Origin of the sequence: Bacteroides sp. AM54-2NS (assembly GCF_003602935.1) — a bacterium.
Taxonomy (GTDB): Bacteria; Bacteroidota; Bacteroidia; order Bacteroidales; family Bacteroidaceae; genus Bacteroides; species Bacteroides xylanisolvens.
Genome location: NZ_QTMZ01000025.1, coordinates 1 through 57,671, shown reverse-complemented (window position 1 = coordinate 57,671; position 57,671 = coordinate 1). Strand labels below are relative to the sequence as shown.

The 57,671-nt window shown below is 42.0% G+C and carries 37 protein-coding genes and 13 pseudogenes (1 of these 50 running past the window's edge); 28 read left to right on the top strand and 22 right to left on the bottom strand.

Annotation, left to right across the window (positions count from 1 at the left end):
- Positions 1–468: pseudogene (gene priA, locus DXA05_RS15960) on the bottom strand (primosomal protein N'); it reaches 1,987 nt to the left of the window's first position.
- Between the two features lie 32 nt (positions 469–500).
- Here priA and DXA05_RS26540 point away from each other — a divergent pair.
- A complete protein-coding gene (locus DXA05_RS26540) occupies positions 501–653 on the top strand; it encodes a hypothetical protein (protein WP_153882614.1) in 153 nt (50 codons plus the stop codon).
- An 8-nt stretch (positions 654–661) separates the two neighbouring features.
- On the opposite strand, the gene DXA05_RS15955 is transcribed toward DXA05_RS26540, so the two are convergent.
- Complete coding sequence (locus tag DXA05_RS15955; protein ID WP_118419190.1) at positions 662–1,252, bottom strand: porin family protein; 591 nt, start codon at positions 1,250–1,252, stop codon at positions 662–664.
- A gap of 260 nt (positions 1,253–1,512) precedes the next feature.
- Entirely contained in the window at positions 1,513–1,944 is a 432-nt protein-coding gene (locus DXA05_RS15950) for a hypothetical protein (RefSeq protein ID WP_128859374.1), read from the bottom strand.
- Positions 1,945–2,956: 1,012 nt separating this feature from the next.
- On the opposite strand from DXA05_RS15950, the gene DXA05_RS15945 reads away from it, so the two are divergent.
- From DXA05_RS15945 to DXA05_RS28420, 11 genes and pseudogenes are all read left to right on the top strand, one after another.
- On the top strand, positions 2,957–3,265 hold the full coding sequence (locus DXA05_RS15945) for a metalloregulator ArsR/SmtB family transcription factor (protein WP_008023058.1): 309 nt from the start codon (positions 2,957–2,959) through the stop codon (positions 3,263–3,265).
- Positions 3,266–3,331: 66 nt separating this feature from the next.
- Positions 3,332–3,565 carry a thioredoxin family protein gene (locus DXA05_RS15940; protein ID WP_008023059.1) on the top strand — a complete coding sequence of 78 codons (234 nt, stop codon included), beginning with the start codon at positions 3,332–3,334 and terminating at the stop codon, positions 3,563–3,565.
- Positions 3,566–3,583: 18 nt separating this feature from the next.
- On the top strand, positions 3,584–4,012 hold the full coding sequence (locus tag DXA05_RS15935; protein WP_008023060.1) for a nitrophenyl compound nitroreductase subunit ArsF family protein: 429 nt from the start codon (positions 3,584–3,586) through the stop codon (positions 4,010–4,012).
- Positions 4,013–4,019: 7 nt separating this feature from the next.
- Entirely contained in the window at positions 4,020–4,727 is a 708-nt protein-coding gene (locus DXA05_RS15930) for an aromatic aminobenezylarsenical efflux permease ArsG family transporter (protein ID WP_128859373.1), read from the top strand.
- Positions 4,728–4,745: 18 nt separating this feature from the next.
- A pseudogene (gene arsD / locus DXA05_RS15925) lies at positions 4,746–5,077 on the top strand (arsenite efflux transporter metallochaperone ArsD).
- A 4-nt stretch (positions 5,078–5,081) separates the two neighbouring features.
- Positions 5,082–6,797 (top strand): arsenical pump-driving ATPase, encoded by a 1,716-nt coding sequence (gene arsA / locus DXA05_RS15920; RefSeq protein ID WP_128859372.1) that lies wholly within the window; start codon positions 5,082–5,084, stop codon positions 6,795–6,797.
- Positions 6,798–6,810: 13 nt separating this feature from the next.
- Positions 6,811–7,850 (top strand): annotated as a pseudogene (gene arsB, locus DXA05_RS15915) (ACR3 family arsenite efflux transporter).
- 257 nt (positions 7,851–8,107) lie between these two features.
- A complete protein-coding gene (locus DXA05_RS15910) occupies positions 8,108–8,482 on the top strand; it encodes a hypothetical protein (RefSeq protein WP_008641868.1) in 375 nt (124 codons plus the stop codon).
- Entirely contained in the window at positions 8,476–8,808 is a 333-nt protein-coding gene (tnpB, locus tag DXA05_RS15905) for an IS66 family insertion sequence element accessory protein TnpB (protein WP_004316244.1), read from the top strand. The genes DXA05_RS15910 and tnpB overlap by 7 nt, the downstream gene beginning before the upstream one ends.
- Positions 8,809–8,915: 107 nt before the next feature.
- Positions 8,916–10,474 (top strand): annotated as a pseudogene (locus tag DXA05_RS15900) (transposase); the annotation flags it as partial.
- Positions 10,469–10,684 (top strand): transposase domain-containing protein, encoded by a 216-nt coding sequence (locus DXA05_RS28420; protein ID WP_008997651.1) that lies wholly within the window; start codon positions 10,469–10,471, stop codon positions 10,682–10,684. The pseudogene DXA05_RS15900 and the gene DXA05_RS28420, both read left to right, overlap by 6 nt.
- A gap of 251 nt (positions 10,685–10,935) precedes the next feature.
- Here the strand turns inward: DXA05_RS28420 and DXA05_RS15895 are convergent, their stop codons facing one another.
- Complete coding sequence (locus DXA05_RS15895) at positions 10,936–12,306, bottom strand: FAD-dependent oxidoreductase (protein WP_087322734.1); 1,371 nt, start codon at positions 12,304–12,306, stop codon at positions 10,936–10,938.
- A 221-nt stretch (positions 12,307–12,527) separates the two neighbouring features.
- Positions 12,528–13,961, bottom strand: coding sequence for an aspartate ammonia-lyase (locus DXA05_RS15890; protein ID WP_008645722.1), 1,434 nt, complete (start codon positions 13,959–13,961; stop codon positions 12,528–12,530).
- Between the two features lie 177 nt (positions 13,962–14,138).
- Here DXA05_RS15890 and DXA05_RS15885 point away from each other — a divergent pair, with 177 nt between their 5' ends.
- From DXA05_RS15885 to DXA05_RS15875, 3 genes and pseudogenes are all read left to right on the top strand, one after another.
- Positions 14,139–15,449: an anaerobic C4-dicarboxylate transporter gene (locus DXA05_RS15885; RefSeq protein WP_004313440.1), complete on the top strand. Its 1,311-nt coding sequence runs from the start codon at positions 14,139–14,141 to the stop codon at positions 15,447–15,449.
- A 35-nt stretch (positions 15,450–15,484) separates the two neighbouring features.
- Complete coding sequence (gene ansB / locus DXA05_RS15880) at positions 15,485–16,543, top strand: L-asparaginase 2 (protein ID WP_008023076.1); 1,059 nt, start codon at positions 15,485–15,487, stop codon at positions 16,541–16,543.
- A gap of 15 nt (positions 16,544–16,558) precedes the next feature.
- Positions 16,559–17,745, top strand: a pseudogene (locus tag DXA05_RS15875) (porin).
- 88 nt (positions 17,746–17,833) lie between these two features.
- Here the strand turns inward: DXA05_RS15875 and DXA05_RS15870 are convergent.
- The gene (locus DXA05_RS15870) at positions 17,834–18,022 is read right to left on the bottom strand and encodes a hypothetical protein (protein WP_008645720.1); all 189 of its coding nucleotides are present in this window, start codon (positions 18,020–18,022) and stop codon (positions 17,834–17,836) included.
- Positions 18,023–18,101: 79 nt separating this feature from the next.
- Here DXA05_RS15870 and DXA05_RS15865 point away from each other — a divergent pair.
- Positions 18,102–18,452, top strand: a pseudogene (locus DXA05_RS15865) (DUF1016 N-terminal domain-containing protein); the annotation flags it as partial.
- Positions 18,453–18,720: 268 nt separating this feature from the next.
- Here the strand turns inward: DXA05_RS15865 and DXA05_RS15860 are convergent.
- The 9 genes and pseudogenes from DXA05_RS15860 to DXA05_RS15820 all read right to left on the bottom strand — a co-directional run bounded on the left by DXA05_RS15860 (position 18,721) and on the right by DXA05_RS15820 (position 35,777).
- Positions 18,721–22,701, bottom strand: a complete 3,981-nt coding sequence (locus DXA05_RS15860) for a two-component regulator propeller domain-containing protein (RefSeq protein WP_004313437.1) — start codon at positions 22,699–22,701, stop codon at positions 18,721–18,723.
- A 175-nt stretch (positions 22,702–22,876) separates the two neighbouring features.
- A complete protein-coding gene (locus DXA05_RS15855; protein ID WP_117683470.1) occupies positions 22,877–23,779 on the bottom strand; it encodes a glycerophosphodiester phosphodiesterase family protein in 903 nt (300 codons plus the stop codon).
- Positions 23,780–23,806: 27 nt separating this feature from the next.
- On the bottom strand, positions 23,807–26,035 hold the full coding sequence (locus DXA05_RS15850) for a fimbrillin family protein (protein ID WP_117683435.1): 2,229 nt from the start codon (positions 26,033–26,035) through the stop codon (positions 23,807–23,809).
- Between the two features lie 17 nt (positions 26,036–26,052).
- Positions 26,053–26,952: a fimbrillin family protein gene (locus DXA05_RS15845; protein ID WP_008770594.1), complete on the bottom strand. Its 900-nt coding sequence runs from the start codon at positions 26,950–26,952 to the stop codon at positions 26,053–26,055.
- Between the two features lie 22 nt (positions 26,953–26,974).
- Positions 26,975–28,435: a right-handed parallel beta-helix repeat-containing protein gene (locus tag DXA05_RS15840; protein ID WP_128859371.1), complete on the bottom strand. Its 1,461-nt coding sequence runs from the start codon at positions 28,433–28,435 to the stop codon at positions 26,975–26,977.
- Positions 28,436–28,487: 52 nt separating this feature from the next.
- A complete protein-coding gene (locus DXA05_RS15835; RefSeq protein WP_128859370.1) occupies positions 28,488–30,263 on the bottom strand; it encodes a RagB/SusD family nutrient uptake outer membrane protein in 1,776 nt (591 codons plus the stop codon).
- A gap of 12 nt (positions 30,264–30,275) precedes the next feature.
- A pseudogene (locus DXA05_RS15830) lies at positions 30,276–33,271 on the bottom strand (SusC/RagA family TonB-linked outer membrane protein).
- A 30-nt stretch (positions 33,272–33,301) separates the two neighbouring features.
- Entirely contained in the window at positions 33,302–34,477 is a 1,176-nt protein-coding gene (locus DXA05_RS15825) for a glycerophosphodiester phosphodiesterase family protein (protein ID WP_008642680.1), read from the bottom strand.
- A gap of 202 nt (positions 34,478–34,679) precedes the next feature.
- Complete coding sequence (locus DXA05_RS15820) at positions 34,680–35,777, bottom strand: glycoside hydrolase family 43 protein (protein ID WP_128859369.1); 1,098 nt, start codon at positions 35,775–35,777, stop codon at positions 34,680–34,682.
- A gap of 282 nt (positions 35,778–36,059) precedes the next feature.
- Between DXA05_RS15820 and DXA05_RS15815 the strand changes: the two genes are divergently transcribed.
- The 10 genes and pseudogenes from DXA05_RS15815 (at position 36,060) to DXA05_RS15775 (ending at position 51,389) form a co-directional block, all read left to right on the top strand.
- The gene (locus DXA05_RS15815; protein ID WP_128859368.1) at positions 36,060–37,052 is read left to right on the top strand and encodes a glycoside hydrolase family 43 protein; all 993 of its coding nucleotides are present in this window, start codon (positions 36,060–36,062) and stop codon (positions 37,050–37,052) included.
- Between the two features lie 40 nt (positions 37,053–37,092).
- Positions 37,093–37,362, top strand: a pseudogene (locus DXA05_RS15810) (beta-galactosidase); the annotation flags it as partial.
- A gap of 111 nt (positions 37,363–37,473) precedes the next feature.
- Positions 37,474–39,750: pseudogene (bglX, locus tag DXA05_RS15805) on the top strand (beta-glucosidase BglX).
- A 232-nt stretch (positions 39,751–39,982) separates the two neighbouring features.
- Positions 39,983–41,206 carry a glycoside hydrolase family 99-like domain-containing protein gene (locus tag DXA05_RS15800; protein WP_128859367.1) on the top strand — a complete coding sequence of 408 codons (1,224 nt, stop codon included), beginning with the start codon at positions 39,983–39,985 and terminating at the stop codon, positions 41,204–41,206.
- 21 nt (positions 41,207–41,227) lie between these two features.
- Positions 41,228–43,008, top strand: a pseudogene (locus DXA05_RS15795) (alpha-L-rhamnosidase C-terminal domain-containing protein).
- Positions 43,009–43,078: 70 nt separating this feature from the next.
- A complete protein-coding gene (locus DXA05_RS15790) occupies positions 43,079–44,278 on the top strand; it encodes a glycoside hydrolase family 27 protein (protein ID WP_008026484.1) in 1,200 nt (399 codons plus the stop codon).
- 66 nt (positions 44,279–44,344) lie between these two features.
- Positions 44,345–44,998 (top strand): hypothetical protein, encoded by a 654-nt coding sequence (locus tag DXA05_RS27775; protein ID WP_284515586.1) that lies wholly within the window; start codon positions 44,345–44,347, stop codon positions 44,996–44,998.
- Positions 44,947–46,638: a glycoside hydrolase family 3 N-terminal domain-containing protein gene (locus tag DXA05_RS15785; protein WP_284515585.1), complete on the top strand. Its 1,692-nt coding sequence runs from the start codon at positions 44,947–44,949 to the stop codon at positions 46,636–46,638. The genes DXA05_RS27775 and DXA05_RS15785 overlap by 52 nt, the downstream gene beginning before the upstream one ends.
- Before the next feature lie 31 nt (positions 46,639–46,669).
- A pseudogene (locus DXA05_RS15780) lies at positions 46,670–48,519 on the top strand (sugar-binding domain-containing protein).
- 35 nt (positions 48,520–48,554) lie between these two features.
- The gene (locus DXA05_RS15775) at positions 48,555–51,389 is read left to right on the top strand and encodes an alpha-galactosidase (RefSeq protein WP_256145317.1); all 2,835 of its coding nucleotides are present in this window, start codon (positions 48,555–48,557) and stop codon (positions 51,387–51,389) included.
- A 221-nt stretch (positions 51,390–51,610) separates the two neighbouring features.
- Here the strand turns inward: DXA05_RS15775 and DXA05_RS15770 are convergent.
- From DXA05_RS15770 to DXA05_RS15750, 5 genes and pseudogenes are all read right to left on the bottom strand, one after another.
- Positions 51,611–51,721 (bottom strand): annotated as a pseudogene (locus tag DXA05_RS15770) (IS982 family transposase); the annotation flags it as partial.
- A 171-nt stretch (positions 51,722–51,892) separates the two neighbouring features.
- Positions 51,893–52,114 (bottom strand): DUF2795 domain-containing protein, encoded by a 222-nt coding sequence (locus DXA05_RS15765; RefSeq protein WP_002558131.1) that lies wholly within the window; start codon positions 52,112–52,114, stop codon positions 51,893–51,895.
- 73 nt (positions 52,115–52,187) lie between these two features.
- Positions 52,188–52,751 (bottom strand): cob(I)yrinic acid a,c-diamide adenosyltransferase, encoded by a 564-nt coding sequence (locus DXA05_RS15760; RefSeq protein WP_004313274.1) that lies wholly within the window; start codon positions 52,749–52,751, stop codon positions 52,188–52,190.
- A 44-nt stretch (positions 52,752–52,795) separates the two neighbouring features.
- Positions 52,796–53,419, bottom strand: coding sequence for a hypothetical protein (locus DXA05_RS15755; protein ID WP_128859365.1), 624 nt, complete (start codon positions 53,417–53,419; stop codon positions 52,796–52,798).
- Positions 53,420–53,524: 105 nt separating this feature from the next.
- Entirely contained in the window at positions 53,525–54,208 is a 684-nt protein-coding gene (locus DXA05_RS15750; RefSeq protein ID WP_128859364.1) for an energy transducer TonB, read from the bottom strand.
- 743 nt (positions 54,209–54,951) lie between these two features.
- On the opposite strand from DXA05_RS15750, the gene DXA05_RS27770 reads away from it, so the two are divergent.
- A complete protein-coding gene (locus tag DXA05_RS27770) occupies positions 54,952–55,080 on the top strand; it encodes a hypothetical protein (protein WP_258999455.1) in 129 nt (42 codons plus the stop codon).
- 372 nt (positions 55,081–55,452) lie between these two features.
- Here the strand turns inward: DXA05_RS27770 and DXA05_RS15745 are convergent, their stop codons facing one another.
- A complete protein-coding gene (locus DXA05_RS15745; protein ID WP_008015740.1) occupies positions 55,453–55,797 on the bottom strand; it encodes a hypothetical protein in 345 nt (114 codons plus the stop codon).
- A 278-nt stretch (positions 55,798–56,075) separates the two neighbouring features.
- Between DXA05_RS15745 and DXA05_RS15740 the strand changes: the two are divergent.
- Positions 56,076–57,247 (top strand): annotated as a pseudogene (locus DXA05_RS15740) (immunoglobulin-like domain-containing protein).
- A 161-nt stretch (positions 57,248–57,408) separates the two neighbouring features.
- Here DXA05_RS15740 and DXA05_RS15735 read toward each other — a convergent pair.
- On the bottom strand, positions 57,409–57,671 hold a 263-nt coding region (locus tag DXA05_RS15735; protein WP_244541604.1), incomplete at its 5' end, for a transposase.

Below are 57,671 nucleotides of genomic sequence, written 5' to 3'. Positions count from 1 at the left end.
GTTTTTTATGCCGCTATCTTTCTCCAGTTTAGTGACGGACTGCTGCGCATCTACGGCAAGTAAATCCAAAATGCGTTGTTCCCGTTCCGGCAATGGCGCATCCGCCTCAAAATCGGGATTATATTCAACAATCGTTTCACTCTCCAGCTTCAGACCGGAAGGAAGTGCCGCTTTATACACATCTCCCTGTGTACAGAGATAGTAATCGGCTATCCATTCCCAAAATTTGAACTGAACGGGTAGTAAAATGGGAGAAGCATCCAGCAATGCAGATATATCTTTCACTTCGTACTCCGTTGGAGCACAATAATGAACGTTAAGGACGATAGCCGTATAAAACTTCTTTCGCCCGAAAGGAACTACCACACGGCAGCCTATCTTCACATCTTCCGCACATTCGTCCGGCAAAGAGTAAGTGAAACTCTTCGGAAGCGGAAGCGGTAATATGACATCTACATATTTTTTCATTGCAGGTACAAAAATACAATAAAAAATGGGGAATGAAAAAGAAGGAAGAGAGAACACTCAAAAGAAAAACGCTTCTTAAGGCAGGATTGGGCAGAAACAGTTTCGAGGCTGCAACAGGGCAGCCTCCGAACAAAAAAAGAGTTCCCGTTCACCGGAAACTCTTTTTTATATACGATGTAAAATGACAGACTATTTAAAAAATATAGGCAACAGATACCTGCCAAGTCTTAGTCTTATAAGAACCATCTATTCCTTCAAATTTGGCAGTGTCTCCCAACGGGATGTTATAATTGGCACCAACCTGCAAATGATTGAGCAATTTCACACCCGCGCCAACGTTAATGCCGACTTCGGCTTTCTTCTTGTCAGTTTTTACGCCTTCAATCGTTTTATTTCCCGCAAAATCGAAATAAAAATCAGGACCTGCAGCGAAATAAATACCAGCCATACTTCCCAAACCGATTGTATATTTCAGGTTTACAGGAATATCAATACCGTTTTGCTTTACAGTATAATCCTCGTTTCCTTCAGAAACCTTTATACCTCTTTGAGCAAAAAGCAAAGAAGCATCTACTCCCAACCCTACGATTGGAATATTAAACTCGGCCATCGGACCAATAAAGAAACCGGTAAAATTATCCTTCTTAAAGTTTTCGCTCACATTAGAGAAACTCGCCTTCGACAAGTTCAAACCTCCTTTTACACCAAAGTGTATTTGCGCCTGGGCAGGCATCGCCATACCGATACATACGGCAATCATTAAAGCACCAAAAATCTTTTTCATAAATTTACGTGTTTATAATTCGGGACAAAGATATATAATTAGAATAAATAAACACAATTTATCGGTTTTTTGTTCGCTCAAAGTCGCTGTTGTTCACTTAATCCGACGCCCATACATTTATATTTGCTCTTTTGAAGATTGAACTTACAATAGAGCATCAGTTTCATCTAACACTCACAGACTAATAAGAAATTCTTATTAGTTCAATTTTCATCCTATCTATCATCTATAAATCTTGGGAAAATGATAGTTAATCAAATTTACCTCCTGATTATCATACATAACCTTTTCAGCCAACACGTACGGCAAGTGGTCTGCTCCAATGCAAGTTCTTTTTCTAAATGCCGCATCCGGTCACATTGCTTCAACCATTTGCCCTGCAGTGCATCATACAAAAATTTAGCTCCTTTATACATGGTGATTTCCTTATCTTGTTTGCCTAAAAGTGATGCGTATATTGAACAGACTTGAGATTTATCCATGCAATATCGTTCCAATTTTTCGATATACATCAATGTAATCCCCTTTTTATTTCGGTTGATAAAATCCTGAATACTTTCATCGTCGATGATGTCGATGTCAGCTCTTTGGTAGTCCACGATGATTTCTCTTATCTCTATCAAGACCCAGATATATTCTGTCTCGAACCCGTACTTTGCAGCCGCTTCTTCTATACTAATCCATTGTGCCATAGCGTTTGTTCTTTTATGTGTGATACAATAAGGGATGAATAATGTTTTATTCATGTATATTAGCACAACGAGCATCCACTCTTTTTGCAGTCCGCCGGATGGAGATTGGCTAGGTTAAATTGTGGGGTAATTGATAACCGACCGAATACAAGAAAGACGCAGATGCTGCTGTACCATTATCCACTTTCAAGGCTAGCTAAACCGACCAGAGAACAATGATAACAGCAGACACCCACGTCAATCGTTTATATATAACACATCTTTTACGAATATGTTGATATACATCCGTTCACGTGGAGTATCTACCGTATCATCTCCCTCTGTTTGAATTAGCTATTTCTGAAAGTGAGAGATAATACGCTTTTACTCCATATAGGAAATAAAAACCGCTTCCTGCCTGTTTCATCACGCTGATGGGCTGAAAGCGTATGACAAAGATATATGTTTTTTTTGAAAGGTAGCAGAAATATGGAAATAAATATAGGAAGTTCTGTATTAAAATGAATTTGATAAAATATAATCCTGTTTCTTATTTCTGATTACTGAAATCCGTCACCAATAAAAATAAATAAGCAATTTTACTCTCATACTCTCATCAATCGTTTGAAAAGCCTTTATTCATCGGAGTTACAGGTATGAGAGTAAGTATGATAGTAAGATGAGAGTAACTTTTACTCTCACCATGCCTCACACCAAGACAGGACCATTATCTTCTGACATACAGTACATTATCTACTATTACCAAAAGTATTAACAGCTATAGCATCAAGTATTAACTCCCTAAAAATCATATATTAATAGTTCGAAAATCAGGTATTAATGCATGGGAAACAGTATAATAACACCTATATTAGTAGTGACAATAAAAGCATTATAGATAAACTTATAACCAAGCTACCATCATCTTTCTACCATTTAAGCAGTGAATGTTCGTTAAAACACGAATATAGGATTTGCTTTTTATAGCATTGTTCGTATATTTGCGAACATTAAATAAAAGAGAAACTAATGTATGGAACAGCAGGAACAGATTGCTCGTTTTGCTAAAGCGTTGGGGCATCCCACCAGAATAGCAATACTTAATTTTCTTGCAAGGCAAGAAAGCTGTTATTTTGGGGACATCCACGATGAGTTGCCAATCGCTAAAGCAACCGTTTCCCAGCATCTAAAAGAATTAAAAGACGCTGGACTGATACAGGGTGAAATAGAAACGCCCAAAGTGAAATATTGCATAAACCGTGAAAACTGGGAAATAGCCAGACAGTTGTTCGCCCAATTCTTTTGCGATTGCGCTTCTAAAAAAGGTGCTTGCTGTGAATAGCAGCCCTTTTTTTAGACTTATTGTTCGTTGTTTTGCGAATTACGTTTAATATATAAAATAGAAAATATGGAAATTAAAGTTTTGGGTACAGGCTGCGCAAATTGTAAAGCTCTGTACGTAACAGTAGAACAGGCTGTAAGAGATCTAAATTTAGATGCTACGTTAGTTAAAGAGGAAGATATTTTAAAGATTATGGAGTATAATATCCTTAGTTTGCCGGCATTAGTGATTGACGAAAAGATCGTTTCAGCCGGAAGAAAATTATCCTTAGCCGAAGTAAAAGAACTATTGAAACAATAACTTAGAAACACTGTACCTATGAAACATTTATTTTTGATTGCTATCAGCTTACTCCTGTTTTCTTGTAGCGGGAAGCCAAAAACAGAAAATAAACAAGAGGTTTCCGCACAAGGAGATCGTGTAGAAGTAATCTACTTTCATGGAAAACAACGGTGTGTTACCTGCCGTGCAATTGAGCAACTGACGAATGAAGTGTTGGAAGCCACTTTCAAAAATCAAATCGATAAAGGGGCAGTTGTGTATAAGGTTATAGATATTTCAGATCCGCAAAATGAAGCGATTGCGGATAAATATGAGGTGACATGGTCGTCTTTGTATATAAACGGCTGGAAGGGAGGAAAAGAAACTGTTAATAACATGACTGAATTTTCTTTTGCCAACGCAAAGGGGTCACCGGATATATTCAAAGAAGGTATAAAGAACAAAATAAATGAACTGCTAAAATAACTATTATATGGATTTTCTTCAAAATCTTCTGGATAATAGCAATATCCCGGTAATAACCGCTTTCCTGCTCGGTTTGCTTACAGCTATAAGTCCTTGCCCTTTGGCTACCAATATAACTGCGATAGGCTTTATCAGTAAGGATATAGGCAACCGGAACAAGATTTTTTTAGGAGGATTGCTTTATACCTTGGGGCGTGTTGTGGCTTATACAGTTTTAGGGATCATCCTGATTTCTATATTGAAAGAGGGTTCAAGCATGTTTTCCTTACAAAAAGGTATAAGTAAATATGGTGAGATACTGATCGCCCCGGTCTTGATATTTGTAGGAGTATTCATGCTTTTCGGAGATCGTTTGAATTTACCTAAGTTCGGATTTTCGGGAACAGGAAAGGCAGAAAAACTGAAAGGCAATTTAGGCAGCCTTTTGCTTGGAGTGCTTTTCGCTCTGGCATTTTGCCCTACCAGCGGACTGTTTTACTTCGGGATGCTTATACCGATGTCGGCAGCAGAACCGGGAGGCTACCTCTTGCCTATTGTCTATGCGGTGGCTACCGGTCTGCCCGTTATTCTGGTAGCCTGGATCTTGGCGTATAGCGTTGCTGGGATAGGTAAATTTTATAACCGCATACAGGTACTTCAGAAATGGTTTAACAGAGTGGTAGCTGTTTTGTTTATCGCAGTCGGCATTTATTACGCATATATCAATTACTTATAAATTAAATAAAAACAGAATATGAAAAGAATCGAGATTTTTGATCCGGCGATGTGTTGCCCTACCGGATTGTGTGGCCCGAATATCAATCCTGACCTTATGAGGATTGCAGCCGTACTGGAAACCTCAAAAGACGGGGGATCGTTGTCGAGCGTCATAATTTACGGGACGAGCCGCAGCTTTATGTCAGCAATAAAACGGTTAATGATTATTTGATGAAAGAGGGTGCGGAAGGCTTGCCAATCACCATAGTAGAGGGGGAAATCGTGGTAACAAAAGGTTATCCGACCAATAAGCAGTTGAGCGAGTGGACAGGCATTCAGTTAGACATTATTCCAATTATCAACCAATGAGATTATGAAGAATTTCAATTTATCAGACATACAGTTAACAAAGTATTTGTTTTTTACAGGTAAAGGCGGTGTAGGAAAAACTTCTATCGCTTGCGCTACGGCCGTAGGTCTTGCGGATCTTGGCAAAAAGATATTATTGATAAGTACAGATCCAGCCTCTAATTTGCAAGATGTGTTTGGGCAGGAACTGAACGGGCATGGTACGAATATCTCCGAAGTGCCCGGCCTGACGGTCGTAAATCTTGATCCGGAAAAAGCAGCCGCAGAATACCGGGAAAGCGTAATCTCCCCTTATCGTGGGAAATTGCCGGAAAGTGTGATCCGGAATATGGAAGAACAACTGTCCGGATCTTGCACGGTAGAGATTGCAGCGTTCAATGAGTTTTCGGATTTTATCACCGATAAAACCAAAGAAAAAGAATACGATTATATCATTTTTGATACAGCGCCAACGGGACACACCCTAAGAATGTTACAATTACCATCCGCTTGGAGTACGTTTATCAGTGAAAGTACGCATGGCGCATCCTGCTTAGGCCAGCTGTCGGGACTGGAAGAAAAAAAAGGCATTTATAAACAGGCTGTAAATACCTTGTCCGATGAAAAAGCAACCAGCCTGATACTAGTTGCCCGCCCGGATCTTGCTCCATTAAAGGAGGCTGCACGCTCTTCTCACGAGTTGAATTTGCTTGGCATAAAAAACCAGGTACTTGTCATAAACGGAGTGTTACAACAAGCCGATGATAACGACAAAGTTTCCAAGTTATTAAGCGAAAAACAAACTTCGGCTTTACAGAACATTCCGGAGGAGTTGAAAGATTATCCGGCATATAGCGTTCCGTTACGTTCCTACAATTTATCAACTATAGAAAATATCCGGAAAATGTTATCGAGCGATAACCTTATTCCGGGAGGTGATTACAAGCCTTTGCAGGGTGAAAAGAATCTGGATGATTTGGTAAATGACCTTTTTTCTTCCGGCAAACGGGTTATTTTTACAATGGGAAAAGGGGGCGTAGGAAAAACGACTGTTGCAACCAATATCGCCCTAAAGCTAAAAGAACTTGGCGCAAAAGTGCATTTGACAACAACAGACCCGGCCAATCACTTGAATTATGAACTTGTAATAAAAGCAGGAATCGATGTTAGTAAAATTGACGAAGCGGAGGTTCTGGAGGCTTATAAAAACGAGGTAAGGGCAAAAGCCAGGGAAAACCAAATGACGGCCGAAGATATGGAATATATTGAGGAAGATCTGCGTTCCCCTTGCACACAGGAAATAGCTGTATTCAAGGCATTTGCCGATATAGTGGAAAAGGCTGATACGGAAATTGTAGTAATAGACACAGCACCAACCGGACATACTTTGTTATTGTTGGATGCAACGCAAAGTTATCACAAGGAGGTAGAACGGACGCAGGGAGAAATCAAGGGAGCAGTGGCAAACCTGTTGCCACGTTTGCGCAATCCCAAAGAAACGGAGGTTGTTATCGTAACACTTCCGGAAACAACTCCTGTTTTTGAGGCGGAACGTTTATTACAAGATTTACAACGGGCAGGCATCAAGAACAAATGGTGGGTGATAAACTCCTGTTTATCTCTGGTTGATACCCAAAACCCATTTTTAAAGGCCAAAGCACAAAGTGAGTTGCCATGGATCGACAGAGTAAAGAAATTATCAGACAGTAATACCGCGTTAATCGCATGGAGAGCAAAATAAAAAGAGAGTGATTATGAAACAACTTGCTTTTTTAGACCGTTATTTGACGGTATGGATTTTCTTAGCAATGTTTATCGGTGTAGGATTGGGTTACCTATATCCCGGCATCGTAGACTTTTGGAGTCATTTTGAAGTCGGAACGACGAATATACCCTTGGCAATAGGGCTTATCCTGATGATGTATCCACCTTTGACAAAGGTGAAATATGAAGAATTAGGCAACGTATTCAAAGATAAGAAAATCCTGACTGTATCACTTCTGTTGAATTGGTTGGTAGGGCCGATACTGATGTTCGTTCTCTCAATCATCTCCTGCATAATTACCCCGAATATATGTACGGATTGATTATGATAGGTCTTGCACGATGTATCGCCATGGTACTGGTTTGGAGCGAACTCGCAGGAGGAAGCAACGAATATACGGCCGGACTGGTCGCTTTTAACAGCATCTTTCAGGTCCTTTTCTTTTCTGTATATGCTTATTTCTTCTTATCTGTGTTCCCTGAATGGGTGGGAATGGAAACAACCGACGCCGTTCAACAAATCACGATGTCCGAGATTGCGAAAAGTGTAGGCATTTATTTAGGAATACCGTTTGTTCTTGGATTTCTGACACGTTTAGTCTTGGTTAAGAATAAAGGCATGGATTGGTATTACCAGAAATTTATCCCTAAAATCAGCCCGGTTACATTGTTGGCCTTGCTGTTTACAATCGTGATAATGTTCTCATACAAGGGAGAATATATCATAAAATTGCCGTATGATGTGATGATAATAGCAGTCCCGTTGGTGTTGTACTTTGGAATCATGTTTTTTGTTTCCTTTTTTATTACCCGGAAAATGGGAACGGATTACCCAAAAGCCGCTTCCGTATCATTTACGGCTACCGGAAATAATTTTGAATTGGCTATTGCTGTGGCTATTGCCGTTTTCGGTATCAGTTCGGGAGAGGCTTTCGCCGCGGTAATCGGGCCACTGGTAGAAGTACCCGTATTGATACTATTAGTAAGATATGCGTTAAAGATGCGCCGCAAATTTAAAGCAAAGAACTAGAAACTACAGTTCCGAGGCGGGAAACTACAGTTTCCAAGGCAAGAAACGCCAGTTCCCAAGGCGGGAAACGAGAGTATCTAAGGCAGGAAACTGAAGTTTCCATATAGAGTTATTATAACTCTCCCGTAAGGATAACTAGAACTTCCCATAGCTTTGCATAAAGAAATCAAGGACTTTTCTGTAAGCACTCATTGTATGGCTCTTGTTTATCCTATCAGTCAGTTTTACCTTTGCACAGAACTTAAAATTTTATTCTTATGGACTCTACTGATTGTTTTTTAGAGATTCTTTCTGCTTATCAGTCATCCGACAGTGGTTGCCAAGTCTCTCTTTTGGAGTATTGCCATCGTTTTGGCGTTGATTATTATAAATTCCTTGGCTGGTATCGTCATTACAAGTGTCAATTAACTAACCCCACTTCCCCTTCCGGTATGCAGCTGACTCCTATTCATGTGAACGGTTCCCCCTCCGGTCATTCACGTTGTACATTATCTCCCAAATCTGTCAAATCGGACAACTTTGAGATTGTTTCGTTTCGTCTAAAACTGGGCAACGGAGTTGAGATCCGAAAATGTAACACTAATCTTGAGAGCATAACAGCTCTGCTTCAAAACCTGGGAACATTATGTTAGGGCTGAATCCCAGCATGCGCTTCTACCTGTGCGAAGGTCCGGTAGATATGCGAAAAGGTATTTTCACCCTTGCCGAACTGGTACGCAAGATTATGGGCAAAGAGCCCTCCACAGGGGACATTTTCATCTTTTTGAGTAAGGACCGGCGGAACATCAAAATCCTTCATCATGATACAGGGGGATACGTGCTTTATTGGAAGAAGCTGGACAAAGACCGTTTCCTCCTGCCTGTTTTCTGCAAGGCCAGTCATCGTTATGAAATCGGTTGGGAGAAACTCGTGGTTCTGCTCCAGGGTACTGTCCGCAAAGAATTACTCGTAGGGTAGTACGAGGTTACAGAAGAATCGATTGTATGCGGTTATATATCTGACTATCAATATATTAATATATTAAAAGTCTTGCATAAGTCAGTTCTTTTTTGTATATTTGCGACATGGAAGACAAGGAAACGATCAACATATTAATCGCCCAGCTACTGTCAAAGGATGATGAGATCCTGCGGCTTCGAAACCTGCTTGACGACTTGCAGCGTGAACAGCAGTCGGGTAATATGCAGATCCTGTCTAAACTTGACAGGGCACTTGAGGAACTGAAAAGCATGAGACATGACAACAAGGCGCTTTCCAACCGTCTTTCTCGGACCCTTGAGGCCAAGTCAGCCGCAGAAGAGAAAATACAGGAGCTTTCCAGTGCCCTTGAAGCGCTCGAGAATACCCGTGCTGATGAGCTTTATGAGATTGCCAGACAGAAACGGCAGTTATACGGGCGTAAATCCGAGAAGAAATCTTCCTTGTCCGCAACGAAGCAAAAAGACCTCAAAGAGGATAAGGATGATTTTGACGGCTCCGCTCCTTCGGCTCCGGTTGAAGACTTGGAGCAGAAAGCTGCGGAATCAGCCTCTTCTGAGGCCGCTCCCCGGCCTGAATCCCCTTCCTGCCGTAAGGATTATGGCAAGCAGTCCACCGGTGCGGAGAATGTGGTGGTACATTACTGTGATGAATCGGATATCCCTTCGGGTGCACGCAAGATAGGCATACGTGAATGGATTCAATACTCGATTCAACATCAAGTGGTCAAACATGTATTCAAACTTGTACGGCTGGTGGATACACAGGGAAACATCTCAAACTATTATCAGCCTACAGACAAAAATGATACCCGCAGACCGTTTGAGAACGTCCTTGAAGGATATCCTGTGGATTTTGAACTGATGGCCCGCATTTTGGTTGACAAATACCAGTACGGTTTGTCTCTTGAACGGGTCGTAGACCGTCTCAAGGATGCCGGTGCACGTTTCAACACCTCTACCGTTTTGGCCTGGATAAAGAGGCACATGAAGGAGTTGTGCAAGCTTGAGGAACCTTTCCGGCAGTTGCTTCTCACACCCGGAAGCATGCTGTTCAGTGATGAGACTACCGAACAAGTCAGAGTGTACAATCAGCAGAAGGGTAAGTATGAATACCGTAAACAATACATTTGGGGAATAAAGAATCCCGACCGGAAAATAGCTTATTATCTGTATGACAACGGCAGCCGTAGCATGAAGGTCGCCCAAAAGTTCTTCGCAGGCTTCCGGGGAAGTGTCACCACCGACGGCTACAATGTCTATAAAATGTTTGAACGGGAAGATTCCTCAATAACACGGTACGGATGTATGGCACACGTCAGGCGAAAGTTTGTCGATGCATTACAGACCGACCATCGGTCTGCAGATATATCAACCTGATATCAAACCTATACTGGGTGGAGGCGGATTGCAGAATTAATCTTCTCTCCGAAGATGAACGCAGGATGGAACGTCAGAAGAGGGCAATTCCTATATTGGCAGAAATATGGCAGATGATAAAACCCGTTTTTGATCAAACACGCGGGGATACAGCCAACCTTTTTCTAAAAGCGGTCAGATATGCTGTCAATGAATGGGAAGCAGTATCACACTATGTGCAAAATGGAAAGGCGGAAATTGATAATAATACGGCCGAGAGGATGATGAAGCCCATTTGTATGGGAAGAAAGAATTATCTGTTTTGCGGATCGGAACTAGGGGCAAAGAATGCTTCTATGTTATACTCAATTATTGAAACATGTAAGATGAATGGATTAAGGCCGGTGAAATATATAGCGGAAATTTTAACTAAATTAACGGCAGGAGAAACAAATTACATGTCACTATTACCTATCAACAATAATAAAGAATACTAATTATTGGATAAAGAGATGCTATATACTCCACTACAGAGTATAGAAAAAGGGACAGCCATACAATGAGTGCTTACGACTTTTCTTTAGTTATATTATACGTTGCAGATACTTTATCTGCAACGTATCTGCAACAGGTATCTGCAACGCTCCAACTGCCTATTTACTAATACATTACAAGCGTTTTGTTGCAGGTGGCAGATACTTTGATGTTTTTTAAACTTTATGGGAGAAGATTATACTCATTCTTACTACTATGAAAACAAATCATTTAACGCCTCGCTCATACTAGGATGAGTAAAAATGAAGTCACGCAGGAAAGTATAATCCTGACCTGTCTTCATTGCAACAGCAACTATATTGATTACTTCGCTGGAATCAGGCGCAAACAGCATACAGCCCAATATTTTTCCCGTATTCTTATCAATGACAGCTTTCAACAGGCCGTCCGTTTCTCCCAATGTTTTCGCTCTTGGTATCGCCATAACGGGCAATTTCTTGATAATAATATCCAAATTCTGCTTACGAGCCTCTTCTTCATTCAATCCGATACGTGCTAATGGAGGATCAATAAAAACAGAGTAGCTAACCGGATTGCGACCATTCGTTGTCCGTTCTTTATCGCCAAACAGATCCTCCCGGATAATCCGGTAATCATCCAATGAAATATAAGTGAACTGCAAACCACCTTTCACATCACCAACGGCACGTATATTCGGTTGGGTTGTTTTCAGGTATTCATCCACAATGATAGCTCCGCGTGCATCCGTCTCCACTCCGGCAACTTCCAAATTCAGATCTTTCGTGTTCGGCCGGCGTCCTGTAGCCAGCAATACAGCATCAGCTTCAAGTTCCACCACCTCGCCAGTTTGTGAATCAGAAAAAACAACAAGTGCTCCATCTTCGATATGTTTCACAGATTGAACCTTTGCATTCATTCGAAAAACAATGCCTTTTTTCTCTAATGTTTCTTTTACACTTGCAGCAATATCCCGGTCTTCACGCACAATCAGTTCAGGATAACTCTCGAGTACGGTCACCTGTGAACCAAACGAAGCATACATAGACGCAAACTCCAAACCGATGTAACCGCCACCGACAATAACCAGTTGGCGGGGAAGCTCTGTCAATTCCATGATTGAGGTACTTGTATAAACCAACGGATTACCCGCAACTCCATCAATGGGAGGAATAACTGTTTCTGCTCCCGTATTGATAATAATTTGCTTCGATGTCAGCATTATTTCTTCAGTAGATGTACGGACAGAAACCACATCGGAAGAGACAAAAGAGCCCACACCTGTATAGACTGTCACATTGGGATTATCTGCCAGATTATGGTAATTCTTATTTCTCAATGCACTTGTCACAGCTTCTTTCACAGAAATGGCATTGCGATAGAACTCACTCCTTTCTTCAAATGTAGCGTCTTTCATACCGGAAGCAATTTTAGCCTGATGAACCAATGTCTTGGTCGGAATACAGCCAATATTAATACACGTTCCTCCATACATTTTATCCGAACGTTCAACAATGGCAACTTTTCGCCCACGCTTTGCAAACTCTGCCGCAAGAGTCTTCCCTCCCTTGCCAAAACCGATAATAATAACGTCAAATGCATTCATATCCATATAGTTTTAATTGGTTCAAAATTTACTTGTTAAGTTCATAACTAATGATGTTGCAAAGTTCACTGTTTTTAAAGTAATGAACAATAACTATTTTACCGGATAAGTTAGCAATTATTCCCATATAGAATAAAAGTAACAAATAATCAAAATCGCCGGAGCAGATCAGTGACCTGCCCGGCGATTTCCCTATTGAATCGATTCCCACTTACTATCTATCAACGGTTGGGATGAATATCCAGTTTGACTGGTTTTATCATATTTTCAGGTTCCAGAATGGTATCCAAATCTTTCTTGGAAAGGATATTATGTTCCAAAACAAGTTCATACACTCCCTTTCCTGTTTCCAATGCTTCTTTAGCTATCTTGGTAGAATTTTTATAACCAATCACCGGATTCAGGGCTGTCACTACGCCAATGCTGTTGTGCACATCTCTCCGGCATTTTTCTTCATTGGCTGTTATGCCATCAATGCATAACGTACGCAAGGTATCAAAGCCATTCATCAACAAGTCGGCAGACTCGAAACAGCATTGCGCCATCACCGGTTCCATTGCATTCAGCTCCATTTGAGCGGCTTCGCCACTCATAGCCACACAAAGATCATTTCCTATCACCTTATAAGCCACCTGATTCATCACTTCAGGAATCACCGGGTTCACTTTTCCCGGCATGATGGATGAGCCCGGTTGCATAGCCGGCAGATTAATTTCGCCCAATCCGCAACGCGGACCGGAAGCCAGCAACCGCAAGTCATTGCATATCTTATTCATTTTGACAGCTATACGCCTCATCGCTCCCGAATAACCTACCATGCAGGAAGTGTCCGAAGTGGCCCCCACCAAATCATCGGCTAGTTTTATATCCAGTCCCGTAATCTTGCGCAAAGCGGCAATACACTTCTCCGCATATTCCGGTTCGGCGGTGATTCCGGTTCCGATGGCTGTGGCTCCCATGTTGACTGTCAGAAAGTCCTGCGCGGCAAAATCAAGATTCTTCACTTCATGTTCAAGAATACTCGCAAACCCGTTGAAGGTCTGTCCGAGAGTCATTGGTACGGCATCTTCCAGTTGGGTACGTCCCATTTTGATGATATGCGCAAACTCATTTCCTTTCTTCCGGAAAGCCTCTATCAACACCTCGAAATGCTTAACTAATTTCAAATGAGTGTAATAGAGTCCAATGTGGATGGCGGTGGGATAAGCATCGTTGGTAGATTGCGAGCGGTTGACATGATCGTTAGGCGAACAGTATTGATACTCTCCGCGCTGATGCCCCATCAATTCCAATGCCCGGTTGGCAACCACTTCATTGATATTCATGTTCGTGGTAGTACCCGCTCCTCCCTGAATCATATCTACGGGGAACTGTTCGTGATGCTTTCCTTCAAGTATTTCTTTACAAGCTCTCAAGATAGCATCCGTTTGTTCTTCGGTTAATAAGTCCAGTTCGCGGTTGGCAACGGCGGCTCCCATCTTTGTGATAGCCAATGCCTGGATAAACAATGGGTACTCATTTAAATGAAACTTACTGATGCGAAAGTTTTCGATACCGCGGAGCGTCTGTACTCCGTACAGTGCACTTTCCGGCACTTCACGACTACCTATCAGGTCACTCTCCGTACGAGTTTTTTTTGATAAATTCTGTTCCATATCGGTTGTTTTATAATAATAACTGTTTCGTTAGTTCTTATAATAACCAATGAGTTTAGTTATTGTTTTAATAAATATGCAAAAACTATTCAAAGACTTTTTTGTTGTTAATACAAGAAAAAGAAAATACAAAGAGAGAAATCACGTATCTTTGTTGGGAACTTAAAACAGCATTCTATGATATTACAATTAGCATTTGTTCTGACAGCTATTATTATTGGCGCACGCTTGGGAGGTATCGGCCTCGGCGTGATGGGAGGAGTTGGGTTGGCTATACTTACGTTCGTTTTTGGTTTACAACCCACCGCGCCTCCTATCGACGTAATGTTAATGATTGCCGCAGTGATTTCGGCTGCTTCCTGTATGCAAGCGGCCGGCGGACTGGACTATATGGTGAAACTGGCAGAACATTTGCTTCGTAAGAATCCTTCACACGTCACCTTGCTTAGTCCGCTGGTGACTTACCTGTTTACTTTTGTAGCCGGAACGGGACACGTCGCCTATTCTGTGTTGCCGGTCATCGCGGAGGTTGCCACCGAAACAAAAATCCGTCCGGAACGTCCGCTAGGTATTGCTGTCATTGCTTCCCAACAGGCCATTACAGCCAGTCCGATTTCCGCGGCTACCGTAGCACTTCTCGGACTCTTAGCCGGATTCGATATTACCCTGTTCGACATTCTCAAAATTACGATTCCCGCTACCATTGTCGGCGTGTTGGTCGGTGCTTTATTCTCTATGAAAGTCGGTAAAGAGCTGGTGGAAGACCCCGAATATCAGAAACGTCTGAAAGAAGGATTATTCAACAATAAAAAGATAGAGATTAAAGATGTGAAGAACAAACGTTCCGCTATGATTTCCGTCCTTATCTTTATATTGGCAACTGCATTTATCGTACTCTTCGGTTCTTTTGAAGGAATGCGCCCCAGTTTCCTGATCGACGGGGAAATAGTTACATTGGGAATGTCTTCCATCATCGAAATCGTGATGTTATCGGCTGCCGCCATCATCCTGTTAGTAACCAAGACTGACGGAATCAAAGCAACGCAAGGTTCCGTATTTCCGGCAGGTATGCAGGCAGTGATTGCCATCTTCGGTATTGCCTGGATGGGAGATACCTTCCTTCAGGGAAATATGGGACAGCTGACTCTTTCTATTGAAGGAATCGTGCAACAAATGCCGTGGCTGTTTGGTGTCGCACTGTTTGTGATGTCTATTCTATTATACAGCCAGGCTGCCACAGTTCGGGCACTCGTGCCTCTGGGCATTGCGTTGGGGATTTCGCCTTATATGCTGATCGCCCTATTCCCGGCAGTAAACGGATATTTCTTTATTCCGAATTACCCCACCGTAGTGGCCGCTATTAATTTCGACCGTACCGGGACAACAAAAATCGGCAAATATGTGTTGAATCATTCGTTTATGATGCCCGGCTTGGTATCGACGATTGTTGCCATTGCCCTAGGACTGCTCTTTATACAAATATTTTAATATACATATATTATTAACCTAAACATCATTCAGTTATGAAACAATTCAAAAGCTTTGGACTGGTAGTAGTCACACTACTATTTTCTGTAACAATGGCATTTGCCGCAAAACCGAACATTCATATCCTTGCCACCGGAGGAACGATTGCAGGCACAGGAAGTTCAGCTACCGGAACCAGCTACACAGCAGGACAAGTTGCCATCGGCGCACTACTCGATGCCGTGCCCGAAATTAAGGACATCGCCAACGTGACCGGAGAACAGATTGTCAAAATCGGTTCGCAGGACATGAACGACCAAGTTTGGCTGACGCTTGCCAAGAAAATAAACGAACTATTGAAACGCCCGGACATCGACGGCATCGTGATTACTCACGGAACCGATACGATGGAAGAAACTGCCTACTTCTTGAACCTGACCGTTAAAAGTGACAAACCGGTGGTACTGGTAGGTGCCATGCGTCCGTCTACTGCTCTAAGTGCCGACGGCCCGTTGAATCTTTATAACGCCGTAGTTACCGCCGCCGCAAAAGAATCCAAAGACAAAGGAGTACTGGTTGCCATGAACGGACTGATCCTTGGAGCACAGAGTACGGTTAAAATGAACACGGTCGACGTGCAAACTTTCCAAGCTCCCAACTCCGGCGCGCTAGGGTATGTGTTGAACGGAAAAGTATTCTATAATCAAGTGACGCTAAAAAAACATACCACCCAATCCGTTTTCGATGTTACTCATCTCAACGCACTTCCTAAAGTAGGTATCGTATACAGCTATTCGAACATTGAAGCAGATATGGTCACTCCGATGCTCAACAACGGCTACAAAGGCATTATCCATGCAGGAGTAGGAAATGGAAATATCCATCAGAATATCTTCCCGGTACTGACAGACGCCCGTCAGAAAGGAATCCTTGTGGTTCGTTCTTCCCGTGTCCCGACAGGTCCTACCACGTTGGATGCAGAAGTAGACGACGCCAAATATCAGTTTGTGGCTTCACAAGAACTGAATCCGCAGAAATCACGCGTTTTGTTAATGCTTGCACTAACCAAAACAACTGACTGGAAACAAATTCAGCAATATTTTAACGAATACTAAAAGCCTGACCTACTTATGAAAAAATGGATATTTATGTTGCTCCTCGCGGGCAGCATACAGGGAGTATATGCTCAAAAAACGGAGAAGAAGGATAAATTCAACCCGAACACTCCCCTGTTTGAAGAACTGACAGACGTGAAAAAGAAGACAGATAAGTTCAATCTTTATCTGAATATGCAAGGAAGCTTTGACGCTCATTTCCAAAATGGTTTTCAGGAAGGTGACTTCAATATGCACCAGCTCCGTATCGAAGCCAAAGGAAATATCAACAACTGGCTTTCTTACCGCTATCGCCAGCGCCTCAACCGCTCGAACGATGCAAACGGCATGATTGACAATCTGCTACTTCCATCGACTATGCCGGAATTGGTATCAAACTGAATGACCAGTTCAGCCTCTTCGCAGGAAAGCAATGTGCCGCATACGGTGGTATCGAGTTCGACCTCAACCCGATCGACATCTATCAGTACAGCGATATGATCGACTATATGAGTAACTTTATGACCGGACTGAATGTAGGTTATAACATTACTCCCGAACAGCAACTTAACCTGCAAATACTGAACAGCCGCAACAGTTCGTTCGACAGCACTTACGGAATCACGGAAGATGCCGAAGGAAATCTTCCCGATCTGAAATCCGGCAAAATGCCACTGGTTTATACTTTGAACTGGAATGGTAATTTCAATAACGTATTCAAGACCCGTTGGTCGGCTTCTGTCATGAACGAGGCCAAAAGTCACAATATGTATTATTATGCTTTAGGTAACGAATTGAATCTCGGCAAATGGAATGCTTTTGTCGATTTCATGTATTCAAAAGAGGACATTGACCGCAAAGGTATTATTACCAGTATCGTAGGCCGTCCGGGCGGGCATAACGCTTTTGATGCTAACTATCTTTCGGTTGTTGCCAAATGTAATTACCGCTTTCTTCCGAAATGGAATGTTTTTGTGAAGGGTATGTACGAGACGGCTTCCGTAGGCAAGGCGTCCGAGGGAATAGAGAAGGGAAATTACCGTACTTCCTGGGGATATCTGGGCGGTATCGAATATTACCCGATGGAAACCAATCTGCACTTCTTTGTTACCTACGTGGGACGTTCGTATGATTTCACTTCCCGCGCCAAGGTGCTGGGACAGGAGAATTATAGTACTAACCGTATTTCTGTAGGATTTATCTGGCAGATGCCTGTATTCTAATTCTAAAGCAAGAAACCGGGCTGACAATAAAAAAATACCCGATAGCTTCTTACAACAGTTATCGGGTATTCTTATATGTTCGGTCTTTTTAAATCAGAACCCAGGTATCTGCTCCGGCCCATTCAGGCATATGCACAGCATCCCCACTGGGGAAAGACAGTCTATTCAACTGCTTCACGGAAGCACAGATAAGCCGTCTCATCAATTCTGGCAAGAGAGACTGACATTCTTTTGTGTCAGCCCATTGCTTCAAATGTGTTGATGTGATGAATTCCATAGATTACCTATATTGAGACTAGATATTGATGAACAAATATACAACTTCTTTTTGACCCAATACACAAAACATTGAAAAGATGTCGCAAATTTTTCTCAACATACTCGACAAAAGAGATTGGAACAACAGCGTTGACCAAATTCAAAAACTCACCGAAAGCCCCATAAAATCAACTAGGGAATATCCGTTTACGCTTTCATGGTCTCACTATTTGATATTAATGCGCATTGAATCTGATGAAGAACGCAGATTTTACGAAATTGAGTCTCAGAAACAAAATTGGAGTGTACGTCAATTGCAGCGGCAATATAATTCAAGCCTGTATGAGCGTTTGGCTCTCAGCAAAGACAAAGATTCAGTCTTGCGTTTAGCACAAGAGGGGCAAACGATCAATAAACCAGATGACATCATAAAGAATCCTTTAACGCTTTTTAGTAATCATTGTTCTATAATATATACAAAGAACTATGGACAATTTGTAATGTTCTAAATTATATCGAACTCACGTTAGTTTAGATGCGGGAGATTCAAAAACGCTGCAAATTCGAGGGGCGAAAGTGACTGGTTTATGTGCAATTACGATTTTCCCGGAGTCAAGAATATAAAACGAATGGATAAAAAATATTACTACGGTATACTTCTTGCATTTTTAAACTTCATCTACCCTCCCATCATTTTTCCCATCATGAAAAGACTTGTTATTTATAATCTTTTGGCAACATTCCGAACTTCTCTTTAAAACATTTTGCAAAATGGGAAGAAGAAGCAAAGCCTAACCGTTCTGCTGCCTCAGCTATGCGAACACCATTTGCAATTAATTCAGCTGCTTTGTTTAAGCGGAAGTTCTTCACATAGTTATTAGGAGGCATACCAAACAAACCTTTCATCTTCCGGTAAAGATTAGAATGACTCATATTCATTTGATCTGCCAATATATCAATTGAATAATTTTCATTAATAACCTGCTCCGATAAAATTGCATTGATCTTGTCTATAAATTCTACATCTTTTTGAGAAATAGCAAAATCCGAAAGTGAAGAAGATGAACCAATTGTGATGTCCGTCATCTGTTTATGAAACGCCAATCGCAGTTTTAATAAATTCTCGATCTGTTTATAGAGCTGCTTAACAGAAAACGGTTTCTCAAGATATACATCAGCACCACTTTCAAGTCCTTCCACTTTAGATTCCAATGTCGTTTTTGCAGTCAGCAAAATAACAGGAATATGAGAATAAGCCATATCGGATTTTACATGATTACAAAGTTCAAGTCCATCCATTTCAGGCATCATAACATCACTGACAATAACATCCACACTCTGGCGTGTGAGTATTTCCAATGCTTCTTTTCCATTACCGGCACGTATCACCCTAAACCAAGTACTTAAAGCTTCCCGAGTTAGATTTAACAATTCAAGATTATCCTCCACCAATAAAACAGTGAATCTCCTATTAGCAAATTCAGAAACAGAAGTCACCTCTTCTCCAACATCTACAGCATCCGTTTCAGTCAATTCATCAGATACATCTTCTGTTTCTACAGTTCCCAATGGTAAAGATAATACAAATGAAGCACCGCCCTCGGAACTATTTTCCAGAAACAAACTTCCATGATGGGCTTCTGCCAAAGACCTTGCAAATGCCAAACCAATCCCAGTACCCTTAGATGATGCCACAGGATCATCAGGCAATTGATAAAAAGCTTGAAATATTTTATCGCGTTGGTCCTCCGGAATACCGGGACCATCATCAGTGACCTCTATCCTCACCTCGTCATCTACTGATAATACCTTCAATTCAATTCTGGATTTCGCATATTTCATCGCATTCCCTATCAAATTTACCAGAATCTTACTCATCTTTTCCGAATCAATCATCATGTTAATCTCTTCATGAGGCAAACAAAGATGTAATGTCAGTCCTCTCAACTCCGCAGAACCGCAGAATTGATTAAAAATATCACTGACCAATGCATTAACATTGCATTTCTTCAAATTCAACTGCAAAGCACTACTTTCCAACTTCTGAAAATCAAGTAACTGATTGATGATTCCCAATAGATAATCTACATTCTTTTCTATTACAGAAATATACTTATTCTCTTTCCCTTTGATTTCCTCTTCTCTCAATTTCTCCAACGGCAAACGAATCAAACTTAGCGGAGTTCGTATTTCATGTACCAAATTAATAAAGAAATTGATTTTCGATTTATACATTTCTTTTTCTTTGGTAGTCTGATACTCCTCCATCCGACGTTTATACTTACGCCTGACATACAAATTCCAACGCCAACCAAGAAATACGATAGCAGCAAGTAACAACAATGCATATACCACATAAGCAATAGTAGTCCGCCACCAGGGAGGAGTAACCACAATCCATAAAGAAATTGCCTTTTCAGTCCAATAATGGTCATTATTTGAACCACGAACCAAAAACTCATATTCTCCCGGAGGAAGGTTGGTATAGGAAGCTGTATTATTAGAAGAGTTGTTAATCCATTCCTTATCTACTCCGTTCAAGATATACGCATAACGATTTCTAAGAGGATCTTCATAGCTAAGTATCGCAAAACGAATTGTAAAACTGTTATTCTCATAAGGTAATTTTATTTTATCAACAGTATAAAAAGGCTTATCCAACCGGAGCAACCGCCTCACTTCCCGCTCATTATTCAAATTAGGGAAACTGATATTTATAACATAAACAGGAGGAAGATAGGTGTTATCTGTAAATTCTTTCGGTTCAAAAACATTAAATCCGTTCACTCCTCCAAAATACATCTTTCCAGTCGATGAAGCTAATGAAGATTGCGCTGTGAACTGATTCCCCTGCAAACCGTCATTTATAGTAAAAAGACAGTTCTTATTCTTATCTGCAGGATTAAACTGATATAACCCGGAATTACAGGAAATCCAAAAGTTGCCGGCCAGATCCTGCTCTATCGAATAAATAACCTTATCCGGTAACCATATATTTTCCGGATCAAAATCAACAAAAGTTTCTGTTTCTTTGGAAAAAGAGCATAATCCTCCACCATTGGTCCCAAACCACATCGTACCTTTCCTATCTTCAAATAATGTTATCACGGAGTTACTCGTAATAGTAGTCAGGTCCTCCCGGATATGTTCAAAATGTTTCCACTCTTCACCAACTGTATTATAACAGAAAACGCCGCGATTTGAAGTCGCAATCCAAAGATTATTGTACATATCCTCATAGATGTCAGTTACAGAAGCCATAGCACCGACATTTATCACAGTTATAAAATTATCCGATTGTGGATTATAACGACATAATCCCCAGCTTGTTCCGACAAAGATTTCTCCTTTACGATCTTTAAAAAGGCTTAATACATCATTACTGCAAAGTGTATTCGGAATATCACGGGAATAAGTATAACTTTTAATATTCCCTGTCTTCAGATTTAACACATGCAATCCTTCAGCATAAGTTCCTACCCAAAGATTATCGCCCTCCAACAACAAACTACGTATATCGTATTTTATATTTGATTTCTTCAAAAAATACTCATGAAAAGAATGAGTTTGTGAATTGAAAAACCACAATCCATTCCGGGTTCCCACCCAAACATTCTTCTCCCGATCTTCACAGAAAGGTCCTATCTCCTTATCTGCTTTTTCCATCCCCGTCAAAGACAGAGAATAAGTAGAAAAACGCTTCGACTGTTTAGACATGTAATTTATTCCACCGGAATTAGTCATTACCCAAAGTGTACCTTCATTATCCCGCATCATCGCGTGTACAGTCGGATCGCTCAAAGCCCATAAACCAAACGGAGAGTCTCCCCTACGAAATGTCTTACGCTCACGGTCAAATAAATAAATGCCATTGTCTGTACCAACCAGCATTTCTTTCCCGTTATAGTCCATCAGACAAAGAATAGAACTGAAACTCTCTGCAGACGTATTATATATTTTTAATTCCTGACTTCCTTCCTGATAGCACCCTAACGAATTCGTCCCCACACCGCACCAAATTTCATGATCAATACTATGGAGACAGTTAATCCTCTGATTGCCAATATTCAATTCGAATGAAACCGGATAACTTTGCAGAAAAGTTCCTTGTTCATCAAAGCACAATAATCCCTCCTGCATAGAAGAGACATAGACAAGAGAATCCGTACCTTGGCAAATATCCCAGGCAAAAAAAGTCCGGATACTATTTTGAGTCAGAACGTCTTTTACCGGATCATAAATAAAGATGCCTTGTCCCAAAGTAGCTATCCAAATCAAACCATTTTTAGTTTTTACGATTTTCTTGACTTCGCAACTAATGAATACTCCATATTTAGTTGTCTTATCAAAATACAAGAAATGATCGTCAGAGCGATCATAAATGTATAGCCCGGAACTTGTTCCTATCCAAAGGTCTTCACCCTCTTCCATCAAAGAACCGACAAAGTTGTTCCCTAAAGAATATTTGTCATTTAGAACATTCCGATAAATTTTATTTCCGCTACCATAATAGCAGTTCAACCCATTACTCGTACCTATCCATAAAAAGCCATAACTATCTTGAATTGCACACCAAGTTGTGTTATGAGACAATCCGTTTTCTACTTGATATTTCTTAAAAGAAAACTCTGCAGATGCCATTAATGGCTCAATACAAAAAATAATAAGACTGATAAATGCTATTATTGCTTTTTTCATATTATATACCCATGTCGATTCAGCGAGTCAAATATAGCTATTTTAGTAACCCAAGCCAAATCTCAAAATTATTTTCACTTGGAGAATAGATAAAAACAACACAGATAACGTCTATTGATCTCATCGACGTTATCTGTGTGCCAAACAATACATTTACCTCATTGTCTTCAGACGATTAATCATGCAATCCCTTTTTTCTCAAATAATCCAGCATGAATCCCGGACGATCAGTCTGGAGAATCCGTGCCCCTAGCTCTTCAATCAGATATCCATAGTTTCCATCCGGATCTTTTAAAGCCTGATCGTCTTCATGTCCTCCCGCAAGAGAAGCCCACAACGTATTGTACCAAATCCGACTCTTTCCCAGAATAATCGATTTCACTTTTCGAGGCAAAGGACTGGAAGAATCCGAATAAACCAATTCGAAGGCAGCAGGATGCAGCTGTGTCATATAGTCCCTGACCTTCTTTTCGCCATCCTTTCCGTCAAGTCCTATCACCGGTATGTAAATCACTTTATCCAGATAATCTCCAAACTCACTTTTGACAGTTTCCACCGGCTGGCCTCCTTTCATTATCACCAAACTGGCAGTTCCGGTTTTCTCGAGCACAGCGTATACCTCGTCAAACACAGAATACGCCTTATCCAAGTTAAACATAATCTGACCTTTGCCTGCCAACAATGCCTCTTCCAATGTTGGAACAATATGTTCTGTCAGATTTCCATCCTTATCTTTCAGTTTCAACTTCTTGATTTCTGCCAATGTATAATCCTTAATCAATCCTTTACCATTGGTTGTCCGGTCTACACGGTCATCGTGCATCAATATTAATTGTCCGTCTTTAGTCTTGTGAATATCAATCTCCACAATATCCACTCCCATTTGTATGGCACTATCAATTGCCGCTACGGAATTTTCCGGTGCACTCCGCCAGTTCCCCCGATGTGCCACGACTAACACCTGATCGGACTTCGGATCTAAAAATGCCTTACGGATCGTTTCTCCCCGTTGTGCAAACAATATAAGAGGTTGCAAACAGCAAAATATCCCGAACCATATCAGTTTATAGTTTTTCATTGTCATCCGTTTAAATAAATTATATCATTATTTCTGATAAGCTCCCGGCCACATCGCATTTTTATCACGCGGATTACCCAATTGGTCAGTGGAAAATGCATCCACCTCTTCCAACCATTTTCCAAACTCCTCACCTAAATTCTGGAAAGGACAACTATCCGGTTTAAAGCCAGTTGTGATCGCATTCTTAACAGCATCAGCAGTAGTCCGAGTGAACTCATTCACATTTCCGTCCCAAGTATAGACAGAACGATTAGCATCCCATACGACATTTAAAGAGCTAATCATACTATTGTACTTATCAAACTCTGACGTTGTAAACTTGTTGGTTGATACTGGTATGATCGTACCTCCCACCAGATTATACCCTTTGGATGTCAAATGACGCTCATCGCTACCGGACATTTCAATAACCGGCTTGTCTGCATTTTTATTCAGGATAATATTATTCATCAAGAATGATTGCCGGGCCGGCCAAGATTCACAACGGATAACAGCTCCACTATTTTGAGCACCATCCTCGATTATGGTAGAGTTTACAATCAGCATACTTCCCGCACCATTGATAGTCCCATCTCTACCACTATTATTGGTAACAGTTGTATTATTCATACATAAATGACCGTTTGACATTTGAATAGCATAACCGAACTGTCCGCCTTCATTGCCTGTAATGGAGCAATTATTCATAAAAAGAATACTCCCACTGTCATTGACGCGAATTGCGCCTCCACGCGAAGATGCCTTGTTGTTTCTCAACTGCACATGATTTAGTTTGGCTGTCCCCTTATACATGAATATACCGGAACCACCAGCCTCACCTGAACCATTTACTCCCGCATTATAGCACTTTTCAATGATACAATGATTCAACTGTAATGTTGCATTGCCACTGCTACCATTCGCAATCAGGAATCCACCACTATAGCCATTTATTTTCTCATTGGGATGATAACCGCAAGAGAACGTACAACCTTCAAATGTAATATCTATCTGGTTTCCTAATGTAAACAAGGAATAATCACCCGCATCCGCAATGCCGTTATTATTTGCATCTCCTGTGAAAGTAGTCAGATACCGGACAGGATCACGCTTGCTTAAATCCTTCCGGGTACTTTGAGGATCATATCCACCCACAACCTTTATTTCGACTTGTTTGCTATATCCGCTATACTCTATTTTCAGACCGGCTTCCTGATCTGCTATCAAATAGGTACCGCCTGCCACATAGATATTCTTACCATCCAATTTCTTAGCATTCGCAGTCGTGATCGCACTGTTAGTGTTAGTTCTCAATAGATTGCGTAACCCGTCTACTCCCATTGCATTATCCCAATCCATACCGGTAGCATTCCCTGTAGCATGCTCTTTCACATAATAAGCGTCCAATTGCAATTCCGTTGCATCTCCCCCATTGATTGTACCAGTCTCCCATGGAGTGACAATCGGTTCACTCAATCTAATGACCGAACCTTCTACTTTCAAAGTAAATTCATAACAAAATCCGGCCTTTATTGCAGGAATGCCCGGCAATACCAGATCTTCCCCCTTGTAATTTAAAGAAACGAAAGTACTATTAGGATTTGCAGTTCCCGGAGCTACGATCGCCGTATATTTACATCCGCTTTGTCCGGCTTTCCCTCCTTCAGGAATGGTAACATACGGTGAAACAAGTGCAGTTCCCGATGAAACATTTCCGTCCGTATATCCCTGATAGGAACCGATTTTAACTCCTAGAGCTTTACTTTGTGAGTCTATATCGTCCAATGTCATGATAACTTTCGCCATTCTCCGGTTCATATTCAGATGAAGGACACCTGATCCCTCATTTATAGCATCTTCTACTGTGCAAGTCATGTAGTCTGCGCTCGCCAGATTTTCCAAACTCTGCTGATTAATAGGAAGAGAGAAGTTGGCTACGCTTGTTCCTTCAGTCACCGGATAAAAGGCAGAATAAGTAACAGGTTCATTTCCCCACCTAAGATAATAGTTATCCGTAGGAGCCCATTGCCCTTCGGACAACATATAAGTCACACTACCATCCTCGCAACTCAACAGAATCTGGTCTCCATTATTAAATTGCATTTGCTGTTCATTTGTTCCTGTAGGATTACTACGGGTATATGCAGCATCAATAACAGCATTGATCTTGATTGCACCGGAGTCTTCATTGAACACGGCTATCTCTTTATCCGTATCACAAGCTGCCATACCCGTTAATATACATGCAGTCAATATATGTTTAGTAATTTTCATAACTCATCTCCTCCTTTTTATTTCTGATCGATAATCTGACCGGTTGCCCGATATTTCATTTGCATGGTAGCCAACCGTGCCGTTTCATTTACATTCAATGTCAGCGTATGCTCTACTCCCTTTTGCAACTCAATGGGCTCTTCGGCAGTCCATATATACAATTTTCCGTCATAACTGAAATTGACAGAAAAGCCTTCTATTATTGTTTGCGGGAGAAGAATGCATTCATACCCATCCGTACCCTTATAGGGGGCGATAGTTGTAGCTACAGCATCTTCCCGTGGAATGACTACCGGTTCCGGCACTGACAAATCACAAATACCACCCACTATTGTACCATTTACAGCCATATCGCCCAGTTTACTGATCGCCGCATCTTCCATACCATTATTTACCGTCACTTTTATAATCAGCTTGCTCATGGCATGATCCAAAGTAACTTTCAATCTACCATCTGCGGTGAGATCCTGTTTCGGATCAACCATTGATTTAGTCAACAGGAAATCAGAAGCAATCACATTTTCCTCGGTAGTTTGGTTGCTTTGTATGTTGATAGCTAACGGAGTATCTAAACCAGCTTCCGAAATGTAAGGAGCATACGCTATTACTGTTACCGGAGTTCTTGCATTATCCCAAAGCATTTGTTGCCCGTCCACCGTATTCCAGTCATTATCAGATTTTACCATTTGCGAATTATAATCATAAGCAATGTTTTCACTGTTATGAATGATCAGTCCGAAACTCTCCAGATTACTTGCATCATATCCGGCACGCGACACAGGAGCCTTCACTTCTGTTACAACACGGATTATATGATCTTCGGGAAAGTTAACGGTCGGCAGTGTTCCGTCTTCAATGCTTGAACATCCTGTCAGACTGATGATCAAAGCGGTCATTATATAAAATTTGTTTTTCATATCACAATTACTTTTTAAAGATTCAGTTGGACAATACAGCATCATAAGCTCCCATTTGCATCTTATCAGGATTGCGTGTCACGCCACGCTGATCCAATCCGAAAGCATCTTCACCAATCCATTCCACAAAGACTTCACCTAAATTAACCACAGGAGAAGCAGCAGGATTGAAACTTTTCACAGCATTAACCACAGCTTGTTTGGTAGCATAGCCAGTCACCTGTCCGATCTGATTAATATCCCACTTATAAACACCCTCTTCTGCCAGGTTACCATTCACAAGGGTAGGATAAGCTGTATCAAGAATATTCATCGTAAAATTATTAACTCGCTGATATAAGTTATACCCCATTGAATAAGCTTCTTTATTTGCTCCATTCAAAATGAAGCTCGGAGCAGTAGAATTCTCGGAAATCAACAGGTTATTAATAAACTTAGTATCACCATCAATAGAGGTTTCACATCGGAAGGCGCCATACTCCTGATCAATATCATGCCCTACAATCGTACTATTAGCGAGCATGAAACTACCTCCCCCGTTTAAAGCAGCACCTTTTCCCGAATTTCCGACAATGGTTGTATTATTCATACAAATATGTCCCGATGATACCTGAATACCGACTCCAAAAAGTTCTCTTACTGAATTGCCTGTTATCAGGCAATTATTCATAAACACAACAGCCTTATCGCTGTTACACCGTATTGCTCCGCCACGGCTATCCGCCGCATTATCCAGAAACTTCACATTGTTAAGTTTCGAGCTCCCGGAAGCAATAAGAATAGCTGTACCTCCCGCTATTCCCCCTTGCCCGTTGACAGCTTCCGTTTTACAATCCCTGATGATACAATCCGTTAATTCGACAGAAGTACTATTGGCATTACCATTGATATAAATTCCGCTACCACACTCGTTAGACTTGGCATCATTATTAGAGAGGTACCCATATTGAAAAGTAACTCCTTCAATCTCAATAATCCCCCCTTTCACCAACAATAATCCGCAATCACCGGAATCAGCCTGATTATTACCGTTTACATCTCCGCTGATCACTGTCTTATAAGTATCAATAGAACGCTTCGTCAGATCCATCCCTTCGCTCAACAAACTATATCCTCCTTTGATCGCTTTAATGTCTTTGCGGATAATCACCCCGAGTCCTCCGGTCTCGGACATCACATATTTTCCCTGGCTCATGTAAATAGTACTCTTGGACAGATCGATAGATCCACTCAATAATTTGCGAAAACCAGCTACATCCATTGCCTGATCCCATGAAGTACCATCCATGTCCCCTTCACCGAATTGAGTTACAAAATAACTTTCCAGTCCTTTTTGCAAGACAACTTCTTCATCCAGATCATCATCATAATCAGTAATCATCGGAGGATCAACCATCTCATAATCTTCCTGACACGCCTGGCTCACTAAAATAGTGAAGGCCAAAAGCCCAATCTTTGATATTGTGAGCAACTTATTTTTCATTTTTCTTCATTTTAAACTTGTACACTAAATTGAAATAATTACAGTTCACCGCTTAACGGGCAATATCCGGATAACCGGGATTCTGTTTCAGATATTCATTCTGCTCCAATTGGGTCTGTGAAAACGGGAACAATTCATAATGAGTATCTGCATCCCGTTTCTTGTCCCACCATGCATCCTGAAATCTTCCGAAGCGGATCAAATCCGTACGACGACGGCTCTCCGCAAGAAATTCCCGCCCCCATTCATCAAGCATTTCTTTTAGATCAAGTACCACGTTACCTTCCGGCTGATAAGCGATATCTGCAGTAAAGTTTTCATAGTTGCGTTTACGCACGCTGTTCAACAGCTTGCCGGCCTCGCCTGCCTGTCCGAGACGAAGAAGGCATTCCGCCTGCGAATAAATAATCTCCGCCAAACGGATTTCCGTATAATCCGACTCTATAAAATATCCTCCATCAAACGGATAGAAAGGATACTTCACACAGTAAAGCCCCGAGTTGAAATCTCCGTTTCCCAGTTTAGACTCCTGATAATTCGGGTTGGCAATATAACCGGATTCTGCGTTACCTTCAAAACGTCCCACTTGATCAAGTAGGTAAAGGACATATTGATTATCCGGATTCTTGGCATATCCCCCACTAATACTGGAATTAGCTATTTTCCCTTCCATGAAGAACATACCTTCCCGTGTATTATTACTCGTATTTACATATTGTTTATAACGTTTATCGCCCGCATACTTGGCGAATTTCTGCGTAACCATGCCCAATTCATAATCAAACAATGCACGTGGTTGCTGGTTATTATAACTTGGCGAAAGTGCATATTTGGGATTTCGGCTGCCATCTCCTTCAATTTTCAGGTATTTCTCACAACCATAAGGAAGGGCCCGCCCGTAAACTGTTTTCTTATCATTTTTCAGATGCCAGCTAGTCAGTCCATAAGAACCGGGAAAACCGAGGATTACTTCATTACACATTTCATTATTCCAGTCAAAAGGTTCGTACCAGTTATCAGCGATTGCATAATAGCCGAATTCTCCTCCGGTAATACGCTCACACATATCAATACATTCCTGCCATTTAGGCTGTCCAATCCACTTTTCCGCATTTAAATAAAGACGTACCAGCAATGCAGCAGCCCCCGCTTTAGTAAATTGTCCTTGTTGACCGCCATTACCAGATTGTCCGATTTTGGAAGGTAAAGCTACCAGACAGACATCTCTCAACTCACTTTCGATAAAATCAAACATAACCTGTGGAGATACCTGCTTCCGGTTTTCCGGCTGTTCATTGACCGCTTGGTCAGAAGTCGTAGTTAAGATACAATTACGGTAACTATTAAGCAGGCGAAGATAACAGTAAGCTCTCATACAACGTAGTTGCGCTTTAAAACTATCAAACTCACTGTCACTTAAATTAAATTTAGAAGGATTCAATTGAGACAAATCATCCAACACCAGATTGCATTGACCGATACCGCCATACATGCCTTCCCACTCGTTTGTCCAGTCTTCCTGATTAATGTCATCGTATTGATGATAATGATATTTTTCCCATTTACCGCCATCATACCACCAAGTTCCCCGAGTAGGCGTTATCAACTGATCCCCTGTCAGTTCTTCGTGTTCATGACGTCTGACAATGGATTCATAGATATGCTCAAACGGACGAAAAACGGCGTTGATAACATCCTGTTTGGTATTATAATAGTTTTGAGACATGACCTGATCATACACCGTTTCCGACAGATCTGTACAGGATGGCAAACTAATGACTGTACCTGCCATTATCCCTAATCCAATGATATATTTTGTTATTTTCATAATCGTCTTTTATTAGAAACTTACTTGTAATCCTAAAATAAACTGAAAAGCAGACGGATAATAGTTATATCCTCCTCCGAAAGTACCCGGTGTCAGTCCGTTCACTTCGTAGGTAGAAGGATCTACACCGGTAAACTTCGTAAACGTATAAAGATTGTTGGCCGTACCGAACAAACGTATCTTTTCAATATATTTCTTATTCAGGTTCATGGTATATCCTAAAGTGACGTTGTCTATCTTCAGATAATCACCCGGTTCAATGAAGTAGTCGGTAATCACATTCTTACCTGTCGTGATATGTGCATTCTTCGAATAAGCGGTCGTCAACTGGTTGGTAGTCATGCTCTGCAATCCGAAATAGAAATCATGCACGTTGAATATGTCAAACCCGGCAGCACCACGGAGGGCAACAGACAAATCAAAGTTCTTATAAGTGAAGTTATGCGTCATAGAGCCGGTGAATTTCGGCAAACCGTTTCCGGTCACAGACTTATCCTCTTCCGTACCTTGGGCTACAGGAATCACATTCCCCTTTTTATCATAAATCAGCCAGTCACCTTTTTTATCCACTCCTGCATAACGATATGTAAAGTAGTTACCAATACGTTCCCCCTCTTCAATCCGCTGCAAATATCCCGGATTATTCGGATTCGCCATGCTACAGGTAGAGTAATATTTTTGTCCTTTATATATATCGTTGGAAAAACTGACAAACTTATTGTTATTAGTAGCCCCCACTAATGTGAAACTATAAGTGAAATCCTTTGTCCGGACAGCATTTACTGTAACATCAAGTTCGAAACCGGTATTACGCAATGTACCTACATTGGTATAGATGGTGGAGAACAAGTTAGGTGGTACCGGTACAGAATAATCTCCGAGCAAATCACTTTGTTTACGATGGAAATAGTTAAATGAACCGGTCACTTTGTGTGAGAAGAGTGAGAAGTCCAAACCCACATTCTGATTATGTCCTTTCTCCCAGCGCAATTCCGAGTTCGTATTTTTGCTCGGTCCCCATACATGAAAACGGTTACCATTGTATTGATACCAACCGAAAGCCCGGTAAGTAGCCAGAGAATTATAATTTCCTATTTCCTGATTACCTGTCACCCCATAGTCATAACGTACTTTCAAGTCATCAATCCATGAAAGTCCTTTCATAAACTTCTCATCCGAGATACGCCAACCGACAGATACAGCCGGGAAATTGCCCCATTTATGATTCTCGCCAAAGCGGGAAGACCCTTCGTGGCGTAAAGAAAAAGTAAACAGGTAGCGCTCTTTCCAATCATAATTAACACGTCCGAAGAAGCTGATTAACTTATGGTCATTCTTATAGGAGCCCATCATTGTTTTTCCATCTTTTGCCGCTTCCAGCCCGGAACCCAGATTATTATACGTCAATCCATCCGAAGAGAAATTCCAGTTTTCAGCAGACATTCCGGAATTTACACCATAATTATAGCTATACCCCACCATTGCACGGATCTGATGATTCTTGATACGTGTAGAGAAATTTGTTACCCATTCCAGATTGTTAGTCGTACTTTTGTCGAAGTCACGGCTGGCTTTTCCGGTGACACCATCATTTACGTTAGAACCATAAGTAGACGGTGTAAACCATCCGTTAAATTTATCAACTTGATATTGAGAAATAGTGACCTGCGACTTCAATACCATGTCCGGATTCTTCGGATTAAACAGAGGCAGCAGATTAACGGCAGCCGTAGCATTCCATTCCAGCAACTTAATTTCCGTACCATTCTCTTCTTCATTCAATTGCTCTACGATATTAGAACCTTCCGTTCCACTGGGAAAACGATAGTACCCATTAGCCGATTCCGAATCATAAATAGGCATTGTCGGATTGTTTTTAATAGCATTGCTATATACATTGGCTGATTTGTTCCGGTCGATAACACGAGGAGTTATATTAGCAGAAAACGTGAATAGCCCGTCTTTGGTTGTATGGTTAATATTGGCACGTGCTCCATATTCATGACGGTCGGAACGCAAATCAATACCACGGGCATTACGATAGTCGGCGGTCACCCGATAGTTGGTTCTCGCATTACCGCCGGAAAATGTCAATGTATGCATGTGAGTCACCCCCAATTGAGTAACGGCATCAAACCAGTCTGAATCAGCTCCCATATCGGAAAGCGGATTAGACACTGTGCGATAAGCACGGTATTCTTCCGCATTCATGATGTCGAGTTCTTTTTTAGCTTTATTAAAAGTAACGGAAGTACTATAGGTTGTATGAACCTGTCCATCTTTGGTCCCTTTCTTTAGATTAATCAGGATAACCCCGTTACTACCCCGCGTACCATAGATCGCAGAAGCAGCACCGTCTTTCAATACATCAATCGATTCAATATCGGCAGGGTTAATATTCGTCATATCACCTCCCGGCACTCCGTCTACCACAATTAACGGTCCTAAACCTGCATTACGGGAAGAGACACCACGAATCTGAATACTTCCTTGATTGTTCGGATCGGCCAGAGCTGTGTTAGAAACCGAAACGCTGGAAACTTTCCCCTGCAAAAGCATGGAGGCATCGAGCTGGATATCTGATTCAGATCTTTCGCACCTATATGCGAAATAGCCGAAGTCATTTCTTTCCGTTTCATCGTACCGTAACCCACCACTACCACTTCATTCAAAGCGGTCGATTCTTCTTTCAATACGATCTTCAATAACTGGCCGTTTTTAACAGCCACTTCTTGTGTTTCATAACCGATATAAGACACTTTCAGGTGTCCATTCTTAGGTACGTTCACCAGAAATTTACCGTCTATATCTGTAATAGTACCCTGCTTCGATTCTACGACTACTACGGAAGCGCCAATAACTGGTTCGCCCTTTTCGTCCGTCACCGTACCTGACACCTTACTTTCCTGCTGAACTTCCAAAGAAGCTCCCTTTACCTGTATACCGGAAAACAGTATCAGCAGTATACCTAACAGACAGGTACACGTTTTGAAATGAATATTCTTCATAAATAAATGATTTTATGTTAGATGATAAAGTTAACGCAATCCTCTTGCTTGTAAAGCGGAGATTAATACTTCCGGTGCATCTGTCTGTATCATACGTACTTCAGGATAAATCTGAAGAAGCTCATCCAGATAAGTCGTATTTATATCATATTCAGGTATCAATCCGGATAATACATGAAGCATATTGACTGTAGGAATCATTCCCTCACTGACGGCAGTTCCTATAGGAGTACTTTGCCCGTCGGGAGCATAAGAATATTGCACGAAGTAATTGCCCGGAAGCCCAACCAGAGGTTTGTAAGCGCTTTGTGCCCATGTGTACACGTGTGCCTTTTTAGAAATAGACAACACTTCTTCTGCTTTCTGGCTACTGTTACAATAGAAAAAGACTTGTTCCATCATATCCAGTTCCTTGACAACATTCATCACTTCTTGGGTAGAGGCTGTACGTGGAGAATAATCCAGATTGAAATATATTTTTCCACGCCCTGCTTTCAGAAACTCTTCCAATGTGGGCATCTTCTCATCGGTCACCCTTCCATTCCGGTCCAACAGATTATATTGCTGAATTTCAGCATAAGTCATTTTCGTAATATCCCCTGTGCCGTTAGTCGTAGCATTGATTGTCTGGTCATGGCACACCATAACTACTCCATCGCTTGTGAGATGAGTGTCACATTCAATCACATCCGCTCCTGCATTGATGGCAGCTTCTACAGCAGATACCGAATTTTCGGGAATAGTCTTGTCTGTTGTATGAGAGCGATGCGTCATAGCCCATACCATTTTGTTATCTGCATCCCTGAATTGCTTCATGGCTTCTGTCAGCGCCAATAGGTCGTAAATACGGATCCTTTTCTGTACTACGCGCTCACCCGCTGTCACTAACATCGTGTAGTCACCACTTTGTGTATAAGCATGAGTGATAGGCGTAGCAGCTTTCCCTTCCTTGACCGTTCCGTCACCAAAGTCGACAGTAATGTCAGTATTACTATCGATATTGTTAAACACCACTTCCACTACCTCTTTCAGCATAGCACGGGTGCTCGTTTGCAGATAAGGATTCTTTTTTACGGGATCATCATCTGAACATGCCATAAAACTAATTCCGCATAAAACAATTAAACTGTATGCATATTTTATAGCCAGTAATTTTAAAATTCTTCTCTTTATAAGAAGAAAGGACAATAGATTTTCATTTCTCATTGCGCGTTTTACATTAGTTGATTTATTTAATAGATTACGTTGCAAACATAAGTAATACGCACTAAAAAAAAGGAAAAAAAACATTCAATAAAAGATGAGAATTTTTCTTTTCGTGAAAAAGAAGACCATTTGAATAAGAAAAGAAAGAAACGGGCTCTTTTTGAATAAAACGGGCGTATTGCAAAAAGTACGCCCCCTATTTTCATTTGCGTTCAGGAGTGCCTGACGGTTTGCGAAGCGGGAATCCTTCTTTCTGCGGAATTCCTAAAACAGGGATTCCTTCCTTATCCCACTCTATTTTCTGCATACGCGGCGTCCGGCTATCCAAAACAAGCATATCATACAAACTCTTGCGGGCGTGATAAAGCATATACCATTCCTTACCGTCAGGTGAAGGAATAAAACAGATACTACCGGGTCCATATACATGATTTTCCGGTGCTTGCTTAAACACAGGCTCCGGTGCCTTTTTCCAAGAAGCCGGATTCAGCAGATCGCTGTCAGTATCGGCAGTCAGCAGTCCTACACAGTAGTAAGGAGTCCAATTACCACTTGCCGAATAATAAATCAATAACTTATCTTTCTTCAAAGAATAGAAGAATTGCGGTGCTTCATTGACACGAATCGGATAGGCAGTTTTATTACCATCTATACTGATCCACTGACATTCCCATTCATATTCTGGTTCGGAAATCAAAATACGGTCAGAAGCCAGTGTCCATGGGTTTTCCATTTCGGCAATATAAATACATTGATTTTCCTGATAAACTCTACGTTTCTGCCATCCACACCAGATTAAATAACGCTTTCCTCCATGTTCAAAAGTACTGGCATGAATTGCCCAATTATTATCTTCATCAGTTGATATTCTTCCCTTCATGACAAATTCCCCTTTCATCGGGTCAGCAGACTCATTCTCAAGCACATAAATCTGACGATTATCAATATTTCCATCATCCGCACAACAATAAATATACCATTTATTATTAATGTAATGTATTTCAGGTCCCCAAAGATGAAATGCGTTTGACGAATTTTGAGGTACCCACACATCTTTCTGGGATGCTTCCGCCAACCGGGTTATATCATCTGTTGCCCATAAAGTGATACGGTTGCTCATGCTTTGGGTATAATAATATATTCCGTTATGGAATACCGCCCATGGGTCTCCTCCTCTTGACAAAAGCGGATTCGTATAAACAGGTACGGAATCGAGATCCACCCGCTCATGTGTTTTTTTATTCTGACCGGATGAGCACCCCACTAAAAGAATAAGGAGAAAATACAATAAAATTCGCATAGTAATACTTATAATATATATAAATAATAGCCTGTTAAATGACTAATTAAGAAATTCAAGACAGATACAACGAAAATGGGGCGGCAATATATAACAAAAGTGTTGAACCTGCAAACAAAGAAAGTGAAAAAACAAATTAAAACAGCCCTTTACAAGCAGTAATATATGAAATAATTATTTTTCCAGCAATTTGGTTGATTCTCGCTATTTATTGGCAAATAATCAACCTTTATTTCATTGATTTTTCATCATTTTTGCGGCATAACTTTAATATTTATAGACATGAATTCCAAAATAGTATTCTTTTTCATGATTATGTGTTGCTATTCAGTAACCTTATTTGCTCAAACAAATACGGGCAAAAAACAAACAAGTACTAATCCGGTTTTTGACGGTTGGTATGCAGATCCCGAAGGAGTCGTTTTCGGTGATAAATACTGGATTTATCCGACTTATTCAGCTCCTTTCGAACAACAATTGTACATGGATGCCTTTTCTTCCCCAGATTTGGTACACTGGAGAAAACACCCGAAAGTCCTTTCTGTCGAAAATATCAGCTGGTTAAGGAATGCTTTATGGGCACCTGCCGTGATAGAAGCAAATGGGAAATATTATTTCTATTTTGGAGCAAACAACATATATCATGAGAGTGAAGTGGGAGGTATAGGTGTGGCTGTAGCCGATCGTCCGGAAGGTCCTTTCAAGGATGCGCTCGGAAAGCCGCTGATTGGCAAGATCGTGAACGGAGCGCAACCTATTGACCAGTTTGTTTTCAAGGACGATGACGGTCAGTATTATATGTATTACGGTGGTTGGGGACATTGCAATATGGTGAAGATGGGACCTGATCTAATCAGTATCGTACCTTTTGAAGACGGAACGACTTATAAAGAAGTGACTCCGGAAAATTATATAGAAGGACCTTTTATGCTTAAACACAATGGCAAATATTATTTCATGTGGTCAGAAGGCGACTGGACAGGACCCGATTATTGTGTAGCGTATGCCATTGCGGATTCGCCTTTTGGTCCGTTCAAAAGAGTTGGGAAGATTCTGGAGCAGGACACTAAAATAGCTAATGGCGCCGGACATCATTCCATTATCAAAGGTCCGGGAAAGGATGAATGGTATATTGTCTACCATCGCCGTCCTTTGGGTGAAACCGATGGGAACTACCGCATTACTTGCATTGACCGAATGTATTTTAATACAAACGGTACTATCAAACCTGTAAAAATGACTTCCGGCGGAATAAAAGCCAGACCATTGCGCTAACCTGTTATTTATTATAGCGATGAAACTTAAAATAATATCCATGAAGAAATTCTTGTTGGTTTTAGCTTTATTGTTTCCATTGGCATCCTTTTCCCAGTCTCCGGTCGATAAGTCTTTTCCTCCGGAAGAGTTGTTTGCTTTGGGTTCTTATTATTACCCCGAGCAATGGGATTCCTCCCAATGGGAACGTGATCTGAAAAGAATGGCGGAGATAGGAATCAAGTTCACCTATTTTGCAGAGTTCGCCTGGGCCATGATGGAGCCGGAAGAAGGAAAGTATGATTTTGAGTGGCTGGACCGTGCCGTCTCTCCGGTGACCGGACATAATCATTGATCGGCAGTGCACGCCTCGAACCTGCAGGAGTAGTGGTATGGAAAGAAAAATCAGACAACAAATATAAATAACCCAATAACAAGAAAAATGAAGATAAGAAATCTTATATCTTGCGCCCTTTTCGGGCTTATTCTTTTTGCCTGCTCACCTTCTGGGGAAGGAGAAGATAGGGAAATGGACCGTTTTATTACCGACTTAATGGACCGGATGACTCTCCGTGAGAAACTCGGACAACTGAACCTGCCTCGGGCGGTGATCTCGTAACAGGTTCGGTGATGAACGGTGAACTTAGCGATATGATTCGCAAACAGGAAATAGGCGGCTTCTTCAATGTCAAGGGGAACCAGAAAATTAATGCCCTGCAACACCTTGCGGTAGAAGAAAGCCGGTTGAAAATACCTCTACTTGTAGGTGCAGACGTTATCCACGGTTACGAAACTATTTTTCCAATCCCATTGGCACTGTCCTGTAGTTGGGATACGCTGGCCGTCGAACGTATGGCACGCATCTCCGCCATTGAGGCCAGCGCAGACGGTATTAACTGGACATTCAGCCCGATGGTCGATATTTGTCGTGATGCCCGTTGGGGACGTATCGCAGAAGGGAACGGAGAAGATCCTTACCTGGGTTCTTTAATGGCAAAAGCGTATGTGCGTGGTTATCAGGGAAACAATATGCAAGGCAACGATGAAATACTTGCCTGCGTGAAACATTTCGCACTTTATGGGGCGTCCGAATCGGGACGCGATTACAATACAGTGGATATGAGCCGACTACGTATGTATAACGAATATCTGGCTCCTTATAAAGCTGCCGTTGACGCTGGTGTAGGCAGCATCATGAGCTCGTTTAATATCGTTGACGGTATTCCAGCCACAGCCAACAAATGGTTACTGACCGACCTGCTCCGGAATGAATGGGGCTTCGGAGGACTATTGGTAACAGATTACAATTCGATAGCCGAAATGTCCTCCCATGGTGTCGCCCCTCTGAAGGAAGCATCCATTCGCGCTTTACAGGCAGGAACGGATATGGATATGGTTTCATGCGGGTTCCTCAATACATTGGAGGAATCCCTGAAAGAAGCGAAGGTAACGGAAGAGCAGATTAATATGCTTGTCGCCGTGTATTGGAAGCCAAATATAAACTGGGACTGTTCTCCAATCCGTATAAATATTGCGATGCCCTGCGTGCCAAAGAGAAACTTTATACGCCTGAACACCGTTCTGCTGCACGTGCGATTGCAGCTGAAACATTTGTTCTGTTGAAGAATGACAACAACCTGCTTCCACTTGAACAAAAAGGCAGGATTGCCTGATCGGTCCAATGGCAGACGCACGTAATAATATGTGCGGTATGTGGAGCATGACATGTACGCCGTCTCGTCACAGAACATTGTTGGAAGGAATTCGTGCGGCAGCGGGTGACAAGGCTGAAATTCTATATGCGAAAGGCAGCAACATATATTATGATGCGGAAACAGAAAAAGCAGCTACGGGCATTCGCCCGCTGGAACGTGGAGACAACCGGGAACTGTTGGACGAGGCTTTACGCATGGCTTCCCGTTCAGACATCATTGTTGCCGCTTTGGGTGAATGTGCGGAAATGAGCGGTGAATCGGCTTCACGCACCAGTCTTGAGATACCCGATGCACAACAGGATTTATTGAAGGCTTTAGTGAAGACGGGCAAACCTGTCGTACTTCTTCTGTTCACGGGACGTCCTTTAGTCTTAAACTGGGAGGATGCGAATGTTCATTCCATATTGAATGTCTGGTTTGGCGGTAGCGAAACAGGGGACGCGGTTGCCGATGTATTGTTTGGCAAGATCACTCCAAGTGGCAAACTGACAACTACCTTCCCGCGTTCGGTGGGACAGCTGCCGTTATTCTACAATCATTTGAATACGGGTCGTCCTGATCCCGACAGTCATATATTCAACCGCTATGCCAGCAATTATCTGGATGAGAGCAATGAGCCTCTGTATCCGTTCGGATATGGTTTGAGTTATACGGACTTTGTTTATGGTGAGTTGCAGATTAGCTCGGAAACCTTGCCTAAAAATGGTGAGTTGACTGTGTCTGTCACTGTAACAAACAAGGGGAACTATGATGGTTATGAAACGGTACAACTGTACCTTCGTGATATTTACGCGGAGGTCGCCCGTCCAATGAAAGAGTTGAAAGGTTTTGAACGCATTTTCCTGAAAAGCGGGGAAAGTCGTGATGTTAAGTTTGTTATTACGAAAGATGACTTGAAATTCTATAATTCCGAATTACACTATGTTTACGAACCCGGAGAATTTGATGTTATGGTAGGGCCGAACTCCCGTGATGTACAAACTAAAAGTTTCCAAGCAGAATAAAGTAACACCTGATAAAAGTTGTATTGTAGGGAGTACTTATTATAATCGCACGAGCTTGCACTCATGACATAGTACAAGCCGAAGATATTGTTGCCGACACTATGATTTTGTTATGAGGAAAGTTCTGCAACTCGGAAGAAATCAGCGCGACGTTACCTTTAAATGAAATCAAGGTGTACCTTCTACTTTAATGAACAGATTAAATTATTCACTATTTAAAATAAAAAAAGATATGCATTATTTAAGAACACTGACTTATTTATGGAGTTTACTTACTCTTCTTTTAATGGTTGCTATCACAACAATCTGCTCCTGTGTCTCTACACCCCAAAGAAGCGGACAGTTGAAAGAACAAGATGAATATGATGTGGCAGCTTATATTTGGCCATCGTGTCACAACGATCCGAGAGGACGCGATACGTTATGGAGTGAAGGTATTGGCGAGTGGGAAGTCATTCAAAAAGGTACTCCCCGTTTCGAAGGACACTATCAGCCAAAGGTACCTTTGTGGGGATATGAAATGGATGATGACACGCAAGTAATGGAAAAATGGATTGATGTGGCAACTGCGCATGGCATCAATATGTTTATTTTCGATTGGTATTGGTATGATGGGAAGCCTTTTTTGGAAAGCACCGTCAATAACGGATTTCTGAAAGCCAAGAACAATGAAAAGATGAAATTCTATTTGATGTGGGCCAATCATCATGTGGCACACAATTATTGGAATGTACACCGTTATAAGGATGACAAGTCACGCTTGTGGAATGGTACGGTGGATTGGGATAATTTCAAGATCATAGTGGGTCGGGTTATAAGCCAGTATTTCCACAAACCGAATTATTTCAAGATAGACGGTTGTCCGGTATTCTCTATCTTCGGCTACTATGAGCTGATTGAAAGCTTTGGAGATGCCCAAGGAGTGAAAAAGGCAATGGATTACTTCCGTGAAGAGGTGAAAAAGGCTGGATTCCCGGACTTGCACCTTCAGCTTATCGGTGATGGCTTCCCTTTCTCCGAATTTATGGAATTAGTGGCCACGGTGGGTGTCAACAGCGTAACGAAATACAACTGGGGATGGCCTTATGAGGAAGACTATGTGGCATGGGGCACAAAAGCTATGCAACGTAGAGAACAATGGACGCAGGCTTTGGATTCTCTTGGAGTTCCCTTCTTCCCCAATGCATCTATCGGTTGGGATGATTCTCCCCGGTTCCCGAATAAAACAGTCAAGGACATTGTGCATTATAATGATTCGCCCGAGAGTTTTGCCGCTTTCTTGCAGAAGACGAAAGAGTATGTAGATCAGCGCCCCGGACGTCCGAAACTGATAACTATCAATTCCTGGAACGAATGGGTGGAGGGTAGCTATCTCTTGCCTGATATGAAGAACGGTTTCGGTTACCTGAATGCAGTGAAGCGGGTAATGAATGGTGAATATGAGTATAAACCCTAAAAAAGTGCGGATTACTGAATAATGGAGAAATTGATACGGTATAAAAAAACATCATACATAATAGTACTTATTTCTTTTCTATTCCATGTTGTCACATCATTCGCTCAACAACGTGATAGTCGTGTGCGTGAGTATCTTTCTCCGACACGTATTGTTTGGCAGCAGGAGAGTCAACTGATACAGGGTGCAGAATATTTGCTTCGACCGGGGCATGGACAAACAAATCTTGTGAATAATGAACTCTGCAAACTTTCGAGTACCGAGCAGAAACATCCAGCTATTCTTTTCGACTTCGGAAAGGAATTGCAAGGCGGCTTGCAAATTGTCACCGGTATGCCGGATTCACATGCTCCTGTTACTATTCGTGTTCGCTTGGGAGAGTCGGTAAGCGAAGCTATGTGTGATATAGACGAAGTGAATGGAGCGACAAACGATCATGCTATGCGTGATTTTGTTATTAGGGTACCTTGGCTTGGAGTCTTGGAAGTCGGAAATTCCGGTTTCCGGTTTGCCCGGATTGACCTTTTGGACGATTCCGCAGAATTGCACCTCAAAGAGATACGGGCTATTTCTGTTTATCAAGATATCCCTTATAAAGGTTCGTTCCGATGCAACGACGAGCGCTTGAACCGGATTTGGCAAACCGGAGCTTATACGGTGCATTTGAATATGCAAGAATATATCTGGGATGGGATAAAACGTGATCGCTTGGTTTGGATTGGAGACTTGCACCCCGAAGTGATGACTGTCAATACGGTTTTTGGGTATAATGAAGTGATTCCCAAAAGTATCGACTTAATCCGTGACTCTACACCACTTCCCAGATGGATGACAATGTGTACGTATTCTCTTTGGTGGATATTGATTCAGAGAGACTGGTATCTTTATCAAGGCAACCTGGATTATTTGAAAGAGCAAAAAAGCTATCTATGTGACTTGTTGCAACTAATAATGACAAGAATTGGAGAAGACGGACTTGAAAAATTCAATGATGATGAAGGTCGCTTTCTTGACTGGCCTCATGTGAGAATCCGCTTGCTATCAATGCCGGTGTGCAAGCCTTGGTAATACAGGCAATGAAGGCCGGATATGAACTTTGCAGCGTGTTGGGAGAAGACATGTTGGCAACTAAATGTGAAGCCGTACGAAGAAAGATGGTTAATGCTGCTCCCAAAATAATAAAACCATTTCTGAAATCTGGCATGGCTCCGGATGCTCCGGGACAGAAACAGGCGGCTTCATTATTGGCGTTGACTGGGTTGATCTCTCCTAAAGAAGCCAATCAGAAATATCTTTCGGTTAATGGTGGTCATGGATTCTCTACTTTCTATGGCTATTATATGCTTCAGGCAATGGCTGCTGCAGGAAATTATCAGGGAGCAATCGATGTAATCCGCCAATATTGGGGAGCAATGATCGACCTTGGGGCTACAACTTTTTGGGAAGATTTTAATTTGGATTGGTTGCCTGATGCTTCTCGCATTGATGAATTGGTGGCTACAGGCAAGAAAGATATTCATAGGGATTACGGAGATCATTGTTATAAAGGTTTTCGCCATAGTCTTTGCCATGGATGGTCTTCAGGTCCAACCTCTTGGTTGAGTGAACATGTATTGGGTGTGCAGGTTGTGGAACCAGGCTGCCGTGTGGTTCGTATCACACCGCATTTAGGTGATTTGGAGTGGGTGGAAGGAACATTCCCTACGCCTTACGGACAGATTGTTATTCGCCATGAGAAAGGTGCGGATGCAAAAGTGCGAAGTAGGATTGATGCACCGTCTGAAGTAAAAGTTTTGCAATAGCCGGTTGGTGAAATAGGATAAAAGAATATTTACCCGTTCGCTTTTTTGCGGACAATAATAAAAGAATCAAATGAATAAGTTTTTAGTATTATTTTTGTTGGCATTTTCCTTAAGTATTTACGATATACATGCAGAATGTGCAGATAGCTTGGCATTGACGCCGCCTATGGGATGGAGTAGCTGGAACTGTTTTAATAGCGATATCAGCGAACAGAAAATACGTGAAATCGCTGACTTCATGGTGTCTACAGGAATGAAAGACGCCGGATATGAATACCTGAATATTGACGACTGTTGGCAAATAGGGCGTGATGAAGATGGAAATATTATTGTGGATGATAAGAATTTCCCCTCAGGAATGAAAGCTTTGGCAGATTATGTTCATTCTAAAGGCTTGAAGTTTGGAATTTATTCATGTGCCGGAACGATGACATGTGCCGGTCGTCCGGGAAGTTTCGGATATGAGTTTCAGGATGCGCGGACGTATGCTTCATGGGGTGTTGATTACTTAAAATATGACTGGTGTAACAATGAAGGGCGAAACGCACAAGCTGCTTATAAAATAATGAGTGATGCCTTGAAAAAGTCCGGGCGTCCCATTATATTATCAATTTGCGAATGGGGACATAGCAAACCTTGGACATGGGGACAGGGAATCGGGCAACTTTGGCGGACTACTCATGATATAATTAGTGTTTTTAGTGGTACTATTCATTGGGGAGCTTTGGGCATAGTGGAGATTATAGACCAAAATGCGGAATTATATAAATATTCCGGTCCCGGACATTGGAACGATCCGGATATGCTTCAAGTAGGTAATCCCGGACTGTCTATGGAGGAAAATCGTTCACATTTTACAATGTGGTGCATGCTTGCTGCGCCATTAATGGCCGGTAATGACATTCGCAAAATGGACAAGGAAGTTGCTAAAATATTAATGAATAAAGAAGTTATAGCCGTTGACCAAGATCGGTTGGGTAAGCAAGGTCGTCGCTATAAGGTATTTGGCAAAAATGAGATTTGGGTAAAACAATTATCTGGCGATGAGATTGCCGTTTGTCTTTTCAATCGTGATGATCACTTTTCTTGGAACTTGGACATCGACTGGCAGAAAGAAGACTTTTCTTTGGTCGGTGTGAATCTTACCGAAAAGAAATATAAGGTACGTGACTTGTGGAAACAGAAAGATTTAGGGACAGCCGCAGATAAGATGTCCTTTGATGTTCCGGTACACGGCGTTGTTTTGCTCAGACTAACTCCGGAAAAATAAGATATAGTTGGAAATTAGATTGTGTTTGTAGAGTAATGTACATGAAATAAAAAGTAAAAACATCTAATGAATAAGAGCTTATATTTATTTGTTTTATTGCCCGGCTTGCTCTGCAGTTGCGGCGGACAGCGATGGACGGAATCCGTAGAAGACGGCTATCATCTGATTACCCAAAAAGGCGGCGCTACATTAGGATACAGTCCGAAGTCGGGCATCTCTATCATACAGCAAGACGGATATGCATTCAAGGACTTGAACCGCAACGGCAAGCTGGATGTGTATGAGGATTGGCGCCAGTCGGTAGATGTGCGTGTGGCAGACTTGACAGCCCAACTCAGTATGGAAGATATTGCCGGGCTTATGTTATACAGTAGCCATCAGACTATCCCTGTGAACAGAAATGTCTATAACGGGAAAACATACACAGAGAGTGGTGTGCCAGCATGGGAACTGACTGATGAACAAAAGGTATTTCTTGAGAAAGATGGTGTGCGCCATGTGCTGATTACCGCAGTGGAGAGTCCGGAAACGGCTGCCCGTTGGAACAATGCGGCACAAGGTTATGTGGAAGGTCTGGGATTCGGCATTCCGTGCAACAACTCTTCCGACCCCCGCCACTCATCGCGGCAGATGCGGAATTCAACGCCGGCGGAGGTGGCAAAATTTCCATGTGGCCGGGCAGTTTGGGCATGTGCGCCACTTTCTCACCTGAAATCATGAAACGTTTTGCGGAAATAGGCTCCATCGAATACAGGGCACTGGGGTTCGCCACTTCCCTCTTCCCGATGGTGGACGTAGGAACCGACCCGCGATGGATGCGCTTCTGCTATACAATGGGAGAAGGTACCAAACTTGCTACCGATATGGCACGTGCCTATTGCGACGGTTTCCAGACATCGGAAGGCGATGCGGAAATATGTGACGGATGGGGTTGGAACAGTGTAAACACGATGGTGAAACACTGGCCGGGCACCGGAGCATGCAACGAAGGCGGACGCGACGGGCATCAGGGATATGGAAAATACGCCGTTTTCCCCAACGGCAATTTCGAACTGCATACGTTGCCTTTCACGGAGGGTGCTTTCAAGTTGGAAGGCAAAACCAAGGTATCGGCTGCCTTGATGCCCGACTACTCCGCTTGCGTAGGATTCGAACCGGACGGTGTAGGTAGTGGATTCAGCCGGAAGTTTATTCAGGATATGCTGCGCGAACAACAAAACTATGACGGAGTGATTTGCTCCGACTGGGGAATCACGCATGACGAAGTAGGAGTATACGCCTGCAAAGGAAAACCATGGGGCATGGAAACCAAAAGCGTGGCAGAACGCCATTACAAAGTTCTGATGGCAGGAGTCGACCAATTCGGTGGAAATAACGACCGGGGACCTGTGCTCGATGCTTACCATATAGGAGTGGAAAAACAGGGGGAAGAATGGATGCAGCAACGTATGCGGACTTCCGCCCGCCGTTTATTGACCAATATCTTCCGTACCGGTTTGTTCGAGAACCCTTATCTCGATCCGGCACACACAAGCGAAGTGGTAGGCTGTCCCGAATTCATGCAGGAAGGCTACGACGCCCAGTTGAAAAGCGTTGTCATGCTAAAGAACCATGCAGGCGTACTGCCGTTGGAAGGAAAGAAGAAAGTGTATATCCCTGAGCGTTATGTCCCCTCCTACATTGACTTCTGGGGTGGACGTATTGAGGAACAGCACATCACTCCGCTGAGCAAGGAACTGGTGGAAAGATACTTCGAGCTGGTTTCCACTCCGCAAGAAGCTGACGCAGCTATCGTATTCATCGAATCCCCCAACAGTGGTTACGGTTTCGACGAAGAAGCTGCACGCACAGGAAAAGATACGGGTTATCGTCCTATCAGCCTGCAATACAGCGACTATACCGCCACTCATGCCCGTGCACAGAGTCTGTCCGGTGGCGACCCGTACGAGGACTTCACCAACCGCAGCTATCGAGGCAAAAGCGTGAAGACAGTCAACAAGGGCGACATGGACCTGGTCATCCAAACAAAGAAGAGCATGGGAGAAAAGCCGGTGATTGTAGCCATCAATGTACTGAATCCTCCTGTGTTAAGCGAAATAGAGCCTTATGCCGATGCATTGTTCTTGTTGTTCGACGTACAGCGTCAGACGATTCTGGATATGATGGCAGGGAAAGAGGAGCCTTCCGCTTTGTTACCTTTCCAGATGCCGGCAGATATGAGAACCGTAGAAGAACAGGCTGAAGACACTCCACGCGATATGCGTTGTTATCAAGACGCAGACAATCATGTTTATGATTATGCGTATGGGTTGAATTGGAAGGGAGTGATAGATGATGAACGGGTGAAGAAATACAAATAGTTTTTAAGAACAGGTCCTTATAGAAAAGATAATGAAAGAAAGATCGAAGTACTCATATATTTATGGGGTGTTAATCTTGTTGGTGTATTGCACTAACTCTTACGCCCAATGGAAACCGGTCGAAACAGAATTGTTTCCGACTGGGCAACGCAGATAGATATAAATAATGTATTATCCGAATATCCGCGTCCTTTGATGGAACGGCCGGAGTGGATGAATTTGAACGGGCTTTGGAAATATGCCATTCTTCCATCGGGTAAGGCGATGCCACAAGTGTATGATGGTGATATCTTGGTCCCTTTTGCCGTAGAGTCCGCTCTATCCGGGGTAGGAAAGGAATTGGGAGAGAATAATGAGTTGTGGTATCAACGCCGTTTTTCCGTACCTTCTCGCTGGAAAGGACTACGGTTGTTGTTGCATTTTGGTGCTGTAGACTGGAAAACCACTGTATGGATAAACGGCATCAAACTTGGCGAGCATTGCGGGGGATACACTCCTTTTGCATTCGACATCACACAGGCACTGAAGAAAGGTGATAATGAGGTTGTAGTGCGGGTATGGGATCCGACGGACAAGGGTTGTCAGCCTCGTGGAAAGCAAGTGAGTAACCCGGGGCATATCTGGTATACGCCGGTGAGTGGCATCTGGCAGACGGTATGGCTGGAACCTGTGCCGGAATATGCCATAGAAAACATTCGGACGACTCCTGACATAGACGGTGGCAAGCTGACGGTGGAAACCACTGTGAACAGTCATAATGTTACTGACCGGATAGAGGTGAAAGTGCTCGATGGCAACAAGGTGATTGCATCCGGCAGTGCATTGAATCATGCTTCAGTGGAAATACCGATGCCTGCCGATTGCAAACTCTGGACTCCGGACTCTCCGGCTCTTTACGACTTGGAAGTTTCGTTCTACGTCAATGGAAAGCTATCGGATAAAGTGAAAAGTTATACTGCAATGCGTAAATTCTCTACTCGGAGAGATGAGAAAGGATATATGCGCTTGCAACTGAATAATAAAGATATTTTCCATTTTGGTCCGCTTGACCAAGGATGGTGGCCTGATGGATTGTATACCGCACCGACAGATGAGGCTTTGCGCTATGACATTCAAAAGACCAAAGAGCTTGGATTCAATATGATACGTAAGCATCTGAAAGTAGAACCTGTACGCTGGTATGCACATTGCGACCGCTTGGGGATAATTGTATGGCAAGACATGCCCAATGGTGACAAGAATCAAAATTGGCAATATAAACAATTCTACTATGGACCGGAAATGTTGCGCACTTCAGAGTCGGAAGCTGTCTATCGGAAAGAGTGGAAAGAGATAATGGATTGTCTCTATTCTTATCCTTGCATTGGCGTGTGGACACCGTTTAATGAGGCGATGGGGCAATTCAAACCGGTGGAAATAGTCGGATGGACCAAGGAATATGACCCGACGCGGCCGGTGAATCCAGCCAGTGGTGGCAACTATTTCCCTTGTGGAGACATTCTTGACCTGCATAGTTATCCGGAACCTGTCATGTTTCTTTTTGATGCTGATCGTGTGAATGTGGTCGGTGAGTTTGGTGGCATCGGCATGGCACTGAAAGGGCATCTGTGGAACGAAGACCGTAACTGGGGGTATGGCGACTTGAAAGGCAAGGAAGAGGCTACGGAGCAGTATGTGAAATATGCCAATCGCCTCAAGGAATTGTCTGTATTGGGACTGTGTGGTGCTGTATATACTCAAACAACTGATGTGGAATCGGAAATCAATGGATTGATGACCTACGATCGCAAAATCGTGAAAATGGATGCAGATGCATTGCGGAAGGTTAACAGGGAGGTTTGTCATTGCTTGGACAATTCACTTCCGGAACAAGGGAAATAAATTGTAGACTGAAATTTGTGCAATCTGTGATGATTATGAATAAAAGAAATCTATTTGTTGGCGTTTTTGCCTTGTTGTCACTATTTCTACAGGGGCAAAATATTGTTATATCCACCCCTTGTACACAGTTGCTTCTTTCTGCACCGAAGGGCGGCAGTTTGGAACATTTGTATTATGGATCACGTACTTCGGATACAGATATCCATGGTATTTACGAAACGACACACGGAGTAGATGCTTATCCTGCCTATGGAATGAAGTATCCGGGTGAAACGGCTTTGTCCGTTTGCCATGCAGACGGCAATCTGACACTGCAAATGGTAGTGGAAAGCGTGAAGGAAACGCATCTTCAGGAAGAGAATGCAACTTTGACGGTTATTGAATTGAAAGATAAAGTATATCCTTTTTATGTTAATGTCTGCTATAAGGCATGGCTGGATGCGGATGTAATAGAAACATGGGCGGAAATCCGTCACGAAGAAAAGAAGTATGTTCAGCTTCATCAGTTTGCTTCTGCTTATCTGCCTATCCGTCGTGGTAATGTCTGGTTGTCACATCTTTCCGGTGCTTGGGCAAATGAAGGACGTCTCTCTCAAGAAATGTTGCAACCGGGAATGAAAGTGATTAAGAACACGGACGGGGTACGCAACTCCCAATCGGCACATGCAGAAGTGATGTTCTCGCTCGACGGCAAACCGCAGGAGAACACGGGACGCGTCATCGGCGCAGCGCTTTGCTACAGCGGCAACTACAAACTGCGTATTGACACGCAAGAAGACGACTGGCACCATTTCCTCGCCGGCATCAACGAAGAAAACTCCTGGTACAACCTGAAAAAAGAAGAAGTGTTCCGCACCCCCGCATTGGCACTAACCTACAGCGATGAAGGGATGAGCGGATGCAGCCGGAAATTCCACCAATGGGCACGCCTGCATAAACTCGCCAACGGGAACACTCCCCGCAAAATTCTGCTGAACAGTTGGGAAGGCGTCTATTTCGACATCAACGAACAGGGCATGGACCAGATGATGGGTGACATCGCTGCCATGGGAGGCGAACTGTTTGTAATGGACGACGGTTGGTTCGGCGACAAATATCCGCGCAAAAACGACTCTTATGCCTTAGGCGACTGGACCGTAGACAAGACCAAACTCCCCGGCGGACTGCAATCATTACTTGACAACGCCCGGAAACACGGCATACGGTTCGGCATCTGGCTGGAACCGGAAATGGCTAATACCAAAAGCGAACTGTACGAAAAGCACCCCGAATGGATTATCAAGGCACCCGAACGGGAAGTGGTATGCGCCCGCGGCGGCACACAAGTCGTGCTCGACCTCTCCAACCCGCAAGTGCAGGATTTTATCGTACAGACGGTGGACGAACTGATGAATTCCTATCCCGACATTGATTATATCAAGTGGGACGCCAATATGTCCATCATCACCCAAGGTTCGCAATACCTGACCAAAGACAATCAAAGCCACCTGAACATCGAATACCACCGGGGTTTTGAGAACGTGTGCCGACGCATTCGCGCCAGCTATCCGCAACTGACGATACAAGCTTGCGCCAGCGGCGGCGGACGTGTCAACTACGGTGTACTGCCCTACTTCGACGAATTCTGGACAAGCGACAATACGGATGCACTTCAGCGTATCTACATCCAATGGGGCACTTCCTATTTCTTCCCCGCCATCGGCATGGGGGCGCATATCAGCGCAAGCCCCAACCATCAGACATCGCGTTCCGTTCCATTGAAGTTCCGTATTGATGTAGCGATGAGCGGGCGCTTAGGTATGGAAATACAGCCCAAGGATATGACGGAAGCGGAAAAGGCATTGTGCAGAAACGCCATTACCGAATACAAAACGATACGTCCCGTCGTACAGTTCGGAGATATTTACCGTTTACTTTCTCCGTATGACAAACAGGGCGCAGCTTCGCTGATGTATGTATCGCCGGAAAAGGACAAAGCCGTATTCTACTGGTGGAAAACGGAACATTTCTGCAACCAGCACTTGCCACGGGTGAAGATGGCAGGGCTTGATCCGGACAAATATTATAAGGTGCATGAGCTGAACCGCATCGACACTGAACCTTTGAAATTTGAAGGTAAAAGTTTCAGCGGTGCATATCTGAATGACAACGGACTGGAAATTCCCTCTACCCACAGAGTGGAATCTTCGAAACAAAACGAATATGCCAGCCGCGTGCTTTATCTGGAAGAAGTAACTCCCTCATTTTCCGACAACCGGATAGAACAACGCCCTCCGTTACGTGTTCTTTGCTTAGGCAACTCTATCACCCGCCACGAATATAAAGCGGACATCGAATGGTTCTCCGAATGGGGCATGGCAGCATCCAAAGAAGAAAACGACTATTGCCATCAATTGGAGAAGATGCTCTCGCAAAACCGTCCCGGCACAGTGGTTACCCCGCTGAACATCGCTTATTGGGAACGTAACCTGAATTGCAATATCGACTCGCTGATTGGCACTCATGTTACGGACAAGGATGTGATTGTTATCCGCTTGGGAGAAAACGTACAAGATAAGGAAGCATTCAAATCAGGTATCCTCCGATTGGTGGAATATTGCAAGCGGAAAGCAGACAAAGTAGTCATCACCGGTTGTTTCTGGAAGGATGAGGAAAAAGAACGTGCCATCATCAACGCTGCGCATATGCATGGACTCACTTTCATTCCGATTGACTGGATAGACCGCTTGTATGATTCACGTCCGAAAGTCGGAGACACTCTTTATGACATACACGGAAAGCCATATACTGTAACCAAGGATTTCATCATCGCACATCCCGACGACGAAGGCATGAAGAAGATAGCGGAAGCAATATATAGGGTTCTCTAATGCCCCCGGTGCTTCATTCTTCCATTATTTACAACTGTATAGTTCCAATTAATGAGAAACTACAGTTGTATGAATAAAGAATTTCAGTTTAAACCCAAAATGGAGAGAACGCCTTGGCTTACCTCCAGAAGAGTCATGGAAAAACGTTCTGGAAAAACCCGCTCCTCTCCCCATGGAAAAAGGAGTATATGTGACTTATGAAGGAATACCTGAAATGTGGAAAAAATAGTCAGTTGCCCGTCATTGATAAACCTCACATCAATGGCGGGTTTCCTTTCAAAGAAACAGTATGCAGCGATAGCCGACAAGGAATTTGCAATAAAAAAGGAGAAAAGACTTACCAAGTCTTAGAATTCCTTTTACCGATATTCTTGAGGAGAAACAAAGATATGGAACTTTAGACAAATAAACTACACCATCAAAGAGTATAAAACACCAGTGCGACAAACAAATTTCTATTGTTTATCGCACTGATATTTAACTATTTAGCTTATCTGTGGATGTTAGTACTCCTCCTCGTTGAAGAAGAAATCCTCCTTACTAGGATAATCCGGCCAAATATCTTCGATACTCTCATAGATTTCGCCCTCATCTTCCATCTCTTGGAGGTTCTCAATAACTTCAAGAGGAGCACCCGAACGCATGGCATAATCAATCAATTCATCCTTGGTTGCCGGCCAGGGAGCATCTTCAAGTTTTGATGCAAGTTCCAATGTCCAATACATAATCTTGAGTATTTTAAGTGAATACTAAATTTGTCTCGTTTTCTATTTTTCGGCAAAAGTATAATAAAATCTATCATTTCCAACTATTATCCCAAAATATTTCATTATTTTGTTCATCAAAATTAATTTTTCGGGATAATACAAACAAATAATCTGATAATCTGTTGACAAATGCTAATACTTCGGGAGAAATTGTACAAGTTTCAGACAAAGCCAGAATGCGTCTTTCAGCTCTCCGGCAAATCGTACGGCAAACATGGCAAACGGCTGCTCCACGACTTCCGCCGGGAATGATGAAAGCACAAAGTTCGGGTAATTGCTCGTCCAGCTTATCAATCTCCCGCTCAATACTTTCCACATGTTCAGGGGTAATGATACTGGCGGGTTTCAGTTGTGTTTTCTCCTGGTCGGTGGCCAGGTGTGAACCGATGGCGAATAACTTATGTTGAATACTCAAGATAAAATCCCGGTCGGATTCCTCCTGCAGATAAGTGTGCAGCCATCCCAGGTGAGAATTTAATTCATCCACCGTTCCGTAAGCTTCCAGGCGGATATGAGTCTTTGGAACGCGACTTCCGCCGACAAGACTGGTAGTTCCTTTGTCTCCGGTCTTTGTATATACAAGGCTCTTTTTCATAACTTTCTTTTTTACTATTATAGATGGTAAACGTACAAAGGTTCTTAGAAGTTGATGATATACTGCTGTTTTATCTTCGTTTTATCAAAAAATAGCAAACCGACGTCATACAGGTCGAAAGTTATTCCTACCCTTTCGTCAGCCTGCCACTTTTTCCAAAGCGCTTTCATCTCTTTGGAATAGCAGATACCATGGACTACAAATACACTTTTAAGGGTAGTACGGTGTACGCAAACCCGAAATACTTCTTCCAATAAGTCCGGATTTTGGTAATCGTTCAGATACAGAAAATCGACTGAAGTATCCGCATCCAGAAACAGTTCCGACAAATCGGAAGCAAAGAGATAAGAAGCCGATGGTTTAGCAGACTGTAAGTACAGGGATGTCGAGGAAGGACGCCCAACCTCAATAATCGTATCAGGCTGTACTCTATTTACCAACCGGAACAAAAAACGGTTTACCTTTTGAGAACCTTTGGTCCACCCACACTCTCTTACCATCTTTTTTTGTTCTTCTTTCAAGGAAGAATAAGCATAGTAAGGCATCTTCTCATAAATTACATCGGTAATGAGACTGAAAGCAAATGGGGAATGGACACCATATCCGCAACGATGACGGAAGCGGGAAAGCCAGATAAAAGGTCTTTTTATACAGAGTAGAAGATTCATAAAACAATCATTCGTATTTTTATTCTCCCGACAAAGATATATTTTTTTATTGAAAAAGGGTTGGTTCTTTGCAGGAACCAACCCTTATTCATTTATTCCAAGTTACTACTGCAGTCTGAATGACACAGGCACAGTATATTTCACTCGAACTTTCTTACCATTTTGCACTCCGGGAGTCCATTTCGGCATAGAACTTATCACGCGGATAGCTTCTTTATCCAAATAAGGATCAACCCCTCGCACCACTTCAGGATTAGAAATCGTTCCGTCTCTATCTACTACAAACTGAACAATGACTTTTCCCTGTGAGCCAGTTTCTTGCGAAATCGTCGGATATTTGATATTGCTACCTAAATATTTCATTAAAGCAGCTGTACCTCCAGGAAACTCCGGCATGACTTCAATACTTACGTGAATAATGTCTTCAACTACCGTTTCTGTTTCTACCACTGGTGGTATCCAAATAACGTCATGAACCGCATTCATATCCTCTGACACTGTAGAAACGTTATCCGTCACCTCCATATTGTTTTCCACTATTTCGAACAATTCTGTTACCTTAGTTTCGGGAGGAGGAGGCGGTTCCAGTTTCTCTTCAGGGAATGTGATCGGAACTAGCTCTGTTACAAAGATGGATTCATCATCTGGTGATAGTGCTGCAACTCTGACATCATGTTGTGTCCATTCGAACGAAACGAACATGAAGGCTAGCGCAACAACCAAACCCATCAACAACCAAGAACCCCGTTGATTCTCAATTGCAGCCTTTTTTGATTTCTTGGCTTCCATAAAAAATGTGTTTAAGTAATTAATAATAGAAAATATATAGTATATATACTACTTTTCGTTTTTCCTCTTAAGCATTACTTAAAGTGCTCTCTCGCTGCAATAAATATAGTCTTTTTATGGATAGGTTGTTACGACGCCCCTTGTTTATTTTATTCTTTTCTCTTCTTTTCGATAAAATTTATGAATTAATCCTCATATCGGACAACCTGTCCATTCCTGTCAACAATAATCCTTGAATATATGTCTTTCAAAGCACACAAGAATAAATCTTTGCTACTCGCCCAATCTTTCATCTTTCACCACTTATCACATTCAAAGGAACAGCTATTTCTTTCCTGAACTATTAATAGATAAGTTCTGTTTCATTAAATATAAACTTCCTTTTCACTAATAGATAACTTATTCTTCACCTGATTCAAACTATAAATGCAAGTTCTGTTTTTATAAATGGAACTTGCGTTTACAAAAACAGAACTTGCATTTATATAATCAAAGCTTTCATTTATAGATTACAAACAGCCAAAAGGAACTTCTCTATTAGACGAAAGAAACTTTGCATAGGAAAGAAAGGAAGTTTTCTATTAATAGCCAATGCAAGAGATAGTACATAAGAAGATTCCAATAAAGAGAAGATTATATATTTGGAAAAACAATCAACGGTATACAGTTAACCAGATATAACGGCATATTTCAGCAATAAACGGGATGCCGAACTGTCGCTAAATAGGTTCGCACTCATCAATATGGATGAATTTGACCAGAACCGAGTGAGCCAGCAGTCATTTCTGAAACATATTCTTCAAGAACCGGTTGTCAACGTCCGGCGTCCGCATAGCACCGCTACTCAAGAGATGCGCCGATACAGAGGATAAATTTGCAATAAAATGAGATACGGTGAAAGATGGCAGATCAGTGACAGATCATTTTACATCTATCACCAACGTACAACTACCATAGACAGAGAGTTTCAGCAGAAGGTGAAAGATTGAAAGATAAAAGCATGAAAAAAAGCTTTAGTGGAGGGAGTATAGATATAAGACGAAACATCGTCTAACTAATTTTCGTTCTACTTAAATTGAAAAATAGACTCATTTAAATGGAGCCTGCGTTCAACTTTAGTAGAACGAAAATAATCATGTAGATTAAATAAATTATTTATGAAAGAACCGAAAATAAGTATAGCGTCATAACAGATTATCTTTTACGATTCTCCGTTTGACAGGTTTAGATTAAACGAATAGTACTTATTTTGCTTTTTTCTTTTTCTTCGCGTTATCCTTCTTACGCATATCCTGGTATTTCTTATATTGTTCATCGGTCAGAATGCTTTTTATTTTAGCATCTATTTCCTGCCTTTTCTTTTGCATTTCTTCCCGCGTAGGTCTTTCATTCGATTTATTTTTCGCAGGTCTCATTTCTTTCATTGCAGCTTTGAAATCTTTGGCCTGCTTTTCATTCAAGCCCAGATCGGCAACAATCTGTTCCATACGTTTCTCTCTATCAGCCTTTCCATTCTGACGATTTTGAGCCATACATACAGTTGAGCCAATCAATAACGCAACTGCCAAACTTAAAATTTGCTTTCTCATCATTTTAATTCTCATATTAAATAAGTTATGTATGTTAGACCTCACAAATGAGTGAAAGTTAATTCGATGATGAGGTTAAAACTGTTTTTTCACATTATTTATCAAAGGGTAGCTAGTATCACATCGAAAAACGAATAAACGTTTTCTTATCCGGTAAAAAAACAGCAGCATCCAGTTTATCGGTTTAGAAATATTATTTCTATATTTGCAGGAGACAGATCAAAAGCTTGACATACCCTTATGCAAACCTATTACAAAACCGATTAATAATTAAAACGATGAGAACACTTTTCTTTATTCTGCCATTTATCTTTATCACTACAGGATGTATTAAACAGAATACAGAAAAAAGTGATATTTTGACAAGAGAGGATATAGCCAAATTTGACAGTTTATTTAATGCCTGGGAAAAAGAAATACACAACAATCCCAAAGCACAATTAAGTTCAAGTACCCGTGCTTACACCATTTTACCCCAATTCAAAGAGCTAAAAGCTATGGGTAAGAAAATTATCCCATGTATCATAGAACAGTTTGAAAAGGACAATAACACTTTTTTTGCTTTACCTCTTTATGACGAATTACAAGATAATGACAGCCTAAAATCTCACAGAGAAACAAGCGAACAAGATAAAGTGAGCGAGATTGTACAGAAATTCAGAGAACAGGAAAAAAGAAAGATGTGGGAAGAAGCTAATAGCTACAAGACGTCTATAACCGACACTACTTTCCTGAAGACAAGAGGGACGATGTCGTATGCTGCAATAGATTTATTCACGGGACGAGGTTTCAATAAAGATTACGCATTTAATCAGGTTGTCTATTTGAAAGCCTTACAAAGAGCCCAGAAACATCTGTCTATCGTAAATGGTCAGTTGGCATGCGACTTAAAGTCAGGTACAGAAATATATATTTCCGAAGATTTATACCTATTTATCACCGACCTTTTTAAGGATTGGAATACGTGGCTGGAATCGGGAAAATATAAGATAATAAAAGACGAACAAGGGCTTTATACAGTGCTACCTAAGAAAACCAACCAGTCATCGCAAACGAACTCCGTCACATTGCGACCTATTCCCCGTGACATTCCGACTGGAGAGGACATAAGTCCCGCTTCGCTTTCTATAGAAACAGAACACGATCATTATCCGCTATCAACTACAGAAGTAAAAATAACCATCACCAACCACTCTCACTATGAATATGAGTGCGGAGAAAAATACAGCCTTGCTTACTATAACAAAAGTAAACGGCAATGTTTCCCATTGCGACCGATCCTGTCGTTAATGATATACTGTGGATTTTCCCACCGGAGCACCCGAGTCACCAACAAACAATTAAACTCTATACATCAGAATCCCCCAACCATCCAGGGAAATACCGTATCTACAAATCATTCAACAGAGGCACCAAAGTGGCTTATGGAGAATTTGAATTACTACCTTAATGTGAATCTTCAACAGCAAGCACACTCCGGATCAGTAACATTCGGATAACAGCTAATCATTTCAGTAACGATTCTTTCGTCGATGACGCGTGCAAATCCATCATGCCCGAATTTCGGGGCTCAGTTGTAATTCTTGGGGGATTAAGTTTAGTCAATTCCCTTCATGCATATACCTTTGCTAGCCTAAAAAGGAAGAAGCTCATATCCACTACTCCTCTAAATGATGCCCTAAATGCTTTGATTTTAGCATTAAATGCTTCCGCTGCTGCATTTGTACTCCTGTTCACAAAGAAGTTCAAAATCCTTTCATAATGGTTCTCAATAGAGTTTGCTACTGTTGTGAATGTATCGTATCCATATTCTTCAATCTTATTATACCATAGTGCCAGCTTTGCTCTTGCTACATCCTTGTCATAGTTTGTGG

Excerpts from the sequence above, each read along its gene's own strand:
- DXA05_RS26540 (WP_153882614.1), top strand. The coding sequence starts at position 501 with ATGAAAAAGAAGGAAGAGAGAACACTCAAAAGAAAAACGCTTCTTAAG.
- DXA05_RS15955 (WP_118419190.1), bottom strand. The coding sequence starts at position 1,252 with ATGAAAAAGATTTTTGGTGCTTTAATGATTGCCGTATGTATCGGTATG.
- DXA05_RS15950 (WP_128859374.1), bottom strand. The coding sequence starts at position 1,944 with ATGGCACAATGGATTAGTATAGAAGAAGCGGCTGCAAAGTACGGGTTC.
- DXA05_RS15945 (WP_008023058.1), top strand. The coding sequence starts at position 2,957 with ATGGAACAGCAGGAACAGATTGCTCGTTTTGCTAAAGCGTTGGGGCAT.
- DXA05_RS15940 (WP_008023059.1), top strand. The coding sequence starts at position 3,332 with ATGGAAATTAAAGTTTTGGGTACAGGCTGCGCAAATTGTAAAGCTCTG.
- DXA05_RS15935 (WP_008023060.1), top strand. The coding sequence starts at position 3,584 with ATGAAACATTTATTTTTGATTGCTATCAGCTTACTCCTGTTTTCTTGT.
- DXA05_RS15930 (WP_128859373.1), top strand. The coding sequence starts at position 4,020 with ATGGATTTTCTTCAAAATCTTCTGGATAATAGCAATATCCCGGTAATA.
- arsA (WP_128859372.1), top strand. The coding sequence starts at position 5,082 with ATGAAGAATTTCAATTTATCAGACATACAGTTAACAAAGTATTTGTTT.
- DXA05_RS15910 (WP_008641868.1), top strand. The coding sequence starts at position 8,108 with ATGGACTCTACTGATTGTTTTTTAGAGATTCTTTCTGCTTATCAGTCA.
- tnpB (WP_004316244.1), top strand. The coding sequence starts at position 8,476 with ATGTTAGGGCTGAATCCCAGCATGCGCTTCTACCTGTGCGAAGGTCCG.
- DXA05_RS28420 (WP_008997651.1), top strand. The coding sequence starts at position 10,469 with ATGATGAAGCCCATTTGTATGGGAAGAAAGAATTATCTGTTTTGCGGA.
- DXA05_RS15895 (WP_087322734.1), bottom strand. The coding sequence starts at position 12,306 with ATGAATGCATTTGACGTTATTATTATCGGTTTTGGCAAGGGAGGGAAG.
- DXA05_RS15890 (WP_008645722.1), bottom strand. The coding sequence starts at position 13,961 with ATGGAACAGAATTTATCAAAAAAAACTCGTACGGAGAGTGACCTGATA.
- DXA05_RS15885 (WP_004313440.1), top strand. The coding sequence starts at position 14,139 with ATGATATTACAATTAGCATTTGTTCTGACAGCTATTATTATTGGCGCA.
- ansB (WP_008023076.1), top strand. The coding sequence starts at position 15,485 with ATGAAACAATTCAAAAGCTTTGGACTGGTAGTAGTCACACTACTATTT.
- DXA05_RS15870 (WP_008645720.1), bottom strand. The coding sequence starts at position 18,022 with ATGGAATTCATCACATCAACACATTTGAAGCAATGGGCTGACACAAAA.
- DXA05_RS15860 (WP_004313437.1), bottom strand. The coding sequence starts at position 22,701 with ATGAAAAAAGCAATAATAGCATTTATCAGTCTTATTATTTTTTGTATT.
- DXA05_RS15855 (WP_117683470.1), bottom strand. The coding sequence starts at position 23,779 with ATGAAAAACTATAAACTGATATGGTTCGGGATATTTTGCTGTTTGCAA.
- DXA05_RS15850 (WP_117683435.1), bottom strand. The coding sequence starts at position 26,035 with ATGAAAATTACTAAACATATATTGACTGCATGTATATTAACGGGTATG.
- DXA05_RS15845 (WP_008770594.1), bottom strand. The coding sequence starts at position 26,952 with ATGAAAAACAAATTTTATATAATGACCGCTTTGATCATCAGTCTGACA.
- DXA05_RS15840 (WP_128859371.1), bottom strand. The coding sequence starts at position 28,435 with ATGAAAAATAAGTTGCTCACAATATCAAAGATTGGGCTTTTGGCCTTC.
- DXA05_RS15835 (WP_128859370.1), bottom strand. The coding sequence starts at position 30,263 with ATGAAAATAACAAAATATATCATTGGATTAGGGATAATGGCAGGTACA.
- DXA05_RS15825 (WP_008642680.1), bottom strand. The coding sequence starts at position 34,477 with ATGAGAAATGAAAATCTATTGTCCTTTCTTCTTATAAAGAGAAGAATT.
- DXA05_RS15820 (WP_128859369.1), bottom strand. The coding sequence starts at position 35,777 with ATGCGAATTTTATTGTATTTTCTCCTTATTCTTTTAGTGGGGTGCTCA.
- DXA05_RS15815 (WP_128859368.1), top strand. The coding sequence starts at position 36,060 with ATGAATTCCAAAATAGTATTCTTTTTCATGATTATGTGTTGCTATTCA.
- DXA05_RS15800 (WP_128859367.1), top strand. The coding sequence starts at position 39,983 with ATGCATTATTTAAGAACACTGACTTATTTATGGAGTTTACTTACTCTT.
- DXA05_RS15790 (WP_008026484.1), top strand. The coding sequence starts at position 43,079 with ATGAATAAGTTTTTAGTATTATTTTTGTTGGCATTTTCCTTAAGTATT.
- DXA05_RS27775 (WP_284515586.1), top strand. The coding sequence starts at position 44,345 with ATGAATAAGAGCTTATATTTATTTGTTTTATTGCCCGGCTTGCTCTGC.
- DXA05_RS15785 (WP_284515585.1), top strand. The coding sequence starts at position 44,947 with ATGTGGCCGGGCAGTTTGGGCATGTGCGCCACTTTCTCACCTGAAATC.
- DXA05_RS15775 (WP_256145317.1), top strand. The coding sequence starts at position 48,555 with ATGAATAAAAGAAATCTATTTGTTGGCGTTTTTGCCTTGTTGTCACTA.
- DXA05_RS15765 (WP_002558131.1), bottom strand. The coding sequence starts at position 52,114 with ATGTATTGGACATTGGAACTTGCATCAAAACTTGAAGATGCTCCCTGG.
- DXA05_RS15760 (WP_004313274.1), bottom strand. The coding sequence starts at position 52,751 with ATGAAAAAGAGCCTTGTATATACAAAGACCGGAGACAAAGGAACTACC.
- DXA05_RS15755 (WP_128859365.1), bottom strand. The coding sequence starts at position 53,419 with ATGAATCTTCTACTCTGTATAAAAAGACCTTTTATCTGGCTTTCCCGC.
- DXA05_RS15750 (WP_128859364.1), bottom strand. The coding sequence starts at position 54,208 with ATGGAAGCCAAGAAATCAAAAAAGGCTGCAATTGAGAATCAACGGGGT.
- DXA05_RS27770 (WP_258999455.1), top strand. The coding sequence starts at position 54,952 with ATGGATGAATTTGACCAGAACCGAGTGAGCCAGCAGTCATTTCTGAAA.
- DXA05_RS15745 (WP_008015740.1), bottom strand. The coding sequence starts at position 55,797 with ATGAGAAAGCAAATTTTAAGTTTGGCAGTTGCGTTATTGATTGGCTCA.